49 protein-coding genes, 2 tRNA genes and 2 pseudogenes (2 of these 53 running past the window's edge) are annotated in these 57,671 nt (G+C 52.6%); 21 read left to right on the forward strand and 32 right to left on the reverse strand.

The features are described from left to right. The 4 genes from ACGHP5_RS09045 to ACGHP5_RS09060 form a co-directional block, all read right to left on the reverse strand. A protein-coding gene (locus ACGHP5_RS09045) for a WG repeat-containing protein (RefSeq protein WP_290532755.1) crosses the window boundary here: on the reverse strand, window positions 1-44 show its beginning. 1,117 nt of this gene lie to the left of the window's left edge; only the first 44 of its 1,161 coding nucleotides appear in the window; the start codon lies at window positions 42-44; the stop codon falls past the left edge of the window. A gap of 251 nt (window positions 45-295) precedes the next feature. Further along, complete coding sequence (locus tag ACGHP5_RS09050) at window positions 296-835, reverse strand: peptidylprolyl isomerase (RefSeq protein ID WP_290532756.1); 540 nt, start codon at window positions 833-835, stop codon at window positions 296-298. Window positions 836-1,094: 259 nt separating this feature from the next. Continuing rightward, window positions 1,095-3,920, reverse strand: coding sequence for an aminomethyl-transferring glycine dehydrogenase (gene gcvP, locus ACGHP5_RS09055; protein WP_337657712.1), 2,826 nt, complete (start codon window positions 3,918-3,920; stop codon window positions 1,095-1,097). Between the two features lie 83 nt (window positions 3,921-4,003). Further along, window positions 4,004-5,674 carry a nucleoside kinase gene (locus ACGHP5_RS09060; protein WP_290532759.1) on the reverse strand — a complete coding sequence of 557 codons (1,671 nt, stop codon included), beginning with the start codon at window positions 5,672-5,674 and terminating at the stop codon, window positions 4,004-4,006. A gap of 93 nt (window positions 5,675-5,767) precedes the next feature. Here ACGHP5_RS09060 and ACGHP5_RS09065 point away from each other — a divergent pair, with 93 nt between their 5' ends. The 4 genes from ACGHP5_RS09065 to ACGHP5_RS09080 all read left to right on the forward strand — a co-directional run bounded on the left by ACGHP5_RS09065 (window position 5,768) and on the right by ACGHP5_RS09080 (window position 11,690). Beyond that, window positions 5,768-7,189: a bifunctional metallophosphatase/5'-nucleotidase gene (locus tag ACGHP5_RS09065; RefSeq protein ID WP_390566311.1), complete on the forward strand. Its 1,422-nt coding sequence runs from the start codon at window positions 5,768-5,770 to the stop codon at window positions 7,187-7,189. 136 nt (window positions 7,190-7,325) lie between these two features. Next, a complete protein-coding gene (gene rpsA, locus ACGHP5_RS09070; RefSeq protein WP_290532761.1) occupies window positions 7,326-9,161 on the forward strand; it encodes a 30S ribosomal protein S1 in 1,836 nt (611 codons plus the stop codon). 532 nt (window positions 9,162-9,693) lie between these two features. Continuing rightward, on the forward strand, window positions 9,694-10,653 hold the full coding sequence (locus tag ACGHP5_RS09075; protein WP_390566313.1) for a DKNYY domain-containing protein: 960 nt from the start codon (window positions 9,694-9,696) through the stop codon (window positions 10,651-10,653). Between the two features lie 116 nt (window positions 10,654-10,769). Continuing rightward, window positions 10,770-11,690: a DMT family transporter gene (locus ACGHP5_RS09080; protein WP_337657708.1), complete on the forward strand. Its 921-nt coding sequence runs from the start codon at window positions 10,770-10,772 to the stop codon at window positions 11,688-11,690. 66 nt (window positions 11,691-11,756) lie between these two features. On the opposite strand, the gene rplI is transcribed toward ACGHP5_RS09080, so the two are convergent. From rplI to rpsF, 3 genes are read right to left on the reverse strand one after another with little or no spacing between them, the layout of a single operon-like run. Beyond that, entirely contained in the window at window positions 11,757-12,197 is a 441-nt protein-coding gene (gene rplI / locus ACGHP5_RS09085) for a 50S ribosomal protein L9 (protein WP_290532763.1), read from the reverse strand. Between the two features lie 19 nt (window positions 12,198-12,216). Further along, window positions 12,217-12,495 (reverse strand): 30S ribosomal protein S18, encoded by a 279-nt coding sequence (rpsR, locus tag ACGHP5_RS09090; protein WP_010265192.1) that lies wholly within the window; start codon window positions 12,493-12,495, stop codon window positions 12,217-12,219. A gap of 3 nt (window positions 12,496-12,498) precedes the next feature. Then, window positions 12,499-12,843, reverse strand: a complete 345-nt coding sequence (gene rpsF / locus ACGHP5_RS09095) for a 30S ribosomal protein S6 (RefSeq protein WP_064974706.1) — start codon at window positions 12,841-12,843, stop codon at window positions 12,499-12,501. Between the two features lie 142 nt (window positions 12,844-12,985). On the opposite strand from rpsF, the gene ACGHP5_RS09100 reads away from it, so the two are divergent. Continuing rightward, window positions 12,986-13,549 carry an outer membrane beta-barrel protein gene (locus ACGHP5_RS09100; RefSeq protein ID WP_337756976.1) on the forward strand — a complete coding sequence of 188 codons (564 nt, stop codon included), beginning with the start codon at window positions 12,986-12,988 and terminating at the stop codon, window positions 13,547-13,549. Window positions 13,550-13,551: 2 nt separating this feature from the next. Here the strand turns inward: ACGHP5_RS09100 and thiL are convergent, their stop codons facing one another. Continuing rightward, entirely contained in the window at window positions 13,552-14,586 is a 1,035-nt protein-coding gene (gene thiL / locus ACGHP5_RS09105) for a thiamine-phosphate kinase (RefSeq protein ID WP_337773033.1), read from the reverse strand. 94 nt (window positions 14,587-14,680) lie between these two features. On the opposite strand from thiL, the gene ACGHP5_RS09110 reads away from it, so the two are divergent. Continuing rightward, window positions 14,681-15,256: an adenylate kinase gene (locus ACGHP5_RS09110; RefSeq protein ID WP_290532765.1), complete on the forward strand. Its 576-nt coding sequence runs from the start codon at window positions 14,681-14,683 to the stop codon at window positions 15,254-15,256. A 230-nt stretch (window positions 15,257-15,486) separates the two neighbouring features. Here ACGHP5_RS09110 and rpsT read toward each other — a convergent pair whose 3' ends face one another. The 5 genes from rpsT to ACGHP5_RS09135 form a co-directional block, all read right to left on the reverse strand. After that, complete coding sequence (gene rpsT / locus ACGHP5_RS09115; protein WP_015547344.1) at window positions 15,487-15,738, reverse strand: 30S ribosomal protein S20; 252 nt, start codon at window positions 15,736-15,738, stop codon at window positions 15,487-15,489. 198 nt (window positions 15,739-15,936) lie between these two features. Continuing rightward, window positions 15,937-16,008: transfer RNA gene (locus ACGHP5_RS09120), tRNA-Glu, on the reverse strand. Window positions 16,009-16,144: 136 nt separating this feature from the next. Next, a complete protein-coding gene (locus ACGHP5_RS09125) occupies window positions 16,145-16,903 on the reverse strand; it encodes an ABC transporter ATP-binding protein (protein ID WP_390566317.1) in 759 nt (252 codons plus the stop codon). A 1-nt stretch (window position 16,904) separates the two neighbouring features. Beyond that, the gene (locus ACGHP5_RS09130) at window positions 16,905-17,912 is read right to left on the reverse strand and encodes an iron chelate uptake ABC transporter family permease subunit (RefSeq protein ID WP_390566319.1); all 1,008 of its coding nucleotides are present in this window, start codon (window positions 17,910-17,912) and stop codon (window positions 16,905-16,907) included. Between the two features lie 88 nt (window positions 17,913-18,000). After that, entirely contained in the window at window positions 18,001-19,140 is a 1,140-nt protein-coding gene (locus tag ACGHP5_RS09135) for an ABC transporter substrate-binding protein (RefSeq protein WP_337773039.1), read from the reverse strand. Window positions 19,141-19,245: 105 nt separating this feature from the next. On the opposite strand from ACGHP5_RS09135, the gene ACGHP5_RS09140 reads away from it, so the two are divergent. Both ACGHP5_RS09140 and ACGHP5_RS09145 read left to right on the forward strand, forming a co-directional pair. Continuing rightward, a tRNA-Pro gene (locus ACGHP5_RS09140) sits at window positions 19,246-19,320 on the forward strand. Between the two features lie 126 nt (window positions 19,321-19,446). Then, window positions 19,447-20,667: a tyrosine-type recombinase/integrase gene (locus ACGHP5_RS09145; RefSeq protein WP_390566321.1), complete on the forward strand. Its 1,221-nt coding sequence runs from the start codon at window positions 19,447-19,449 to the stop codon at window positions 20,665-20,667. A 73-nt stretch (window positions 20,668-20,740) separates the two neighbouring features. On the opposite strand, the gene ACGHP5_RS09150 is transcribed toward ACGHP5_RS09145, so the two are convergent. Together ACGHP5_RS09150 and ACGHP5_RS09155 are read right to left on the reverse strand one after the other, a co-directional pair. Then, entirely contained in the window at window positions 20,741-21,274 is a 534-nt protein-coding gene (locus ACGHP5_RS09150) for a hypothetical protein (RefSeq protein WP_390566323.1), read from the reverse strand. Window positions 21,275-21,373: 99 nt separating this feature from the next. Next, complete coding sequence (locus tag ACGHP5_RS09155) at window positions 21,374-22,204, reverse strand: hypothetical protein (protein ID WP_390566325.1); 831 nt, start codon at window positions 22,202-22,204, stop codon at window positions 21,374-21,376. 964 nt (window positions 22,205-23,168) lie between these two features. On the opposite strand from ACGHP5_RS09155, the gene ACGHP5_RS09160 reads away from it, so the two are divergent. Then, the gene (locus tag ACGHP5_RS09160; RefSeq protein ID WP_390568419.1) at window positions 23,169-23,609 is read left to right on the forward strand and encodes a hypothetical protein; all 441 of its coding nucleotides are present in this window, start codon (window positions 23,169-23,171) and stop codon (window positions 23,607-23,609) included. Between the two features lie 217 nt (window positions 23,610-23,826). Here ACGHP5_RS09160 and ACGHP5_RS09165 read toward each other — a convergent pair whose 3' ends face one another. Then, a complete protein-coding gene (locus tag ACGHP5_RS09165; RefSeq protein WP_390566326.1) occupies window positions 23,827-24,867 on the reverse strand; it encodes a Fic family protein in 1,041 nt (346 codons plus the stop codon). Between the two features lie 195 nt (window positions 24,868-25,062). Here ACGHP5_RS09165 and ACGHP5_RS09170 point away from each other — a divergent pair, with 195 nt between their 5' ends. The 7 genes from ACGHP5_RS09170 (at window position 25,063) to ACGHP5_RS09200 (ending at window position 32,402) form a co-directional block, all read left to right on the forward strand. After that, entirely contained in the window at window positions 25,063-25,449 is a 387-nt protein-coding gene (locus ACGHP5_RS09170) for a DUF6908 domain-containing protein (protein WP_390566328.1), read from the forward strand. Then, entirely contained in the window at window positions 25,446-25,721 is a 276-nt protein-coding gene (locus tag ACGHP5_RS09175) for a hypothetical protein (protein ID WP_390566330.1), read from the forward strand. The genes ACGHP5_RS09170 and ACGHP5_RS09175 overlap by 4 nt, the downstream gene beginning before the upstream one ends. 514 nt (window positions 25,722-26,235) lie before the next feature. After that, window positions 26,236-27,009: a hypothetical protein gene (locus ACGHP5_RS09180; protein WP_390566332.1), complete on the forward strand. Its 774-nt coding sequence runs from the start codon at window positions 26,236-26,238 to the stop codon at window positions 27,007-27,009. A gap of 665 nt (window positions 27,010-27,674) precedes the next feature. Continuing rightward, complete coding sequence (locus tag ACGHP5_RS09185; protein ID WP_390566334.1) at window positions 27,675-28,793, forward strand: hypothetical protein; 1,119 nt, start codon at window positions 27,675-27,677, stop codon at window positions 28,791-28,793. Window positions 28,794-28,997: 204 nt separating this feature from the next. After that, the gene (locus ACGHP5_RS09190) at window positions 28,998-29,579 is read left to right on the forward strand and encodes a zeta toxin family protein (protein ID WP_390566336.1); all 582 of its coding nucleotides are present in this window, start codon (window positions 28,998-29,000) and stop codon (window positions 29,577-29,579) included. Continuing rightward, window positions 29,566-29,724, forward strand: coding sequence for a hypothetical protein (locus tag ACGHP5_RS09195; RefSeq protein WP_171024741.1), 159 nt, complete (start codon window positions 29,566-29,568; stop codon window positions 29,722-29,724). Before ACGHP5_RS09190 ends, ACGHP5_RS09195 begins: the two co-directional genes overlap by 14 nt. Before the next feature lie 677 nt (window positions 29,725-30,401). Continuing rightward, on the forward strand, window positions 30,402-32,402 hold the full coding sequence (locus tag ACGHP5_RS09200) for a hypothetical protein (RefSeq protein ID WP_022332285.1): 2,001 nt from the start codon (window positions 30,402-30,404) through the stop codon (window positions 32,400-32,402). Between the two features lie 114 nt (window positions 32,403-32,516). Here the strand turns inward: ACGHP5_RS09200 and ACGHP5_RS09205 are convergent, their stop codons facing one another. The 12 genes from ACGHP5_RS09205 to ACGHP5_RS09260 all read right to left on the reverse strand — a co-directional run bounded on the left by ACGHP5_RS09205 (window position 32,517) and on the right by ACGHP5_RS09260 (window position 43,523). Further along, complete coding sequence (locus tag ACGHP5_RS09205) at window positions 32,517-32,909, reverse strand: hypothetical protein (RefSeq protein WP_022332286.1); 393 nt, start codon at window positions 32,907-32,909, stop codon at window positions 32,517-32,519. 348 nt (window positions 32,910-33,257) lie between these two features. Beyond that, complete coding sequence (locus ACGHP5_RS09210; protein WP_022332314.1) at window positions 33,258-33,800, reverse strand: hypothetical protein; 543 nt, start codon at window positions 33,798-33,800, stop codon at window positions 33,258-33,260. A gap of 29 nt (window positions 33,801-33,829) precedes the next feature. Continuing rightward, complete coding sequence (locus ACGHP5_RS09215) at window positions 33,830-34,372, reverse strand: hypothetical protein (protein ID WP_178611852.1); 543 nt, start codon at window positions 34,370-34,372, stop codon at window positions 33,830-33,832. Window positions 34,373-34,383: 11 nt separating this feature from the next. Further along, complete coding sequence (locus ACGHP5_RS09220; protein WP_130065262.1) at window positions 34,384-34,776, reverse strand: hypothetical protein; 393 nt, start codon at window positions 34,774-34,776, stop codon at window positions 34,384-34,386. A 36-nt stretch (window positions 34,777-34,812) separates the two neighbouring features. Continuing rightward, entirely contained in the window at window positions 34,813-35,814 is a 1,002-nt protein-coding gene (locus ACGHP5_RS09225; RefSeq protein WP_130065260.1) for a hypothetical protein, read from the reverse strand. A 9-nt stretch (window positions 35,815-35,823) separates the two neighbouring features. Continuing rightward, entirely contained in the window at window positions 35,824-37,185 is a 1,362-nt protein-coding gene (locus ACGHP5_RS09230; protein ID WP_390566340.1) for a hypothetical protein, read from the reverse strand. Window positions 37,186-37,954: 769 nt separating this feature from the next. Then, on the reverse strand, window positions 37,955-38,935 hold the full coding sequence (locus ACGHP5_RS09235) for a BT4734/BF3469 family protein (RefSeq protein ID WP_130065256.1): 981 nt from the start codon (window positions 38,933-38,935) through the stop codon (window positions 37,955-37,957). A 116-nt stretch (window positions 38,936-39,051) separates the two neighbouring features. Then, complete coding sequence (locus ACGHP5_RS09240) at window positions 39,052-39,429, reverse strand: DUF6291 domain-containing protein (RefSeq protein WP_118406208.1); 378 nt, start codon at window positions 39,427-39,429, stop codon at window positions 39,052-39,054. 7 nt (window positions 39,430-39,436) lie between these two features. Continuing rightward, window positions 39,437-39,799 (reverse strand): AlpA family transcriptional regulator, encoded by a 363-nt coding sequence (locus ACGHP5_RS09245; RefSeq protein ID WP_018694601.1) that lies wholly within the window; start codon window positions 39,797-39,799, stop codon window positions 39,437-39,439. A 743-nt stretch (window positions 39,800-40,542) separates the two neighbouring features. After that, the gene (locus ACGHP5_RS09250; protein ID WP_195636017.1) at window positions 40,543-41,448 is read right to left on the reverse strand and encodes a nucleotidyl transferase AbiEii/AbiGii toxin family protein; all 906 of its coding nucleotides are present in this window, start codon (window positions 41,446-41,448) and stop codon (window positions 40,543-40,545) included. Next, entirely contained in the window at window positions 41,441-42,208 is a 768-nt protein-coding gene (locus tag ACGHP5_RS09255) for a type IV toxin-antitoxin system AbiEi family antitoxin (RefSeq protein WP_229108309.1), read from the reverse strand. The genes ACGHP5_RS09250 and ACGHP5_RS09255 overlap by 8 nt, the downstream gene beginning before the upstream one ends. A gap of 40 nt (window positions 42,209-42,248) precedes the next feature. Continuing rightward, on the reverse strand, window positions 42,249-43,523 hold the full coding sequence (locus ACGHP5_RS09260; protein WP_390566343.1) for a phage integrase SAM-like domain-containing protein: 1,275 nt from the start codon (window positions 43,521-43,523) through the stop codon (window positions 42,249-42,251). A 329-nt stretch (window positions 43,524-43,852) separates the two neighbouring features. On the opposite strand from ACGHP5_RS09260, the pseudogene ACGHP5_RS09265 reads away from it, so the two are divergent. Beyond that, window positions 43,853-45,071: pseudogene (locus ACGHP5_RS09265) on the forward strand (phage integrase SAM-like domain-containing protein). 4 nt (window positions 45,072-45,075) lie between these two features. Beyond that, a pseudogene (locus ACGHP5_RS09270) lies at window positions 45,076-46,161 on the forward strand (DegT/DnrJ/EryC1/StrS family aminotransferase); the annotation flags it as partial. Between the two features lie 123 nt (window positions 46,162-46,284). Here the strand turns inward: ACGHP5_RS09270 and ACGHP5_RS09275 are convergent. Continuing rightward, window positions 46,285-49,392: a glycoside hydrolase family 2 TIM barrel-domain containing protein gene (locus ACGHP5_RS09275; protein WP_390566344.1), complete on the reverse strand. Its 3,108-nt coding sequence runs from the start codon at window positions 49,390-49,392 to the stop codon at window positions 46,285-46,287. A 296-nt stretch (window positions 49,393-49,688) separates the two neighbouring features. Here ACGHP5_RS09275 and ACGHP5_RS09280 point away from each other — a divergent pair, with 296 nt between their 5' ends. Together ACGHP5_RS09280 and ACGHP5_RS09285 are read left to right on the forward strand one after the other, a co-directional pair. Continuing rightward, window positions 49,689-51,788, forward strand: a complete 2,100-nt coding sequence (locus ACGHP5_RS09280; RefSeq protein WP_390566346.1) for a KamA family radical SAM protein — start codon at window positions 49,689-49,691, stop codon at window positions 51,786-51,788. 58 nt (window positions 51,789-51,846) lie between these two features. After that, entirely contained in the window at window positions 51,847-52,560 is a 714-nt protein-coding gene (locus ACGHP5_RS09285; protein WP_295903326.1) for a pirin family protein, read from the forward strand. Window positions 52,561-52,630: 70 nt separating this feature from the next. On the opposite strand, the gene ACGHP5_RS09290 is transcribed toward ACGHP5_RS09285, so the two are convergent. Both ACGHP5_RS09290 and nadB read right to left on the reverse strand, forming a co-directional pair. Then, on the reverse strand, window positions 52,631-54,214 hold the full coding sequence (locus tag ACGHP5_RS09290; protein ID WP_295903324.1) for a peptide chain release factor 3: 1,584 nt from the start codon (window positions 54,212-54,214) through the stop codon (window positions 52,631-52,633). 3 nt (window positions 54,215-54,217) lie between these two features. Next, the gene (gene nadB, locus ACGHP5_RS09295) at window positions 54,218-55,774 is read right to left on the reverse strand and encodes an L-aspartate oxidase (RefSeq protein WP_390566348.1); all 1,557 of its coding nucleotides are present in this window, start codon (window positions 55,772-55,774) and stop codon (window positions 54,218-54,220) included. 81 nt (window positions 55,775-55,855) lie between these two features. On the opposite strand from nadB, the gene ACGHP5_RS09300 reads away from it, so the two are divergent. Next, on the forward strand, window positions 55,856-57,067 hold the full coding sequence (locus ACGHP5_RS09300; RefSeq protein WP_295903320.1) for an S-adenosylmethionine:tRNA ribosyltransferase-isomerase: 1,212 nt from the start codon (window positions 55,856-55,858) through the stop codon (window positions 57,065-57,067). Between the two features lie 68 nt (window positions 57,068-57,135). Here ACGHP5_RS09300 and ACGHP5_RS09305 read toward each other — a convergent pair whose 3' ends face one another. Continuing rightward, window positions 57,136-57,671: the 3' portion of a porin family protein gene (locus ACGHP5_RS09305; protein WP_290534014.1), read on the reverse strand. 67 nt of this gene lie beyond the right edge of the window; only the last 536 of its 603 coding nucleotides appear in the window; its start codon lies off the right edge, out of view; the stop codon is at window positions 57,136-57,138.

Consider the following 57,671-nt stretch of genomic DNA (forward strand, 5'->3'; position numbering starts at 1 on the left):
CGGGTGTCGAGAAGGGCCAGCAGGTATTGACGAATGGTGTACACGTTGCGGGGATCGGATTTTTAGCGTCGTTCGACTTGTCGGAGACGGCGCAAGTTACGAAAATCCGCTAAAAAACCGGACCCGAAGGTCCGGCTTTTTTGTTGAATGGTATCTGTTCGCCCGGGAGCACGGAAACGATCCGGGCGCGTTTTGGCTTGCGACAGCCTTTAAAACGAGCGTCTCGCGCCTGGAGCGCAGAGCCGGAAGCAAGCATTCCGGCTTCCCCCCCCCTGAAACAGGCGTTTTACCCCTGTTAATGGCAGTTGCAATGGCCGTCGTGGTCTCCGCAACCTTCGCCGCAACCTTCGCCGCAGTCGCCGCACGAACATCCGCCCTGCAGGTCCTCGGGCGTCACGTCGCGCACCGAAACCACCTCCACGTCGAAGTTGAGCGTCTTGCCGGCCATCGGGTGGTTGAAGTCCATCTTCACGGTCTCGTCGCCGACCTCCTTGACAATGCCCATCATGCGGTTGCCCTGGGCGTCGCTCATCGGAACCTGGCTGCCCTCGAAGAGGATGTCCTCGGCGAGTTTGCCGTCGACCATGAATATATCTTTCGGCAGATCGACGATGGCGTCGGCGATCACTTCGCCGTAGCCGTCCTTGGCCTCAAGCGTAAACGAAACCGATTCGCCGATCTCCTTGCCCAGGATAGCCTCCTCGAATTTGGGGAGCAGCATGCCCGTTCCGAAGATGAATTCGAGCGGCTGGCCCGGACGCGACTGGTCCGCGATCTGTCCGTCGACGGTGAGCTTGTAGTCCACGCCGACCATTTTGTTCTGTTCTACTTTCATACGAATTATGTGTGTTAAATGTTTTGTCGTTTTGTGCCCGACCGCTTCATTCGCCGCCTGCGGCGTCGTTTACAAGCCTGACCCTCCCCTAAATCCCCTCGCGCGCCCGGAGTTTGGCCGATTGTAACGCAGTGTTAAGCCACCAAAGGTACGCACTTCGGGGCGAGTTGCCAAATAATCGCAGGAAATAATTGTGCCGCAATCCGCAAAACGGCGGCAATTCCACATTGCCGCCGTTTTCTCCCGGGCCGCCGCCGGCTTATTCGCAGTTGCGGCAGCAGAGATTCCTATCGCCGTAACCGTTGTCGATCTTCGAGACGTAGGGGAAGAACTTCGCCTCGCCGATCCACGCGAGCGGGAACGCCGCCTGCTCGCGCGAGTAGGGGTGTTCCCACGCTCCGGCCAGTTCCCGGGCCGTGTGGGGCGCGTTCGCCACCACGTTGTCCGCCTGGCCGGCGGCCGCCTCGCATTCGCGCTTGATGCTTATCAGCGCCTCGATGAAGCGGTCCATCTCCTCCTTGGGTTCCGACTCGGTCGGTTCGACCATCAGCGTCTCGTGCACGGGGAACGAGAGCGTCGGGGCGTGGAATCCGTAGTCCATCAGGCGGTGGGCGATGTCGCCGCAGTCGATGTTGTAGTCTTTCTTGAAGGACGTGAGGTCGAGGATCATCTCGTGGCCCACGCGGCCCGTCTCGCCCGAATAATAGGTGCGGTACTCCGCGGCCAGCGCCGCCGACATGTAGTTGGCATTGACGATGGCCATTTCGGTGGCCTTGCGAAGTCCGTCGGCCCCCAGCATCTTGATATATCCGTAGGTGATCGGGAACAGCAGCGCGGAACCCCACGGGGCCGACGCGACGGCCGTGATGCCCTCGTCGCCGCCCGTGGCGACGACCGGATGCGACGGCAGGAAGGCCCGCAGGTGCTCGGCGACGCAGATCGGGCCTACGCCCGGGCCGCCGCCGCCGTGGGGCATGGCGAAGGTCTTGTGGAGGTTGAGGTGGCAGACGTCGGCCCCGATGTAGCCGGGGTTCGTCAGTCCCACCTGCGCGTTCATGTTGGCGCCGTCCATGTAGACCTGTCCTCCGGCGTCGTGGACGGCGTCCACGATCTCGCGGATACGGTTCTCGAAGACGCCGTGCGTCGAGGGGTAGGTGACCATCAGGCCGCACAGCTCCGACGAGTGCTCTTTGGCCTTGGCTTCGAGGTCCTCCACGTCGATGTTGCCCTTTTCGTCGCACGCCACCGTGACGATCTTCATACCTGCCATCGCGGCCGAGGCGGGGTTCGTGCCGTGGGCCGACGCGGGGATCAGCACCACGTTGCGGTAGCCCTGCCCGCGGCTCTGGTGGTAGGCGCGGATGACCATCAGTCCCGAGTACTCGCCCGCTGCGCCCGAATTGGGCTGCAAAGAGCAGGCTGCCAGGCCGGTGATCGTCGCCAGGTCCTGTTCCAGCCCGGCGATCAGGTCCATATAGCCCTTGGCCTGGTCGGCCGGGGCGAAGGGGTGCATGTTCTGGAAGCCGGCCAGCGACAGCGGCTGCATGAGCGCCGCGGCGTTGAGCTTCATGGTGCACGAACCTAAAGAAATCATTGAATTGGCCAGTGAGATGTCCCTCAATTCCAGCTTCTTGATGTAGCGCATCAGGGCGCTTTCCGAACGGTAGGCGTTGAATACGGGCTCCTGAAGATAGGACGATTTGCGGCGCAGGGCAGTTGGAGCGCAGCTTTCGGTGACGGCCTTTACGGTCTTGGCTTTCTTGCCTTTGGCCGCGGCGAAGATGCTTACGACGGTCTCGATCTCCGCCGGGGTGGTCACCTCGTCGAACGACATGCGCACGCGCCCCTCCGAAGGGTAGTAGAAGTTGATGCCCTGTTCGAGCGCCAGCGACTGCACAACGGCGGCTTCGGCCTCGGCCTCTAATGTGTCGAAGAACTCCGTCGAAGCCAGTTTGTAGTCCATCGCCTCCAGCGCGCGGGCCACGGTTGCGGCGGCCAGGTGGGCGGTTTCGGCGGCGCGGCGCAGGCCCTCCGGGCCGTTGTAGACGCAGTAGAAGCCCGTCATCGAGGCCATCAGCGCCGAGGCGGTGCAGATGTTCGACGTGGCACGTTCGCGCTTGATGTGCTGTTCGCGCATCTGTAAGGCCATGCGCAGCGCCTTGTTGCCCAGCCGGTCGACCGAGACGCCGATGATGCGGCCCGGCATGTTGCGCTTGAACGCCTCGCGCGTGGTCATGTAGCCCGCGGCGGGACCGCCGAAGCCCATCGGCGTGCCGAGACGCTGCGCCGAGCCGACGGCGATGTCGGCGCCCCATTCGCCCGGGGCTTTCAGCAGCGCCAGCGACAGCAGGTCGGCGGCGACCGTCACGAGCGCACCCTTGGCGTGAGCCGCGGCGGTGAAGTCCGAGTAGTCGCGCACCCGGCCGTCGGCGGCCGGGTACTGCACGATCGCGCCGAACTCACGGCCCGTGAATTCGTATTCGTCGTAGTCGTCGACGATCAGTTCGATGCCGAACGGCTCGCTGCGCGTGAGCAGCACGTCGAGCGTCTGCGGGAAGATGTTGCGGTCGACGAAGAGCTGATTCCGACCTTCCCGGACGGCATCCCGCGAACGTAATGAGAACATCATCGCCATCGCTTCGGCGGCGGCGGTGCCCTCGTCGAGCAGCGAGCAGTTGCCGATCTCCATGCCCGTGAGCGAGATCACGGCGGTCTGGAAATTGAGCAGCGCTTCGAGGCGCCCCTGCGAAATTTCGGCCTGGTAGGGCGTGTAGGAGGTGTACCAGGCGGGGTTCTCGAAGACGTTGCGCGCCACGACGGCCGGAACCGCGCAGGGGTAGTAGCCCATGCCGATGAACGAGCGGTAGGGCTGGTTGCGGTCGGCAAGGTCGCGGATGTGCGCCGCGAATTCGTATTCGCTCATCCCCCCGGCGGGCAGCGCGAGCGGTTTGCGGAGCCGGATGGATTGGGGGATCACCTGCGAGATGAGTTCATCGACGGATTTTGTGCCGATCACATCGAGCATGGCTTTCAGGTCTTTTTCGTTGCTGACGCCGATATGGCGTTCGGAAAATTGGTCGAACATGGCGGTATTTAATCTGTTTTTATAGTATTCGTATGAATATACAAAGGTAAAATAAAAGAAACGGACGCCCAAAATATTCCGGGCTAATATTGAAAACTGCTGCCGCCGATGAACTCGCGGAGAATCGACGTGGGCGGGATTTCGTCGGGCGGGATGGGGATGAAGTTGTCGAGGAACTTGAGCATCCGCCGCGCCTCGTCGTACTCCGGAACCGTGTCGGGGACCTCGCGGAGGATCTTCTCGGCGAAGGGACGCAGCACCGAAATCTCGTAGAACAGCGACGAGTTGAGCATGATGTCGGCGTTCTCCTGGTAGGGGAAGATGTGCTTCTCCTCGCCCCGGCGCACCGAGGCCCAGCGCGAGAGCGTCGAGAGGGCGTCGGCACCGCGCTGGCGGTAGTCGCGCGTCAGGCGGCGCAGCAGGCGGTTGTCCGTGGTGGCGATGCGCGAAAGGTTGTCCATCGCCACGGACGTGAAGCACGAGATGTAGATGCGGAACTTCTGCGCGTCGGGGATCGAGGGCGTGAGGCGCGGGTTCAGTCCGTGGATGCCCTCGATGATGAGGATCGAGCGTTCGTCGAGCGTCAGCGGCGCGTTGTGCCACGTGCGGCGCCCCGTGATGAAGTCGTAGCGCGGGATGTCGACGCTCTCGCCCCGGACCAGGCGCGCCAGGTGGTCGTTGAAAAGCTCCAGGTCGATGGCTTCGAGCGCCTCGTAGTCGTAGTTGCCGTCGGCGTCGCGCGGGGTCTTCTCGCGGTCGACGAAGTAGTCGTCGAGCGAGATCAGCACCGGATTCAGCCCCAGCACGCCCAGCTGGATGCCCAGCCGCTTGGCCGAGGTGGTCTTGCCGCTGCTGGAGGGGCCGGAGATCAGCACCATGCGGGCGCCGCGCGAAAGGTGGGCGTCGTAGATGGTGTCGGCCACCCAGGCGAACTTGCGTTCGTGGAACGCCTCGGCGAGCTTGATCAGGCCGCCGCCGTCGCCCGCGAGCACCTTCGAATTGACGTCGCCGACGGTGGGCACGCCCATGATCCGGACCCACGACTGGTACTCCTGGAAAATGCCGAACATCTTCTCCTGGTGGACGTTGCGGTGAAGTGTGTCGGGCGACGTGCGCAGCGGAAGGGCCAGGTAGAAACCGTTGTAGTAGGGTTCGATGTCGAACAGCGTGACATAGCCCGTCGAGGGGGCCAGCGAACCGTAGAAGTAGCCCGCCGTGTCGTCGAGCGTGTAGAGCTGGCTGTAAAGCCGCGGACGGGTGTCCAGGAGCGCGATCTTGTCGGTGAAGCCCTCCTCGGCGTAGCGGGCGCGGATCTCGGTGGTGAGCATGCGCTGGCGGGTGATGGGCAGGTTGCGTACGGAGAGTTCCCGCATGCGGCCGCGGAGCCGCGCAGCGTCGTCGGGGGTGAATTCGTCGATGCCGTCGACCTCGCAGTAGAACCCGCTCTGGCCCATCGAGTGGCGGATGTGGAGCGTCTGCCCCGGGTAGAGGTCCTTGACGGCCTTCTGAAGCAGGAACCAGGCGGTGCGCTGGTAGACGCGGATGCCGGCGAAGGAGGTGATGTCGACGAAACGGATCGTCACCGGGGCATATATTTTGTAACTCAACTCCTTGATGCGGTTGTTGACGAAGGCTGCCAGGAAGGGGTGAAGGCCGGGCGTGAGGCGTTTGGCGACCTCTTCCAGCGGGGTTCCCATCGGGACTTCCAGCTCGCCGCAGCCGTTTTCGCAGATGACTCGTATCGTATCGTTCATGGAAAAGTTTTTACAATGTTCGATTCGTAAAGATAGGAATTATTTGTACTTTTGGCAAATCTTCATCCATAAAGAAAAACAATGCCGACGAATATGAAAAGAATGTTCCGGACGGGCCTGATTCTCCTTGCGGCGGCCGCCGCGGCCTGCGCGCCCCGCGAACGGACGCTCGTGCTGCTCTCGACGAACGACATGCACGCCAAGATTCAGAATTTCCCCCGGCTGGCCGCGGCCGTCGAGGCGTGCCGCGATACGGCGCAGCTGGTGGTGCTGGTCGATGCCGGGGACCGCTGGACCGGAAACGCTTATGTGGATATGGCCCAGACGCCCGGGATGCCGATGATCGCGCTGATGAACCGGCTGGGCTACGACGTGGCGACCCTCGGAAACCACGAGTTCGACCACGGGCAGGCATTCCTGGGCCGTATGATCGACAGCATGGATTTCGAAGTGGTGTGCGCCAACGTGGTGAGCGACACCTGCACATTCCCGCAGCTGCCGCCCTATGTCGTTCTGGACGAGGACGGCATCCGCATCGGTTTCGTCGGCGTGGTGACCAACTACGAAGGCCCGGGGCATCCCGCGGGCAATGCGTCGAGTTTCGGGGGACTGGAATTTCCCGACCCGCAGGCCATGGCGATGAAGTATGCCGCCCGGCTGCGCCCGAAGGTCGACCTGCTGGTGCTCGTGTCGCACATGGGCGACGACCGCGACGAGGAACTGCTCGGAAAGGAGACGCTGTTCGACGTGGTGATCGGCGGACACACCCATGTGGAGGTCGATTCGCTGGTGAACGGCACGCTCCTGACGCAGACCGGGAAATACCTCAAGAACGTGGGCGTTACGGTGATCCGATTCCGCGGCAGGAAGATCGAAAGCATCGAATCCCGTCTCGTGCCGCTGGCCGGCTACGCGCCCGATGCGTCGTATCAGGCCGAAGTGGACCGTTACTATGCCGATCCCGAGCTGAACAAGCCTGTGGGCGCGTTCGCCGGGCCGGCCGACAAGTGGGGCCTCGCCAACTGGATGGCCGCGTCGGTGGCCGACGAAGCCGATGCCGACGTCGGGTTTTACCACATCGGCGGCGTGCGCCTCGATTCGATTCCGGCAGGCGGCGTCGGTGCGGCGAAGGTTTACGACCTGGAGCCGTTCGGGACCGAGATAGCCCGGATGCGGATGACCCCGGAAGACATGCGCCGGATGATCCTCTCGAAGTATAACGACGAGGAGAACCGCAAGGAGGCGCACCGCATCGACCTGATCTCGACGACACCCTACGTCATCGTGACCGATACTGCGGACAACGCCGTCGACGTGCGTTTCCCGAAGCTGCGCGAAGGCAAGGTGTACGAGGTTGCGGTCAGCGACTACGTCTACAAGAATTACAACGACCTGAACTACACCGACGGGAAGCTCACGGGAACGACGGTCGCAGGCGTGCTGCTCGAAGAGTTGCAGGAAGACGGCCCGCTGACTCCGGACAACAAGCCGCGGCAGGAGATCCGGCGCAAATAAACCGCTGATTTTTTGCAGATTCGCTGAAAAACACTACCTTTGTAGCCCTCGCCTGCGCGTAGTAACGCCGTAAGCGGGGGCTATAACTTTCAATATTAACCAATTAACGAGCGATTGAATCGCAAAGATTTCCACAATGGAAGAAGTAAAGAATGTAGTCGCAAACGAGAATTTCGACTGGAACGCCTTTGAAAACGACCTGGGCGTGTACGACCAGGACAAGGCCCAGATCACCGAGGCTTACGACAAGACGCTTTCGAACGTCAACGTCGGCGAAGTGGTCGAGGGAACCGTAACGGGTATCAACAAGCGTGAGGTGATCGTCAACGTCGGCTATAAGAGCGAGGGCATCATTCCCGTATCGGAGTTCCGCTACAACCCCGACCTGAAGGTAGGCGACAAGATCGAAGTCTATATCGAGGCTGCGGAGGACAAGAACGGACAGCTGGCCCTCTCGCACAAGAAAGCCCGTCAGCTCAAGTCGTGGGACCGTGTCAACGAGGCGCTGGAGAAGGACGAAATCATCAAGGGTTACATCAAGTGCCGCACGAAGGGCGGTATGATCGTCGACGTATTCGGCATCGAGGCGTTCCTGCCCGGCTCGCAGATCGACGTGAAACCCATCCGCGACTACGATGTATACGTGGACAAGACCATGGAGTTCAAGGTCGTGAAGATCAACCAGGAGTTCCGCAACGTGGTCGTGTCGCACAAAGCGCTCATCGAGGCCGAACTCGAAGCCCAGAAGCAGGTCATCATGTCCAAGCTGGAGAAGGGCCAGATCCTCGAGGGAACCGTCAAGAACATCACCTCCTACGGCGTATTCGTCGACCTGGGCGGCGTGGACGGTCTGATCCACATCACGGACCTCTCGTGGGGCCGCGTAAACCACCCCGAGGAGATCGTGGCGCTCGATCAGAAGATCAACGTCGTGATCCTCGACTTCGACGAGGCCAAGAAGCGCATCGCGCTGGGTCTGAAGCAGCTCACCCCGCATCCGTGGGAGGCGCTCGACCAGAACCTCAAGGTCGGAGACAAGGTCAAGGGCCGCGTGGTCGTTATGGCCGATTACGGCGCGTTCGTGGAGATCGCAGCCGGTGTGGAGGGTCTGATCCACGTTTCGGAAATGTCGTGGAGCCAGCACCTGCGTTCGGCGCAGGAGTTCATGAAGGTCGGCGACGAAGTCGAGGCCGTTATCCTGACCCTCGACCGCGAGGAGCGCAAGATGTCGCTCGGCATCAAGCAGCTCACGCCCGATCCCTGGGAGAATATCGAAACCAAATACCCCGTCGGCACGAAGACCACGGCCAAGGTGCGTAACTTCACGAACTTCGGCGTATTCGTCGAGATCGAGGAGGGCATCGACGGTCTGATCCACATTTCGGACCTGAGCTGGACCAAGAAGGTGAAGCACCCCGGCGAATTCACGTCGGTAGGCGCCGACATCGAGGTCGTGGTGCTGGAGATCGACAAGGAGAACCGTCGTCTCTCGCTGGGCCACAAGCAGCTGGAGGAGAATCCCTGGAACGAATTCGAGAACCAGTATTCGGTGGACAGCATCCACGAGGGTACGATCACCGAGATGACCGACAAGGGCGCTGTGGTTGCCCTGGGCGAGAACATCGAGGGCTTCTGCCCCGCGCGTCAGCTCGTGAAAGAGGACGGCACGACCCCGAAGGCGGGCGACAAGCTCAACTTCAAGATCCTGGAGTTCTCGAAAGCCACCAAGCGCATCACCCTTTCGCACCTGCGTACGTACGAGGAGGCGAAGCGTGCCGAAGTCGCTGCCGAGAAGGCCGAGAAGCGCGCTGCTGCCGACGCTACGAAGTCGACCGTGAAGAAGATCAACGCCTCGGTCGAGAAGACGACGCTCGGCGACATTGCCGGACTGGCCGCTCTGAAGAGCGCCATGGAGGCTGCCGAGGCCAAGTCGGCCAAGAAAGCCGCTGCCAAGAAAGAGGACGAGGAGTAATCCCCGCTGAAAAAAGGAAGGGGGGGGAGATAATTTCCCCCGCATCCGATAGCCGGACGCCCGCGCAGGAAACTGTGCGGGCGTTTTTTGTGCGCCGGGAAGGGCTTGGAAGCGCCGGTGTCCGGAAATGTCCGGGAATGCGGAGAACCGGAAGTGAAATGCGGGCGTGTCCGGAGCGGAAATACGGGGGGCGTATGTTTGCGGTCGGAGGGGCGGGGCGCTCGGGGATGGACTGTCTGTGAAGCGGATCGGTTGTGGGTCGGGGGCGGGGTCGGAACCGGGAGTCCGGCCGATTTGCGGTCAGTCAGCGGCGGGTCGGTCAGCGGCGGGTCGGTCAGCGGCGGTCAGCGTGGTCAGCGTGGTCAGCGTCGGTCGGTCAACGGCCGGTTTACAGGGCGGGACGACTCCGGGACGGGGACGGATCACGGTTTTTGCGTGTCCGCCGAAAAATTTACGGCGGATTCCTTGCGCCGCGCGCAATAACCCGGTATATTTACAGGTTAGTACGGTAGAAGCAAACCGATGATGCATGATGAAAAAGTTGATGTCAGGCCTGTTGTCCGCGCTGGTTCTCCTTCCGGGCGGTATGCTGTGGAGCGGTGACGTCCGTGCCGCCGAAACCTGCGCCGCGCAGTCCCCTCGCGGGGACCATCGCGCGAACCCTCACGGAGAGCGTTATGAGGAGCGTCACGAAGATCGGCGCGGGGGATATACCAAAGACAGTTGGTCGGTGTATTACCGCGGCCGGAAGGTAGAAGGAGCTTCGGCTTCGTCGTTCGCCGATCTCGGCGGAGGCTACGGCAAGGACAACTGGAAGGTGTTCTACGAAGGGCGGGAGGTGAAGGACGCTTCGGCTTCGACGTTCGAGTATGTCGGCAGAGGCTGCGCCAAAGATGCGTGGAACTCCTTTTTTCAGGGCCGGAAGCAGTCGGGGATAACCGGTTCGCCGCTGGAAACGCTCGGCGACGGATATGCCCGGGACAACTGGGCGGTTTATTACCGGGGACGCAAGATCGAAGGTGCCGCGGCTTCTTCGTTTCAGAATCTCGGGGGCGGGTACGGCAAGGACAGTTGGAAGGTATTTTACGAAGGCTGTGAGGTGAAAGGGGCTTCGGCGATGTCGTTCGTGAGCCTCGGAAGGGGGTACGGCAAAGATGCCTGGCACACCTACCTGTGCGGTGAGGAGCACTCCGGCCGTTCCCCCTCGGAGGAGGCTCTGGGCGGCGGCTATTCGAAAGATAGTTGGACGGTCTGGTACCGCGGCCGGAAGGTGGAGGGTGTTTCCGCGTCGTCGTTCACGAACCTCGGCGGCGGGTACGGCAAGGACCCGTGGAAGGTGGTGTACCGGGGCCGTGAAGTGGCGGGTGCATCGTCGTCGTCGTTTGAAGAGCTTGGGTGGGGGTATGCCAGGGACGCGTGGAAGGTTTACTACCGCGGCGAAGTGGTTCCGGGGGCCTCTCCGTCGACATTCCGGATTCCGGACCGGCGGTAACGGGTGATTTTCGTTATATATAGGGCTTTCCACTGCGGAAGGCCCTTTTTTGGGCGGCCGTGCCGTGTGGGGATTCGGGCACTGTTTTTGTCTTTGCGGGGTAAACGACGAAACGGATGAACAGACTGAAACCCCACCTCGCCCTGCTGGTGTGCAACGTCCTCTGGGCGATGGATTACCCCTTTTACAACATCGTCCTTCCGCATTACGTGCATCCGATGGCGATGGTCTCGGCGTCGCTCGTTGCCACGGCGCTCTTTTCCCTCGTGCCGTTGCTCTGGCAGAAGGCCGAGAAGGTCGAACGGGCGGATATTCGCAAACTGATCGGCGCCGCGCTGCTGATCGGCGTGCTGCGCAAGGTCTTCATCATGTACGGTTTGTCGATGACCTCGCCGATCGACGGTTCGATCATCGACACCATCGTCCCGCTGCTGGTGCTGGTGCTCTCCGTGCTGCTGGGGATGGACCGTTTCACCCGGCTCAAGATCACGGGACTCGTGCTCGGCATGGCGGGAGCCGTGGCGGTGGTGCTCGCGGGAGCTTCGTCGAACCACGCCCATTCGCACCTCTGGGGAAATGTGTTGATATTCCTGTGCGCCTGCGCAACCTCCGTATATATGGTGTGGTTCAAGCGGCTGATCGCCAAATACCGCATTACGACGGTGCTGCGGTGGGTTTACTGTGCGGCGGCAGTCATGGCCCTGCCGTTCGGTATAGGCCCGATCGTTCACACCGATTTCGCAGCCATTGCCCGTCACGCCCTGTTTCCGACGCTTTTCGTGCTGATGGTCCCGACCTATGTGCCCAACCTGATGCTCAACTATGCCCTCAAAACGGTACAGCCCACCGTGTCGAGCATCTACACCTATTTGCAGCCCGTGCTGGCGATCGCCATTTCGGTCGGGATGGGGCTGGATAAACTGCACGCCGACACGGTGATCTTTGCGCTGGTGATTTTCGTCGGGGTGGGGCTGGTGCTCCGGTCCTACACGGTGAAACCCCGGCAGGCCGGTCCGCCTGCGGCGGGGCCGCATTGACGGGGCTGTCAACGAAAAAAGAGCCTCCCCGAAAGGGAGGCTCTTTTCGTATGGTGTGCTTTCGAGTTACTCGGCAGCGGAAACCGAGAACTTGATCGTAGCCTTGACCTCCTTGTGCAGGCGGGCCGTAGCCTCGAACTCGCCGACGGTCTTGATGGCCTCGACGCTGATCTGCTTGCGGTCTACGGTGATGCCCTTGGCGGCCAGCGCCTCGGCAAGGTCCGCTGCCGTGACCGTACCGAAGAGTTTGCCCTCCTCGGCCTTCACCGACAGCGACAGCGGCAGGTTGGCGATGGTCTCGGCCAAAGCCTGCGCGTCGGCCAGGATCTTGGCGTCCTTGTGGGCGCGCTGCTTGAGGTTCTCGGCGAGGACCTTCTTGGCGGCGGCAGTCGCCGACTTGGCGTAGCCCTGGGGGATCAGGTAGTTGTTGGCGTAGCCGGGCTTCACGTTCACGATGTCGTTGGCGTAGCCCAGGTTTTCGATATCTTTGATCAGAATTACTTCCATGGTCTTGTCCTCCTTTTAATTATTTCATGCAATCGGTTACGAAGGGCAGGATGGCCAGGTGGCGCGCACGCTTCACGGCCTGGGCGACCTTCTTCTGGAACTTCTGCGAAGTACCCGTCAGGCGGCGGGGAAGAATCTTGCCCTGCTCGTTGAGGAACTTCTTGAGGAACTCGCCGTCCTTATAGTCTACGTACTTGATGCCGAGCTTCTTGAAGCGGCAGTACTTTTTCTTTTTGACGTCTACCGATACGGGATTCAGGTAACGGATTTCCGACTGTGCTTTGTTGTCCTGTGCCATGGTTTACTCCTCCTGCTTGTTAGAAAGTTTCGCACGACGTTTCTCCGAATATTCTACGGCGTATTTGTCCTGCTTGAAAGTTAAGAAACGGATCACGCGCTCGTCGCGGCGGTACTGCGTCTCGAGCGTGTTGATGAGCGAGCCTTCGCCCGTGAACTCTACCAGGAAGTAGAAACCGGTGGTCTTCTTCTGAATAGGGTAGGCGAGCTTGCGAAGGCCCCACGACTCCTTGTTCACAATCTGACCGCCGTTCTCGGTGATAACACCCTGGAATTTGTCAGCAACCTCCTGTACCTGTGCATCGGACAGAACCGGCGTGACAATGAAAACGGTTTCGTAATTGTTCATAATGCTTTTAATTAGTTAATTAAATCCCCAAAGGGACCGCAAAGATAGGGATAAATTCTGCAAAAACAAAATTCCCTCCCGGTTTTATGCCCGATTGCCGGATTTTGTGTATCTTGGAAGTCGATTATCGGGAGCGAATCTTATGGTAAAGCAATTGTCGGTTTTGTTTTTTGCGGTCGCCGCGGCCTGCGGGCTGCAGGCGCAGGAACGCGCCGGGGCCGGACGTGTAGAGGGCGAGGCGGCCGTCGGTGCGACTTTTGGCTATTCTTCGCTGAAGGGGTATGCGAACGCTGCGGCGGGACCTTGCCTGGCGGTCGAATGCCGGTATAATTTCAGGCGGCGGCCGTTCGATGCAGGCCTGCGGATCGAAGCATCGCTCTATTCGAGGCAGCCCCGCAGCAGTTGTTCGTCCGACCATTTCCCGGTCGCCGCCGTGATGGCCGTCGGCGGTTACAACCTGCCGGTTGCGCGGGCCGTGACACTCTATGCCGGAGTCGGAGTGGGCTATGCGGGCATTATGGGGACGGCTGCCGAAGCGGAAGCCGACGATGCCCGTTTCAACGGACAGGTCCGGTTCGCCGCAATGCCCCGCATTGGCTGCGAGTGCTGGAACCGGCTGCGGGTTACGCTGGGGTATGTTTGTACGGAGCGGGCGAACCGTCATTTGTCACTGACGGTGGGCGTAGCCATCGGCGGACGACGGTAGGTTTATTCCTCGGGGAACCCCTGCGCCTTGAGTTTTATCTCCGAACCGTCGGGCGTGACCAGGTAAGCGCCGGTGGATTGGGGAGTGATGTGGCCGATAACGTCCACCAGACCCAGCCGCATGATCTGTTCCTGCATCGAGAGCGGCACGGTGAAGAGCAGTTCGTAGTCCTCGCCGCCGTTCAGCGCCGCCACGACCGGATCGGCGTGCATCTCCTCGGCCAGCGAAGAGGTCTGCCGGGCGATCGGGATGCGTTCGAGGTAGATGCGCGCGCCGCACGAGGACGACTTGCAGATCTGCATCAGGTCGCTCGCCAGGCCGTCCGAGAGGTCGATCATCGACGTGGGGAGGATTTTCTCCTCGGCCAGCGCCCGGACGATGTCGGTGCGGGGACGCGGCTTGAGGTACTTTTCAAGCAGGTATTCGTAGCCCTTGAACTGCGGCTCGGGGTTCTCCACGTCGGCGAGCACCCGTTTTTCCCGTTCCAGCAGCTGCAGGCCCATGTAGGCCGCGCCGAGGTTGCCCGTGATGCAGATCAGGTCGTTCTGCTGCGCACCGCCGCGGTAGACGACCTTCTCCTTTTCGGCGTGGCCCAGCGTGGTGACGGTGACGACCAGTCCCGTCATCGAGGCGCGCGTGTCGCCGCCCACGAGGTCGATCTCCTGCTCCTTGCAGGCGAAGGCGATGCCTTCGTAGAGGTCCTGGAGGGCTTCGACGGGCAGTTTCGAGGAGACGCCGAGCGACACGGTGATTTGCGCCGGGAGGGCGTTCATGGCCAGGATGTCGCTCACACCGGCCGTCACGACCTTGTAACCCAGGTGCTTGAGCGGGAAATACGTGAGGTCGAAGTCGATGCCTTCGTAGAACGAATCGGTCGTGCAGAGCACCGCTTCGCCGCGCCCCGGGGCGATCACCGCGGCATCGTCCCCCGCGGCCTTGAGCGTCGAGGCGTTTTTCGGGGAGAACCCGCTGGTCAGCAGGTCGATGAGTCCGAATTGTCCGAGCGAAGCGATCTCGGTGCGCTTTTTTGGGTCCATGAATCTAAAATTTTTTACAAAATTAACGAAATACTCTTGTTTCCCCAAAAAATAACGTAATTTTGCCCGGTCCAAATTACTAAAAGGGTTAGTTATGGTTAATATCGTCTTATTCGGCGCTCCGGGTTGCGGCAAAGGCACGCAGGCCCAGCGTCTGAAGGAACACTACGGAATCGATCACGTTTCCACGGGCGAGGTGATCCGCGACGAGATTCGCCGGGGTACGGAACTGGGACAGAGCATGGAAGCCTGCATCAAGGCCGGGCGACTGGCTCCCGACGAGATCGTAATCGGCATGATCGAACACTATGTCACCGAGCACATGAACGCCGCCGGCTGCATTTTCGACGGCTTCCCCCGCACCACGGTTCAGGCCGAGGAGTTCGACAAAATCCTGGCCAGACACGGCCTGCAGGTCGACGTAATGATCGACATTCACGTTCCCGAGGAGGAACTGGTGCGCCGCATCCTGCTGCGCGGCAAGGACTCGGGGCGTGCCGACGACGCTTCGGAAGAGGTGATTCGCGGGCGTCTGGACGTTTACCGCGAGCAGACGGCCGTCGTGTCGGACTACTACGCCGCACAGGGCAAATACGCCTCGGTCAACGGTACGGGGACGATGGAGGAGGTTTTCTCCCGCATCGCCACGGTGATCGACGGTTTGAGATAGCGGGCGCAGGTCCGGAGGGGCCGGGAAGTCTCCCGAAATGAAAATCACCCCTGTCGGAGTTGTCTCCGGCAGGGGTGATTTGTGTGAAATCCGGATTCGCCGGACAGCGCTTTTCGCCGTGCCGGAAGGGGGGGGGACGGAAAAAGCCGCCCGTTTCCGGTGCGGCTTTTCAGTCTCGGTGCGGGGTGTGTCCTCCTTGTCTTTGGATGGCCCCTCTCTCGGACGAAGATTTAGAGTGCGTTCACGTGCAGCTGGATCGAACTCTTCAGGTTCGCAGCCTTGTTCTTGTGCACGATGTTGTGCTTTGCCAGCTTGTCGAGCATGGCGGTTACCTTCGGAAGCAGGGCCTCGGCGGCGCTCTTCTCGGTGGTCGTGCGCAGGGCCTTCACGGCGTTGCGGGCCGTCTTGTGGAACAGGCGGTTGTGAGCACGCTTCGTCAGGGTCTGACGAATTCTCTTCTTCGATGACTTATGGTTTGCCATAATCCGTTAATTTTATTTTTACTTTTTTCAGTCGTTTGGCTTGAAACGGCCTTGGCCGCCTTCGGATAGACCCCAAGGTCCGCTCCTCGAAAAGTTTTTCACCCGTAGGGGTCGTGCCGGCGATCGCTGATACTTCGGAAATTCACTCGCTGCGCCTTCCCGCCGCCTTTGCCGCTGCTTTCCCGGCCCCTTCGTTTGTAGCCCATAGGAGAGTCGAACTCCTCTTTCAAGAATGAAAATCTTGCGTCCTAACCGATAGACGAATGGGCCTTTACCGCTATCGCATGCCCCGAACGGGGTTACTTTAGCGGTGCAAAGGTAAGCAAAAAAGTGACTTGTACAAAAAATATGCGGAAAAATTACGGTTTTTTTGTTGGAAGCCCCTCGGACGGCTGTTTTTGCGCTGTCAGCGCAGCCGTACGGTCCGCGTCTCGGGGTCGAAGCGGGCGTTTTCGCCCGAAAAGAGACGCTCGATCAGCCCGCTGCCGACCATCTCCCCCGCAGGGAGGTGGTGCAGCGAAGGGGTGTCGATCAGCGCCACCGAGTCGCAGAGCGAGAGCGCCACGTCGAGGTCGTGCGTCGAGAAGAGGATGCACTTGCCCTCGTCACGGGCCAGCCGCCCGAGCAGCGTCGCCAGGGAGTAGCGGTTCGGAAGGTCGAGGAACGCCGTGGGTTCGTCGAGCAGGATGACCGGGGTGTCCTGGGCCAGCACGCGGGCGATCATCACCCGCTGGCACTCGCCGTCGGACATGCGGTCCATGGTCTTGCGGGCGAAGGCCGACATCCCCACCAGGCGGAGCGAACGTTCGACGACGGCGCGGTCGGCCTCCTGCATGCGACCGATCCAGTTGGTGTAGGGCGCGCGCCCCAGCGCCACGACGTCCTCGCAGGCGAGGTTGGCAATACGGACCTTGTCGGTGGTGACGAACCCCACGGTCGTGGCCCGCTCGTGGGGCGTGAGCGACGCCAGCCGGCGGCCGCAGAGTTTCACGTCGCCGGAGACGGTCGTCCCGAGGCCTGCAATGGCCCGCAGCAGGGTGCTTTTGCCCGTGCCGTTGCGTCCGATCAGCGCGGTCAGCGATCCTTGGGCGAAGGCGGCGGTGACATCCGCGAGCAGCGTGCGGCTGCCGTAGGAGAGCGTGATATGGTTGAGGGCGATACTCATGTCAGAAGATATTGCGGTTGCGGACGACGACGAAGATGACGACCGGAATGCCCATCAGGGCCGTGATGGTGTTGATCGGCAGGGCAAGGCTCTTGGAGACGAGGTCGCAGACCAGCAGCAGGGCCGCGCCCGTGAGCATCGACCCCGGCATCAGGATGCGGTGGTCGGCCGAGGCGAAAAGCATGCGTGCGAGGTGCGGCACGGCCAGCCCGATGAAACCCACCGGGCCGCAGAAGGCGGTGACGGTGCCCGCGAGCAGGACCGTGGAGAGGAAGATCAGCGTGCGCGTGCGCTGCACGTTGAGTCCCATCGTCCGGGCGTAGTTCTCGCCCAGCAGCAGCAGGTTGAGCGGCTTGATGACGGCGACGGCGAGCGCCAGTCCCGCGGTGACGACGGGAAGCAGCAGCGCGAGCTGGCTGCCCGTGACGTCGCCCAGCGATCCCATGGTCCAGATGACGAACGATTTGAGGGCCGCCTCGCTCGACAGGTATTGGAGGATTTCGACCACCGAGCTGATGCCCGAACCGAGCATCATGCCGAGGATGAGGATGACCATGATGTCCTTGATGCGGCGGCTGACCGCCATCACGACGGCCAGCACGAGCGCCGAGCCGAGCCACGCCGCTCCGGCCACGCCCAGCGACCGGACGAACGAATGTCCCGCGACGCCCAGCAGGGGGGCGCCCAGCAGGAACAGCGCGACGCCGAGTCCTGCGCCCGAACTGATGCCCAGCACGTAGGGGCCGGCCAGCGGGTTGCGGAAAAGGGTCTGCATTTCGAGGCCGCCGGCAGCGAGGGCCGCGCCGGCGAACAGGGCCGTGACGGCTTTCAGAAGCCGGATCTTGAGGATGATGTCGCTGACGGCAGGGTCGCACGCGCCGCCCGTGAGCGCCGCCCAGACGTCGCCGAGCGGCACGGCGACCGATCCCACGGCGAGGTCGGCGATGAAAAGCGCCGCGGTGAGCAGCCCGAGCGCCGTGAAGAGGAACGTGGTTCTGCGTGCTGTCATTTAGCGGTACCGGAATTTGAGCGAGATTTCGTAACGGACGTCGACGAAGCCGTAGAGCGAAAGGAGGAGAATGGCGGCGGTTTTCATCTTATTCGAGGCGTTTGTAATAGCAGGTCGGGACGCTGTCGCCCGAGAAGATCGCCCGCAGGTCGCGCAGCACGAGGTCGGGGTGCACGACGCCCGATTCCCAGAAGTCGGAGCCTCCGGCCGGGGTTTGGCGGCGGTTGTTGTTATAGACGTTCCGTTTGCGTACGACCGGAATGCCGGAAAATTTCGGGTTCTGGGCCGTCAGTTCCGCCAGCGTGTTGCAGGCGCCGACGTTGAGCCAAAAATCGGCGGCGTTGGCCAGCAGGTAGGCCTCCTCCATGTCGACGGCCACCGACGTGTCCGAATCGTTTTTCGTGTAGACGTATTCCCCGCCGGCATCCTCGATCAGGCGGATCATGTAGTTCTGTGTGGAGGGCAGGAACCAGGTGTCGCGGTAGGGGGTGTTGAGCATCACTTTCGGGCGCGGCGCATCCGGGGCGGGGTGTGCTTTCAGGGACTGGTAGTCCCGGGCGATCCGTTGCAGCGTGTCGGCACCGGCCGCGCGCAGGTCGCAAAGCTCGGCCGCGAGGACCAGCCATTCGGCCTTGCCCAGCGGAGATTCCTCCACGTAGTCGCCGATATATACATAGGGAATGCCCAGTTCGCGGAGTTTGCCCGTGACGACGGTGTTTTCGCCCGTCACGCCGTAGAGCAGCATGAGGTCGGGGCGCATGGCGGCCAGCAGTTCGAAATTGAGGTTCGTGTCGTAGCCCACGTCGCGGACCTCGCCGCAGAGGCGGTGTTCCCGGACGTAGGGATTCGAGATGTAGTCGATGCCCGAAACTCCCGAAACGCGCCGGACCTGACCGATGGCGTCGAACATCGCCACGTGGCTCGACGACATGCACACCACGTGGCGCACGGGGGCTTTTACGGCTTGTCCGGCGAAGTCGGCGGGTGCTTTGGCATCGTCGCGCAGGATCAGCAGGTGCTGTTCGATCTGGCTGCCGCCCTGCCACGGGTTGCGGATCGTGACGAGCGTCGAGGCGTCCTTTTCGTTTCCGCGGATGTAGAAGCCCGATGCGTGGGCCGGGGTGTAAATCTCGGTTGTGAAATCGCTCAAAACAGGCCTCGAAGGGCCTCCGCAGGCTGATGCGAGGGCCGCGGAAAAGGTTAGCAGAAGGCGTGAAAATCGTTTCATTTCCGCAAAAATAGAAAAAAATCCTGCGGAAATGTGTTTGTTTTTGAAAAAAAGACTATATTTGCAGTCCCAAAGCGAAGGGTTTTGACCTTTTGACGAAGGAATCGGGGCGTAGCTCAGTCCGGTTAGAGTACACGTCTGGGGGGCGTGTGGTCGCTGGTTCGAATCCAGTCACCCCGACTGATGGAAAAGCACTGATAATTCAACAATTATCGGTGCTTTTCTTTTTTATCCGCACCTGCCGAAAATGGGCGGTTGACGCCACGGTTGACGCGAAAAAGTCAACCAAGAAGTCAACCGAATCCGATGAAAACATCTGTTTCTGTCGTTTGTTACAGGTACAAGGTACTTGCAAACGGAGAATCCCCGCTGATGCTCCGCATTTCCAAAGAGGGCCGCCGCACGATGAAAAGTCTGGGCGTGTCGGTCGATCCTAAATTCTGGAATTTCGACGCCAACCAACCCAAACCCAACTGTCCGAATCGGCAGTTGATTCGTCAAATCGTACTGAAATACGAAACCGAATACAACGGCAAGATTCTGACGAAAGAAATCAACGAGGAAGAATTTACCCCGCAGACGATTGTAGCCGAACAAAAGGAACGCATCAAGGCGCAGACCGTCGAGGAGGTCTACAAAGCGATTATTGCCGAGTTGAAAGAACGGGGGAGTGTTGGCAATGCCTATGCCTATCTGAACTCCTACAACGTGCTGAAATCCTTTAATCGGGACAAACCGCTTAATTTCACGTTCAGCCGCATCGACGCCGATTATCTGGAAAAATTCGAGGAGTGGATGCGGGCGCGGGGGAATAAAGATACGTCGATGAGTTTTCAAATGCGTACTTTGCGGGCCGTGTTCAATCGGGCGATTAAGCTGAAAGCCGTTGCCCGTGAGAAGAATCCATTTACCGACTATAAGATTAGCAAATTCAATACCCGTACACCGAAACGAGCGTTGAGCAAGGCGGATGTAATGAAAATCGTCGAGGCGGATTGTACGGCGGAGAGCGATTCTTGCCGATTAGCACAAAGCGTTTTTACATTCTCTTATTTGTGCGGGGGAATCTCGTTCGTCGATGTGGCGAATCTGACACCCGATAATATCGTGGACGGGCGATTGTCATACAATCGTCAGAAAACGCACGGAGCAATCCATGTTCCGCTGTCGGAAAGGGCGATGCGGATTGTAGACAGCTATGCCGAAATCTGCGAACGGTCGGGCTATCTGTTTCCGATACTCGATTCGTGCAGGCATACAACGCCGATGCAGAAACGGAATCGGGTGCATAAAGTCTGTCATCAAGTCAATGCCGAATTGCGCCAATTAGCCCGCAGATTGAATATTTCGGGAGAGGTGACGACTTATGTAGCCCGCCATAGTTTCGCTACCGTGCTGAAGAAATCGGGTGTAAATATCGGCATCATATCCGAGGCGTTGGGGCATCATAGTCTGAAAACCACTCAAATCTACCTTGATAGCTTCGAGAACTCGCAGATAGATGCGGCGATGCAGAACTTGCTATGAATGATTGAGGGGGCTATCCAGTAATGGATAGTCCCCTCTAAAAGATATGAATTGAAAGAATTGTTGCGTCCCGTTACTCTCGATCGAAAGTTACGATTGGCAGGGAGAACAAGGCGATATACGCCCCGTAGGCCTCCTCTACCCCAAGTTTGATGACTGCCTGCACATTGTAATAGCCGTCGAAGACGATGTGCTGGGCTACACAGTCGGGATTCAGCCCGAGCCTTGAACAGTAGGCGTCGAAGCCTTCGACCTGACGAAGACGGTCGGCTGTCCATACGAGGTGTCGCAGGCACAGCGTCGGGTCGGCATAGAGGTCTTCGGCATAGGCCATGATGGCCTCGGCTTTCTCCTCATTCGACCACGTTGTGGTCGGAGCTGGCTTGGTTCTGCTGGCAAGCCACATGAGATTCCAGAATGTGTGCTGCCAATTTTTAGTGCTTTCATCGACAACTTCAAATTTGAGTTCCTCGGTTTCCACCACCTCATCTTTGTCGTTGAGCTTGTCGATGGTAACGGTTGCAATGTTCGAGATTTCGCTCTCGGGGGCGCTCATCGTGCCAGCACCTTGTGCAGCATCCAGAGTGAGTTCTTTTTGTTTCTTCATTTTTTTTAATGAATTTACCCTGAATGCTGCGAATTTTATACCAATGTGATTTTCAGGTGTTTATGTGTTTTTGTCAGGCAAGGATATTAAAAACACATACTATTCCTTCACCCATGAAATAGGTATTGAAGACATTCCATAGGTCTTTTTGCAGTTTTGGAGCATATCATATGTGTTTTTATACGACAAGTCCTGTTTTGACACGATGTCAGAGCAGGCTGTCAGGTAATCACTAATGACTTGGCACAACCCCTGCGGGACAGTAGGTCTGATGCGGAGATAGTCTCGGAGGAACAGGAGAGTGTTGTATCCGAGAAAGCTGGCAAAGGTCGGCCGACGCTTGGGTGGATTGCCTTCTCTGGATTGGGAGTGACGAGGCGGATTGCCCAAAGCGTCATAATGACTGCGATATTCTTTCTCAATCATTCGCAGTAACCAGTTACAAGTATTCGGAATCTGAACACTCGACGTTCCACCATAAGAAAGCAAATATTTTTTGGATGGGTCGAAGCCGTCTTTCTGCATCTGCTGTAAAAACTCATATACCCGTAATACCTCCTGCCGTTCTGCCTCATCTTGTAAAACGAAATTGTCCTCATCTGTATATGGATGAAAAACCGAACTCATCAACGGAGCGAGCAGAAGTGTGTGAAAGATCAACTCATGCTTTGCTAAAAAATCGTGTTGTTCTTGTAATGCCTCCACATTTTTGTAATACGGGAGGTCGAATATAATTCCGAAATCATCGGGGAACCTATCCAAGTTCTGGTACATCCAGAATTTCGGGAGAAGATTCATCCGATTATCATCATCCACGCTACAAGTAGATTCGATATACCGTTGGATATACCGATAAGAAAACCCGTAGAATCGTTCAAGATAAGGATAAGTTTTTCGAATGATACAAACGGGAACAGAGATAACAGCCATAGTCTTGGAATTTGAGGATAAACAAAGATAGAAAATTTCCGCTGAATCATCTGCACTTAAAGTTGTATTTATTAAATATTTTTACTATATTTGTGATAGCAAATCCGAGATCGGAAAATTCTTTTTGCTTCCATAGAAAAATAAGTTTACAAGGCAGATAAGGACAGTAATAATGCTGCCCTTGTCTTTGCTTCCTATTTCCATATTTTTTGAGTACGAAACGGATATTTCCTTTAATACGATCAATCCAGAATCAAAAATTATGGAAGATACGGATCAAGAGATAGAGTAGGTTTCCGAATGACGGGATAGAGAGTTGCTCAAATCTGTCCTGTGCAAACTGCTCAAAAGTGTCCTATATATACACTACCTACTTATACATAACCTATTAAAGTCTTTCAGACCATGTATTACCACATCAAAGACCGCAAGTGATTCGATAACCGCAAGCAGGCCAAAGAGCATTACGGCATTGCCTGTTTTCGGAAACTATTGCATCTAAAAGAGATTATATTTACCAATAACACAAATTCCATTGCTAACGATGAATTATACCGTAATCCCCAAATCAATCGTGACCTTTCAGACGGGAAACAGTAAACCCGTCGATGTTTATGTGTGAGCCGTCATTAAATGTTGCTCCAACCACAAGACCAACATATCTCATGTAACCGAGGAAAAGCTATCCTTACTGACGGGATTGGATGAACGAACAATCAGACGGAGCATTAAACGCTTAAAGGATGCAGGCTGACTGACCGTTCACACAATCATTAAAGAAGATGCAGACAGAGGTTTTATAAAGCGAAATTCCTACTATATAAAGCCAGCGAACAAAGATTATTTCTTTTTGGACAACTGCTTCTTTAAAAAGAACTATCCCGCCAAGATTGCAGGATTTCTGCTGCTATTAAAGGCAATATGCCTTAATAATACCGATACCGTTCAATGAAGCAACAGCCAGATTGCAAAGGCTGTCGGATTGTCCCGTAATACAACAACTGCATTATTAAATGAATGTAGGCGATTAGGACTTATTAAAGCCATAGAGAAAGGCTATGAACTGACGGCAGGTTGTTTTATCAATTCAGCAGTCAGAAAGACCGCCGCAGGGATTTATAAAGAGATATGCAATTTCTGCAAATCAAAGAGCATAACACCGCCCAATTGGGATAAGCGGGCAATGTCGGTACTGCTCACAAAATACAATTCGATAAATTTATCTGCATCGGAACCGATAACAATTACCTATCAACTGAACGAACGGTGCAAAACCTTACCCGAAAAGGTATCGTTACCTTACTTTATAAAAGTTCTCGATATGCAGAAACAGTATAAAACCGTTACGGAACGAGCCCAACACGCAAAACAGTTTAAGGACGATTTCAGCGGTTTTGCATTTTAGATATACGGCCCCCGTGCTTACGCACGAGGGCTTTTTCATTTAATATGAGAGGGTGACATATTTTTGGAATTTCTTATTTATATACCCCTTGAAAATTGCGTCACTCCAATTTCTCTCTTTACATACGCGCCGTAGGCGCTTATCCTCAAAAGACAAAAAATACAAACTCCAACCCACAATGACAGCGGATTGGAGTTTCCTATGAAGAGGGATGATTTCAAAAATAGGTTTTTACGGCAAACGCGAACTGCTCGATGAAAATCTGTTTGAAAGCGGATAGATTGTTCTGTTCATAAAAGAGGAGCATGGCCTTTTTATAATCAATAGAGTCCACGGTGCGGAACGACAGAGGGCAATAGTTGTTGGCAATCAACAAGGCATTGCTGACGATACGTGCCGTGCGCTTGTTGCCGTCGTCGAATGGCTGAATATAGGAAATTAACAACAGAATAAGCAATGCTTTCTCAAATACGTTTTCTTTCCTGTTTACGACTTGGCACATTTGTTCCAGCGCTTCACGAATCTGAAACTCATTGTCCAAAGGACGGTAATTCGTCCCCGTGATGCCTACGCGCCGTATACGGATATTGCGATCGACAGCCAGTTCCTTGACAAGAATCGAGTGGATCGTTTCGATCTTTGTCACAGTCAGCTCGGACAGATAGTCGGGATTATCGAGGATGAAATCCAAAGCATCTTTGTGGTTGAGCAGCATCACCGCCTCATCCTTGCTTTTTCCTGCCGCCGTCTCTTTTTCCAGCAACAGACGTTCGGTTTCCAACAGGGAATAGGTGTTACCTTCGATTTGAGAGGACTTCCAACTTAAATCCACCCCAAGACGTTCCATTTCCTTACGGTATTGTGCCGCAGACAATTTCGAGATATTCTCGGCAAACATATGTTGCAGACCATCGAGGCGCTCGATTTCATTCTTCGTAAACAGCGAAGCGACGGCAAGTGTCGATTCGATTAAATCGAAGTTATAGGTTTCGTTGATTTGCCGTTCATCAATTTCCTGACTGAAATAGCCATCCAAATCGACAGGTTGAAACAGTGCATAGGCTGGGGACAGTGCATAACGGCTCGCCTTACCTTTTCCTGTGACGAGCAACACATCGTCCGCAAGCAGTTTTGCCAAATCGCGACGCACAGTAGCATAAGCTACGGTTTGACCAATACCCTCGAAAATCTCCGTAGAGGAACATTGCGGATGTGTTGTCACATACCTCCTAATAATATCCAGCCGATCGTCTGCCATAGTTGTACTTTTGATTCTGCTCACAAATATATGCATATTCTGCTTATTTTATTTTATTTGCGAGCAGAAAGTATTGTCCATGACGAGCAGAATCAAAAATCAATCCGCCAAATTCTGCAATCTATCTCCCCTACACACACGCCTACTCTATACTAAAGCCCCCTCTCCCTTGTCAAATGTAAAACCGTTTTATCAATGAAAACACTCGACAGGAGAGCCGCGGGGATTTTCCGCAGCATGTTAGCTTTACAGACAACCAAAATTGACAACTCGGACGGTACTTATATGCCCGTCCATCTTGAACTAATCGGCCGTATCGACCAGTACGACTTCTTTTCGCTGGCTCATTACGGACAGCAAAACGGCGATGCCATGCGAGACCCCGAAATGCTCTTTGCCCTGCACAATGAAACTCAGCAATTTATCCCGTACTACTATCGTAATGACTATTGCGGTATCGAGGAAAAGAGCGTCAGATGGTCGGAAGATGGAATAGCGTTGAATCCTCGCTTGCAGGCCAGCCACACAACCTTTGCTAATCAATGGCTTCGTAACATAGCCGCACAACAAGGAATCCAATGACAGCACAGCTATTGGTGGAGAACTGCATACTGACAAATCAAACCGCAGTCGTGGATGAAATGCTCAACAAGAATTTGCTACCCGAAGAATATATCTATCCCTTTGTGGGCGATGTTATGGAATGGTGGCTGATTGATTCATGGCTGGCCGAACGACTGAAACGGGAGGGAGAGATTATTATCGACGAATACGGTTGCTGTTGGTGGGGACGATTAGCCAGCGGACAGTCTATCTGTATGGACAGCGTGATACGGAAAATTGCAGGAGAGTAAAACTACAACCGTATTTCTTTTATTGGAACGCATAAATTACAGAAATTAGGGGTATTGTAATCTCTACAAGATTTTACTACCCCTAATTTTCGTTTTCGTGCTGGCATATTCTCAATAATTGAGGGTTGGAATAATTTGCAACTCCCGATTTGAGGGAATATGTCGGCTTGTTCTTTATAATTCAATCTGCAACAGTTCCGAGAAATCGGAAAGATGTTTTGCTTTTTAGTTTGTCTTGTCTATCTTTGTGGCACATACGACAAACACGGAAAGTGTAACTTGTTCTCAACTTGCGAACGTAGGAAATTCGGAAAGGTAGAGAGAATAGGTCAACATCTTCTCGCGTCATATCCATTCGTGGGTATAGGCGTGGGGCTGTTGCTTATTTATCTACCAAGGTTTCCTACGACCTGCAAGTTTAAGTAAGTTTTCGGCACCACGCTTTCTGTTTACTTAAATCAAAAACATTAACCGTCGCGGTGGTGCTGGAGCGACAACCTAAACTTATTCAATTATGAAAAAGTTGTTTCTTATCGTGGCTGCTATGTTTGCGGCAGTTTCTTTCTCGGCTTGCTCCGATGATGATGACAATGGCGGGAAAGCGCCTACTCCCGAAAAATGGGTTAAACAGATAGTCTTTCGTGCTGAATGGGACGAATCATGGACAACCACTATAACCTATGATTCCGAGAATCGTGTTAAAAAAATAGACGGTTTGAGAAATGATTCTTATGAATTTACCTACAATGGAAATTCGTTAACTGTAAAAGGTAGCGACAGGACTTATACATGTAAATTGAATTCATACGGTTATGTAACAGAAGTCACAGAGGACAATGATGAAAAGGACGGGGCAATTTATTACACACTTGAATATGATAAAAACGGTTATTTACAACGTATTGAACAACGTTATAGTTATAATGAATCTCGGGTAAGAGTGAGCGAATGTACATGGAGAGACGGAAACCTTGTAGAATCCAAACTCACCGATTATTATGAAGATGGCACTGACATAACGACGGTAAAATACTCTTATTCCCAAACAGCCACACCCATTAATATTGACCTATTTTATATTGATGGAGGATATATAGACGTACTTGAACCACTTGATTTGTTGGGATTCTATGGCAGGCAAAGTGCTAAATTACCTAATAAGGCTAATATCACCTATTCAGGTGAGTCAGAATCGGAAAGCGATGATTTTGGCGTTTACACATTAAATGACGATGGCACTGTTGCAAGAATAGATTGCGGGTCGGTTTCTTATGAACTGATTTACTAAACAAAATAGTCAGAGGGACAGACTTGTGCAAAAGGGTTAACTTATAGACCCTCTGCACAAGTTTGTCCTTTCTTTTTTACTTGCATATCTCATAAATTTTTCGTATATTTATGTCATAATCAGAGATTTATTTAATAATATAAATTTTAGCTAAAATGAAAAGAAAAACACCAAAAACAGAATGAAAAGCAGGCAAGGAGAAACGGGACGACAACCAAATATCCTATATTGCCAAATCCGTATCCTATGATGATTATGACGGAGTTTGCCTATTCGTCGGGAGAAAAGAAGATGAAACCGTCCCGTTTACCTTTTACTATTTCTTTGCATTGGACATCGACCAGCAGCAACCCGTAAAAATGACATTCCAAAGACGAGGGAAGCCGATAGTTTCAATGTCTTGTCCGTTGGACGATATACACGGAGATATAACGCTAATCATGCCTAACGTTATTGAGTTTTCAAATTCCGCAGAGAGCGTAAACTTGTTTGCCGTTCACAACAAAAGTGACGCCGTTAGCTTTACATATACGGCAACGGACGGAACGCAAAAAGATTTCAAATTCCCGTTAGTTGGGTTTAATGAAAAGTATTTGGAGCAGTTCATATAATTTTGATGATCGACAAAATTTTTCATAATTTAGATAGATAAAACTACTAAATTTATGAGTAAAGTTGTTTATTTATTAGGTGCAGGTGCAAGTTTCGGCAAACGAATAAGTAGAGCCGAAGAAATAGAAGCAGATAAAAATCATGGCAGAATTACATTTATTAATCCAGCTGCTCTTGCATATAAAATTACAGAAGGACTACCTATTGTTACAGAAATACCAGAGAGAATAGGTTACATAATCAAAAAATTGGAAACCATTCAACTCGCAGAATTGTCTGAAAAGACTATCCTTCCTCTCGGTCAATTTGGCGGCATGGGAGTTACATCGGCACGAGAGATGTTTATCAAAGATTTGAAATGGTTACAAGAAGAATGTGCCTCTCATGCCACAATAGATACTTTCGCAAAAAAACTTTGGCTCAAAAAAGAATTTGAACTTTATAAAAAAGTCGAATGTTTATTGGCTCTATATTTCATCATTGAACAGATAATCAATAAACCAGATAATCGGTATGATACATTTCTTGCCAACATATTAACCTCGCAACTGACCATTCCTGACGAAATTCGTATTGTTACATGGAATTATGACAGTCAATTTGAGATCGCGTATAAAGAATATTTAGATGATAAGTTGGATAAAGATTTGATTACAAATTTGAGACTACTAAGTAGAGGAGATAGTATCCCTCCATTTTTCAATCCCAGCATATTCAAAATAAATGGTTCTGCAACATTTCGAGAAATGAGGTCATTAGGGGCATTTTGCGGAAAAGGCGCAGATCAGGAACTAACCGAATCTATTTTGATTGAATTATTAAATTATTATGTCATAAATTTAAATAAAGATAATAATTCTTGTAAATTGTCCTTTGCGTGGGAAGATGATTCTGAAAAAAATAAACAATATTGGCTTAATTTGGAAGGGAATACCCAAGACGCTGTTTCATTAGTGGTAATTGGGTATACATTTCCTTTTTTCAACAGAAATATAGATCGAACATTATTTGATGCTATGAAAAATTTAAGGACGATTTATATTCAAGATCCCAATGCAGAAAATTTAATTCAGAATATTAGACCCGTTCTATCAGATTATCATTCTCAAACTAAAATTATTCCCTTAACAAATGTTGATCAATTCTATTTACCAGCCGAATTATCAATATAGACCAAACAACAAAAGCTACTGAAAATTGGTAAAAACAGAAAAGCGGCAGGAGGGGAAATTTTCCCGCGCGTTTTTCTCCACAAGTTAGGAAGACCGACTTTGACAAGGGGGCTTATAATAGACCCTTTGAAAAAGTTGGTCTGATTTTTTATCCAGTTGAAAAATGGGAGATAGCACGAAAATAGCTATCTTTGTCAAAAGGATATGGCGAAACTTTATATCATAGCAGGTTGTAACGGTGCAGGGAAAACGACTGCATCCTATACCGTGTTACCCGAAATGCTGGGATGTAAAGAGTTCGTCAATGCCGACGAAATAGCAAAGGGGTTGTCGCCGTTCAATCCCGAAAGTGTGGCAATCGAAGCAGGACGGCTAATGTTGCGACGAATGGATGATTTGCTTGCCGAAGGTGCGGATTTTGCATTTGAAACGACGTTGGCAACTCGTTCCTATGTAAAGTTTGTGGAGCGAGCGCAGGCAAAAGGCTACTTTGTAACTTTACTCTATTTTTGGCTACCTACGCCCGAACAAGCTATTGAGCGTGTAGCGACACGAGTAAGCGAGGGCGGGCACAATATCCCGTCGGATGTCATTCGCCGTCGTTATGCAAACGGCATTAAGAACCTTATAACACTCTACACGCCGATTTGTAATTTCTGGGCGATATACGATAATAGTTCGGCAGACGCAGAAATTAAAATCATTGCATCGGGTGAAAAAGATATAACAATCCATGTCGAAGATGCGTTATCCTATAAAATGATTTCGGATTATGAGCGAGGTTGAAATAAAACAAATGCAGGAGAAAATCAATGCAGGGATTCTACTTGCCCGAAAGCGTCTGATTGAGAAAACCAAGAAAGAGGACGGCGAATTGGTGGTCGTGCGTGACGGAAAGGTCGTGCGCATTAAAGCCAAAGATTTGAAATAACTGCAATTTGTTTGGAGTTAAATTGCGTCGTATCTTAAAGAATAGGGAAAGAGGGCCGAAAAAATGCGGCGTTTTTCCTTTGACTGCAAATATGCAAAAGAAGATAGCTTATCATCAATAGTTCACTAATGTTTAACCTTTGACTGTTAAATCAACCGAGAAGTCAACCGCCACGTTTGATAAAAGGATAATGCGTTGAAAATAAGTGCTGTACTCTGTTTTAGAGTACACGTCTGGGGGGCGTGTGGTCGCTGGTTCGAATCCAGTCACCCCGACTGATGAAAAATCCTTGATATTCAATCGAATATCGAGGATTTTTCTTTTGTGGTATATAGTCCGAAAAATGGCGGTGGTACACAAGTGGTACATAAATGGTCGCTATTCGAAAAATTTCAATCTCAGTCGTTAAGTATTTGGCTGTTGGTTAGTTGCTGTGCTTGGGCCTATATAGTCGCTCCGAACAGGCGGATAATGAATTTTATCAGGTTTGTGGCTATATGAGCTGTAATTGCGTCGCAGTAGCTCCTATTAGTGTTTCATATAACGCTTGTCATCAACAAATAAACCGAAATGATTGGAATTTTATCAGTAAAAACTTGGTATTATAGTAGTTTCATCCTCTAACTCTTTGTTGTTCGCATTAAATTTAATATTTTAGAGGAAAATTCTTTTGTATTATGGAAGCAAGCAAGGTTATTACTTATAGTCTTTTGGCTCAAATCCGGAATTCGGGCAATTTTGTGAATAGCTCTGTTGAGATATTTGTCCCGATAGTAAAATATGCGTTATATAAATTAATAACTCAATCTGGTGTTTATAAAGGCGCGTCTATAACTGAAATATCTACGTGGATTTGCCAATACTTTGGTTTGGATTTTCCTCCTGCTGTTTTAGAAAAGATTTTATTAAAAATCGGACAAGAAATCAATACTTCTGAAGAACTAAAACTACAAGTATATCGAGATGGTAGTTTTTGGATTAAGAATTATTCATTTGAAGAGTTTAATGATATCTATGAAACCAATCGTCAACAAGTCGAATTGGTGCAAACGATGTTTAAGCAGTTTTGCGATATTAATGATGTTAAAAAAGATTCATACAATACAATATTTGATTTTGTAAATCTGAATAAACTCAAAATATCGAATTATCTTGCAAATCGAGATTATAGTGTAAATGGGAGTAAATTTTCTATAGAGGCCCAATTTGTGGAATATTTCAGAAATATCCCCGGTTGCTACGAGGTAATTCGAAAAATTTATTTAGGCTCTATTTTATCTTGCTATCTTTCTGAATATGAACCCCAAGATAAAATGATGTCTGATGTAGAGCTTTTATTAGACACGAATTTTATAGTTAGTTTACTTGATCTTAATACTCCAGAGTCTACTACTACTTGCCGACAATTATTGAAAATAGCATCAAGTTTCGGGTATTCCTTGCGTGTTTTGAAAGAAACAATCAAAGAAACGACAGATTTATTATTGAAAAAAGCCGAATATTTTGATAAATCGTTTCTTCCTAAACTCATTAATCCAGAAGATATTTATAAAGCATGTGAACGCCGCAACCTTAATAGAAATGACTTAGAGCGAATTGCTGATAATCTGGAGAATATTTTAGTTGATGAATATAGTATTCTTCAAATTCCATACACTGTTAAATATCAGAATTTGGCTAAAAGTAGTACGGAATATGCAGAATTTAAGAAGATCAGAAATACTGATTTTGCAGCATTACACGATATTATGGCATTGTATTATGTGCGAGAGAAGCGTGGTAAAAAGAAAATAAAACATTTTGAGGATGTAAATTGTTGGTTTGTAAATAATGCTATAAATCATGATAACTCAGATTATGTAGGCTATAAGTTAAGAGGGTATCAGCCAGAAATAATTAGAGCTGACGAATTATTATGTGTGTTATGGTTTATTAAACCAGATATTGGAAATGGCGATTTGACAGATGGCGTTGTTGATACGAATTTGAATGCTTTGATATCATGTACTCTAAATTCATCTTTACCGCAAGCATCCATTATAAAAGAGTTGGATGATAATATTCAGAAATACAAAGATGCCTCAATATCAGACAAAGACATTCTGCGGATTGCGACACGTATTACAACTCATCAACTCAAAAATATTGAGGAATTAAATGAAATTGCAGAGTCAGATAGTAAACAGTTTGTTCAAAAATTGAAAGAAGAGGCTGACAAACAAAAACAAGAGGATGATAAGCGCATTGCTCGGTTTGAAGATGTTTTGAAAAAATTAGAACGACTGTCATCGAAACCGTCTGATATTGAAGTCGAGAAGCGTAAACGGTTTAAATTAATAAATGAGAATAGAGAACGGGATAGAAATGACTATATAAAGAAACAAATTTGTAAATGGCGTTTGAAAACATGGTATTGGGTTGGTGGAATAACTGTTATTTTATTGGTGTGTCTTGCTTGCTATTTAGTATTGCCATCTACCGAAGGAATAGATTGTTTTCTCCAAAAGAAGTCAATATCATTAATTGGGGCATTTATATTGGGAGTTTTTGATCTTTTTGTAATCAAAAATCTTTATGATAAATATTGTAATCATTCGAATATTAATGCTTTTAAGATGAATATTATTGTGCCGGAAGAATTGAAAAATTTAAATAGAATTGAGGATATGCCAAACTGAAAGTTTTTTTGCAACTGAATAATAAGTTAGATATTTTGTTCTTTTTAGCTATAAATTACCTTATGGTGCAATGAAAAATGACCTGCCAATATGTTTTGGCAGGTCATGCAAATTTTACTCCGCCGATGTCCCGATCAGCAACAGAATCGAAATGTCGGTTTCAGCCAGTTTTGCATCCGTGCCGCAACCCCAGACGATATTTACCTGCGGGGCAAATTCGTGGATGACGGTTAAGAGGCTGCATAGGTCGTCGAAACTAATCTCCGATACAGGATGATAGCTTACTTTTACAATCACGTCGAGGTCGGCTTCGATGTGCCGGGCTTCCAATTCGGTGCGGAGTTGTTCCGCCAAGATGGGCATTGTACCCTCGACCGTAATTAGGGCGCAAGATGCCGCGCTATTCAAAATGCGGTCGAAATCGTTCCGGACGATTTGCACCATGTCGTCTTCCGATGCGCTGAATTGGGTGTCGAGGTAGAGCCTGATTTCTTCTTTGTTTTTCATGTGATTTTGTTTTTGGGGGTAATACATTCCGGCTGTGAATACGCAGGTCAATTCAGCCGCTATGTACTGGAGACCATCATTGCGGCTTGCTTATTTAAGCCCTATACATTGGCTCGAAACAGGCGGTTAATGAATTTTATCGAGAGTGCGACTACATGGGCCGAAATCGCGTCGCAGTATCTTCTGTCGGGATTTAACAAAGCGACCTGCCGGGTTGCGGCAGGTCGGGACAACTAAGAATGGTCGGGATAAAGATTCGGAAAGGATTTGGATAACAACTTATAACTATGTGCTTTATCCGAGACCGAAATTATATACGAAGGGAAAATTATGATGAATTATGCAAGATTATTTAATATTGTAATGTTCTTTGTATTTGGCTTGCAATACCTTAAATACTTCTTTATAGTCGGGGTCTTCTGAAACCAGTTTTATTCCATCTTTGTCTCGGAAACTTGCTGTTACCATCATATCAGAAGCTTTCAGCGTGAAGCTCCATGGATAACAGAAATCTTCGGCACTGTCTCCGAAGTCAAATATAATATTAAACGGGCTCGTGTTGTCCAAACCAATACATTCTAATACGACAGTGCTATTTGCTGAATATTCCTTTGCGATCTTCGTATTTCGGACAGTGAAAAGCATACCTGCTCCAGCAATGTTGGCTATTCCCATAATAGGATAATCTGCTTTTTGGGTGAAGAAGAACTGCATATCGAATCCCCTCCGAGAATTTTGATCGGTGATTGCTTTCGTACTTTCTTTGAAAGAATAAAACGCATTGTCAATTGCCAAAGCATATCCCTGCACATTCGTAGTTTTTGCCTTTTCTTGCGCTGCTACAGTGAGGCACAATGCCAGCCCCACAAGGATTAAAATAATTTTTTTCATGATTGTTTGTTTAAGGTTCGTTAATTTCTTTATGATAAAAATAATGCTCCTAAAGATATGATTCCGAGAATGGGTAGTAATAATGTGAGAATTAAGCCTACGATAAATAGAAAAATAGCCTCACCTGCACTGAATACCCTGCAAAGAGCTAAAATAATGAGCGCAATGAAATAGCCGATGAAATTAAAGAAGATAGAAGCCACTATTAGCACGATTAGTCCCAATAAAGACCATAAACAACCGCCTCGGTCTTCTTTCTTCTCCGGTTGGACATTGATAATGGTTTCATTGTGTGTTGATTCGGTCGGGCATATCGGATGTCCGCATTTAAGGCATGCCGGAGCATAGCGGGAAACTTCAGTGCCGCAAGCCGGGCAATGAATCAAAAGAGGTTCTGGTTCCGGTTCTTCGGCAGGGGTTTCTTCCGGGGCTTCTTTTGTTAAAGTCATTTTTGGATATTTCTGTCTTAAGTACAAAAATCCTATGATGAACAACAGAATCACGATAATTGACCCCATAATACCGTATTCACCGAAATATTCCTGTATAAAGGTTGGTGTGGTTTCTTCCATGGAAGGTTAATTTATTCGTCTTTCTCCAATTTTCGGGTGCGATAGATGATTAACAATCCTAAACAAAAAGCAGTTACGGCTATTCCAATGGCGAGTCCTGCCCCAATAGAGAGAAGTAGATGATTGATTGAGTCGATAAGGTCCGTTAAAGAGGGGTTTTCCTTGAAATCTTTTGAAAAATCATAAAGGTCTTTAATAGCATCTCCTATTAAGTACATAATAACAGCGGGTGCTATTAGGCATGCAAGCATAAAGAGTGATTTGAGATAGCTTATGCCTCCCAATTTTATCGTGATTGCAATTCTTTGTAGTTTCGAATGTTCTTCAGTCTCTTTATATAATCGGCGGCCTTCCCAATAAAATATGAGGCCTAATACTAAAGTTATAGATACAATTAGTCCCATAATAATGCAAGTTAGTAATTATGCAGTACGTTAAGTTTATTCTTTACAAGACGAAGAATACGCTGTGGAGTATAATTCGCGGCATTTTTGAACTATTCTTTGTTGGTTGTTATTGTATTTCTTTCGGATTAAGTCATCACATCCTAACACGCGGATTGCAGCTTCATATCCTTTCAGCATAAAATAGAATCCGAAATCCTTTTGATCGCCAGTTATTAAATCATAAAATTCTTGAGGATCATGTATTTGTTTAATTAGACCGAAAGTGTCCATTTCCGGAAGGTCGTTTTGGTAGTTCTCGGTTAAAATTTCTTGGGGTGTCATACCCGCCGTTTGTTTTGCATGCTTGAAAAATTGTTGTGCGGTACAATCTCCATCGTTTAATCCGACAATAAATCCCATTGCGTAGATCTGTTCAAAGGTCGCTTTGTATATTGAGTTGTCCAGTTGGGAGGATTGCCGTGCTGATGCTACAAATGCAGTTGTCATAGCTTCCCAATCCAACATGCTTGCATCGGTTGTAAGGTCTTCGAGAAAATATAATTCCGGGTAATCTTTTTTATATTCAGCCATATTGAACATTAAGACTGAATCTTGTCCTTGAACTTTGTAATACCAGTATACATCGAGAGTTTCGTCGGTGTAGGAATAGATAATAGAATCTTGTATGGCGGCAAAGCATGGAGAATCACAGCATTCCGAGATACAACGATCTACCTCCGAAACCAAAGCATTCATTTCTGAATAAGGCTTATTCGTTATTTTTGATAGGATACTTGCTCTTTGTGCAACATCTAATGTGTCACAATATAAAATGCTGTTAAGGGATCCGCTCATGCTCACCAATTCCTGAAAAACACGCCCTTTAAACGGCTGTTTGAATTGGGTTTTCAGTTGTTCTAACGGTGAAGGGGCTGACGGCTGCTGTGTGGAGTTTGTTTCCGTTCTCGTATTGATAAATGCGGTTTTTTTGTGAATTAAAAAATATCCGCATAGAACCGTTATTATACACAGCAGAGAGATGATTATTCGTTTCATGGTATTTGGTTAATAAAGGCTTGTCAATTTCCCGTCGGTGAAAACTAAAATAGAGTATTTGGGCGTTGATGCACCTACGCTGTCGGCAAATCCCATCAGTAAGGTTAAAGCCATTGCTTCTTCGCCGGAAAGTTGCGTCATCGCTGCGGCGACTTGCATGTCTTGTTTGTCCTTATTGAAAGTCCATGTTTCAACCCTATGCCCGGATCGCATGTTTTTTCCTATATCGTATGATTTTATGTCAATTACCTCCTGACACATTTGTTGGGTCATGCCGAGTTCGAGTTTTCCTTGATAAATAAGCGAGCCGTATCGTTGACCATATTTTTGAATCAGAGATTTTTTTCGTTGCTCCTCTTTTTGTTGTTTCTGTTGCTCTTGGGCGAGCTTTTGAACCTTTGCTTGTTCCTCTTTTTGTTGTCGCGCCTCTCGGGCTTTCCGTTGTGCATCCAGCCAAGCCTTTGTTTCAGCTTTTAGTTTGATTTCATATTCCTTTGGAGATAATCCGTCTTTCCATTTTCCCGTTTCGGTATGTCCTGTGGCGGCAAAAACCATTGTTCCCTCGTCCGGTGCGCCATTATTGAGTTTTCCAACAAACTTATCTCCATCCGCATTGGTAATTTCCATGTTGACTGTTCCTGTAAATGGGACGATATTACCCTCAAAAACGCATCCGGCTGGAATTTCCCATTTGTGATTAGCTCTTGTTATTTCCGTGATGCTTGCGTAGCGATATTTGCCGCTTGACGGAGTGTCGGATATGAAATTTCCCTCGAATGTGTCGCCACTGGCATATTCGATTTTACCGTACCCGAAGTGCCCGTCGGATAGCCTTCCAGTAAAACTATCCCCATCTTTCGTTGTTAATGTGCAATCAAAAGTGCCTGTATAAGGTTTTTTATCTTTGATTGTTCCTGTAAAACTGCAATTAGCCGGGTAGTGCCATATCTTATATCCCAGCGTAATATCTCCCTCGGAGGCAAATATCATCGTTCCAAGGCCGGAAGAAAAAATCATCTTTCCATTTTGGATGGAACTCTCGCTAATTTCTCCTTCAAAAATATCTCCGTAGGCAAATTTGTAAGTTCCGCGTTTACATTGATCGTTATACCATTCTCCGTCGAGTTGATCCCCGTTGGCAAAATACATAATGCCCTTGCCATGTTTGAGCTTCTTCCTTCCGATGAAAATTTTTTGAATCAGAGCGTATTCTGAATATTTCTTGGGACTGCCTTTCCGGATTTCTCCGACATATTTGACGCCATTCTCGTATTTAATGGTGGCGCGTTTGGGTTTGGATGATTGGGCGAAACTGTTAGGGCTGGTGAACAGTAAGCCGATTAGGATTGTAAGTAAAAGTAGACGTTTCATAATTGCGAAGTTTTATGCCATATACGAGCCGGAGACTTTTTGCCATTCATATTGATAGATATGCGCTTGGGACCTTTCTCAATTTGTAACAAATCACTATTCCGACCAAGGAATTTTCCGATTTCGGAAGATATTGTCATATTCCGTGCTTCAATTGTGCTCTTACGTGCATATAGCCCCTGCATTTGAATATACTGGGTTGTAAAATGACGTTCGAAGTTCCTTGTGAAATCGTGCGAGTGGAAATCCGGTGCAGGGAGGTGCTTGTAGATATACTCGCGTAATGCGCGAATGCCAATTTCTTGCAAGATCGTGTGTACGGTAGTTTTAGGCATGGTAGTAAACATTGTTGCCACCCAGCCCCGACTTGGCATGATTACAAAAAGAAAGTGTGGAGCTGCCCGGTTTATTCGAATAGAGGTTCTGGAATACCTTTGCTGAAATAAACTGACACAAGACCCCACACCTGTATAGTATGGGGATTATGATCTCGCATACCAATACAAGTGATGAGTGTCGTCGTTTACCCTCAGCAAATTGAATTTTCCAGATTCCTATTCGAGGTTAAATCGAAACACTTTCACCAATATACGCCGCTTGCGCGACAAGACAAAGGTAAAAAAATATTTCGCAATTGACGACACCCATCGGGGCCTTGTTGTGCAAATTTCGCCAAACATGCTTTCGGGTATTATCTACGCAGGGATGCAGATATAATAAAAAAGCCGGAGCCTTCGAAGGCTCCGGCTTCACTCGCGGCACGATGGGGTTATTTGAAAGTTATATTATACCTTTGACAATGATAAAAGAAAGTGGCTATATCCACATCATCGTGATTTTTGATACACCAGTCAAACATTTCATTGCATTCAGTAGGATCGTAATCGGGATGCCATTTACTTACCAAGTGGAAAAGTCGTAACCCTTCTTCGGGCCCAAATTCACTGGCGAGAGCTTGTCCGATGGATTTCCAGACGGCACGTCCAACAGTGATATCAATCTGTTTTTTCTGAATTATTTTTATTAGTGAATATGCCCGTTGTTTTGTGATTACATCCATTTCGGCGTTTCGAGCCTTCTTCACCCTGCGCGGCGCACTGTATTTGTTCGGCTTGTAATACAAGTACGGAGGAGCATCAGGGTTGAAATAGGGATGAGGGTCATAGCTGGCCACACGCAGCCTTACGACATCGCTGCCACTTTCATCGACGATTAGTGGCGTCCGTTCTTGTATTTCGTCCACGAGAGCATAAAAGTGAGCTTTATGGCGTTCAGGATAAGCTATTCGAAAGATGCAGCATAATCCATCGCCTCCAACAGATAGCCCAGCATAGCATAAACTGCTGATTCTTTCTTTCAACATATTTTTGACCAAGTTCCATCGCCCTTTTACACGGGGATTCTGTTTCCCATCAATGTCGATGCAGATATAGCTGCTATGAAGATGATGAAGCCTCTTTTTGGCGCGGGTGTCGAATACCCCGGCAACGGTTACGCACGGTATCTCGAATTTCTTGATTTTGGCGCGTATGTCCGGATCTTTAGTGCCTCGATATTCGTCTACTATATTTTGGTAGGAGGCTGTTAATAAAAATGTCCATAAATCGACCGTTGCGACAGGGATTGTGCTAACTACGTTTGCAAAGAGCGAAACTTGAGGCCCAACTATGTCTTCAGGAATCCTAACAACGGTGTTTGTCCTTGAGAGTGTGAGTTTATTGTTTTGGTTCATTGCGTTTGAAATTATCATTTTATCCGATGGTTTTGGATATGATTTTGTTATTCAGTGTGTTGTGTATTGATTTGCTGCCTGTTTCTTGTATGTTTCCAGTCCGGTTATTGCTCTGAGAAATAAGACGGGATGTTTTAAGTCCCGTCATTATCCGCTTTCTCGTCACCATCTTTCCCGCCCCAATTACTCTCGACTTTCCTATCATATTTTTGCGAGTTCACATCCACCTGCTTCCGCCAACTGACGAAAGATTGCATAATACGTGTTGGTGTCTTTGTAGGCGGTTCCTTCTGATAGAATGCATAATCCATCAATACTCTGAATGCTCTTAAATGGAGCCGTTCCGGCATTAATTTAATAGATTCGTAAAATGAGATGAAACACACAAAGGATTCTCGGGTTTTTTGTCTCCGGCGCTTCTTGGGAGCTTCCTCCTGTAGTTCGATAAATTCATTCAGTTCGTCTTCAGAAATGTCGGCCAGTGCTTCCAAAGGGTTAAATTCTGTTTTCATAAATTTTTTAATTATTAAGTTTTTTTAATTGTTCTTTACAGTATTGCCCGACGGTGGGGATTGAATTCTCTTTCATCCAGTCTTCGATTTCCTGTCGGATGAACACCAAGCGCCGTCCCCCGTGGGCGGGTCTATGAAATGGGATGAGTCGTTGATGTGTGAACTTGTAGATCGTGGCCTTTGAATAGCCTGTAAGTTTAATCACATCATTGATGCCCATAATTTCTGGTGGAGGTGATTCCGGCTTATTAGGATAAGAGTTGGGGCGATTGCCGAAGCCGAGGCTCACGCAGAGTTCGATAAATTGCTTTACCGAGAGTCCCGCGATGGGGAAATCATCCCCGAATTTTGAGAAAGAATTAGTATGCATAATCTTAAAAAATTAAGTTATGCACTCCTAATACGAATGGATATTTTGACAGTATTTTGATTTTATTATAAATATTCCTTATAAATATTGATTGTCAATATTTTGTGTATTTTTATTTTGAAGGTTTTATATCGTTTTTTTATGGATTAGACAAAAAATATGACTGGTGTTCCCAGTCATATTGTATTGATTATAAGATGTAATGTAGGAAAAGATACTATTGGCTGAAGTTTTTTTTGCTTTTTTTATGCGGTTTTTGTGTCGTTTATATAATTTATCCTGTTATATGAATTTTATATCCTGTTATATAAATCTATGCCGACGAAATATTTTTTCTAATTCTCTGAAAATACATTTGTCTTTTGGGCTATGGTTGGCAACAGTTTTAACTTTGTTTGCCATATGCCAGACCGTGTTATAGGAGTTGATCTTCAACTCGGTCATGAGCCATTTAACAGATACTTTTCGGGGGTAAAACGATATTGCATAAATGACATAGCACCATTTAACTAAATCGACGCGTGTCTTGAAAAATATTGTCTCTTGCAGGGCAGACCACTGTGTACTGCAATGATGACAAAGAATATTTTTTAAAGCGTATTTGCTTCTGCTGTGGGTATTGAATCTTTTGCATTTGGGGCAATATGTTTTCTTCCAAATTTCATCGTAAATTAGGTCAAGGATGTCGTTTTCAGAACCTACTCTTTCTGAAAAATCATCGTAATCTACTATGTCGTCGTACATTAGAATCCAAAATAATTTTGTAACTTGATTATGCCGTCCTCGTGCTTTTGTGGATTTTTTCCTTTCAGTTTGCGGATGTTCAGTAGCTTCCATTGAATCGACGGATAATGCTGAAAATCCCGGTATTCCGATGCGTCCCAATCCGGCGTCCCGTCTTCGAATCCGAGTAGAAACGCTTTGTCGGTCGGTGTCAGATGGTCGTTGATATACTCGACCAGTCGGCGGCGGGTCGCTTCGTACTGCTCGTAGGTGAACGGCGTTGAGGACATGCCCTCAAATTGGTTGGTCAGGGCGTCGCGCTGGTCGTTGAAATTAGGATTAAGGGACTCCAAGATCGGGCGGTCGCTTCCCAGCAGGCAGAAGATGAAACCGCGCTTGATCTGGTCAAAGTCTTTGATATAATCGAGCATCAGACTTACATCGAACAGGTCGCGCGGGTGCTGGCGGTCGAGTGCCGCCGTGATCTTGCCGCCATAGAGTTGTGACAGAGGTACGATGCGGGCTTTGCAGAATACACCGAAATCTTCTTGGGCGAGGTCGCATAAGGGCAATTCGATGGGCGGTGCGATAATGCCGCGCTTTACGTCGTTTACCTCTACTTTGACGAAATGCCCGTTATGGGTGCAGATCAATTTGTTGGGAACTTCGCGTATTGCAATACCCGGTATTGCAACCTCGATCTTTGCCTTTATCGCTTTCAGCCGTTCTTTGATATGGGCGAGGCTTGCTTCCCGCGGCTCGACGGGAATATAGGTCAGGTCGATGTCTACCGAATATCGCGGCAGATTTTGCACGAACAGATTGATTGCCGTGCCGCCGTGAACGGCAAAACATTCTTCCGTCGAAATAATCGGGATGATGCGGAGCAACAGCCGCACGCGTTCTTTGTACTCTTGATTAATCATTTTTCAGTTCTGCCGGAATAGTGATTTGGTATTTCTTATCGTAAACGCCTCTTTTGGCGATTACCCGCTTGCCACTGCCGAGGTCTATTTTGTCGAGGTTGAGGGCCCCGAACCACGCATGATGGGCCTTTTCGGCCATAAAGAGGAACAGCCGCTTCACTTTGACGGAACGGCACTCCTCCAACAGTCGTTGCACATTCTTTGGCGGGAGTATCGACAGCATTTCCATCACATAATAGAGGTCGGTAATGTCGTAATATTGCGGAGCGAGGTGCAGACACTCCATAAATGCCTGTTCTGGGGTAGAGATCGGCAACTCGAAAACCCCTTGTCGGGTGGTGGTGATTCCGGTGTCGGAATTGAATATTTCGGTGGTAAACAGCCGGAGCGTAACTCCCCAGTCGTATTTTCTGAACCAAAGCGGTAAATACTCCTTTTGTGGCGCAGACAGCGAAACGGTTGGCCTGCCCATCGGGAGGTAGTGCGAATATCCGTGGATTTCCAGTGCCGACATGGCTCCGATCGTCAGGTGTTTGTTAGCCTGCGTATTGAGGCTGTATATGGCTCCGTATAATGTAGGTGTATCGCCCGTGCGGATCATTGCACCCGTGCCTATGGAAGTCAGCCAAGCGGATTCGACGTATCTGTGTTGGGTGGAATGCGGTATGTTATTTTGCTTCATCCACGAGGTCAGATACACGGCTCCAGCCGGAACCTCTTGCAGTAATTGGTTTATTTTGGATTCGTTTTTTACGCTCATAGCGCAAATGTACAAAAAATATTAAACCATTGTTGGCCTATTACAAAACTTTTGCTGCTTCGTTGATTACCTTGTTGTCGAAGCTGTCGAGGTAGGTGTTGGTCGTTTCGAGGTCGGCATGGCCGAGCATCTGCGAAATGATTTCGCGCGGAATTTTATTGTATTGCAAAGTCATTGCCATTGTATGACGGCTCACATAGCTTGTCAAATGATAGTCGATGCCGAGTTCTTCGGCCAACGATTTCAAATATTTTTGATATTTGGCGTAACGGCTTCGGATATGGTTGTATAGTTTCTCGCCCGTATAGCCGGAACAGGTAATGATCGGTAACAAATAGTTATCGACGGTTGGCGAGGCAGATTTCAGCCGTTCGATCAATCCTTGAATCTCCGGCGTGATATGGATTCGGATGGCGGTTACGTTCTTTTGGTGCTTAATCTTGTTGCGTTTGTAGACGATGTAATTCCCGTCGGCCAGTCGTTGAACATGATCGGTCGTAAGGTAGGCCATATCGACGAACGACATTCCGTAGCAGTAATAGGAGAACAGAAAGAGTTGTCGTGCGTATTCGTTCTGCGGATTCTGTGCGGGTGTATCTTTGAGTTTTTGCAAGTCTTGAGGCGGAAGATAACGCTTCTCTGTCGCTTCTTCCAGCTTGGCGATCTCGAAGCCGCCTTTCCCGAAAGGATAGGCTGCTTCCGAACTGACGCCTTCTCGGTTCGCTTGATTCAAGATTGCCCGCAATGCTTTGAAATAATATTTGCGGGTATTGCCTTTGCAACCCCGTTTTTGGAGGAATGTATCGAAATTGCGTACATAACGCAGGTCGATGTCGGAAAACAGCCGTTGATTCAACTTGCTGTCATAGTATTTAAGCAATCGAAGCGTCTCGAAATAGCATTTGGCATTGCCCGTATGTCCGGTATCCCGAAGCGTTTGGACATGATTTTCAAGATATGCGCAGAATTTGCCCTGCTTGGAGGGATTCAAAAATGCGTCCTCAAATTGATTCAGCGTCCAGTCAATGCCGTCTATCTCGAATTTCTCGATAATCTCGCGGGCGCGGGCTTTGACTTTGTCCAAAAAGGCATTGTCCTGAATCCGTTTCTTATTGGCCTCCCGCTGCTTTTCGCCTTTCAGATTCCGTTCGATGATAAGTCGTTCGGCCGAATTGTCCCAATAGGCCGGATTGACGTATAATTTCAGACTGATGCGCTTGCGACTGCTATTTTTAGTGACGCATAATTGGAGAATGTGATACCCCATTGAGTTGGGTTTGTATTTCCGTAAAACGATGCGAACAGAGTAGGCCATTTTCCGATGCAAAATAATTGGTGGTACAAAAGTGGTACAAGAAAAATCGCAATAGATGACAATAAGTCAAAATCGCAATTCTCTGTACATGATGTAAATATACTAAAATAAAGTTAATTACTTTTATCGGAAAAAATAAATTTCACCTCTGGGGGGCGTGTGGTCGCTGGTTCGAATCCAGTCACCCCGACTGATGAAAAGGCTTGGTAATCTGATGATTGCCGAGCCTTTTTCGTTTGCTGTCGGTTGATTGATTTATGGCTTTCGACCCCGTTTTTGCGTTGGTTTACACGGGGTGTGTAAACCGTGGTGTAAACCGCCAAAAGGCTATGGACGCCACTATTTCAGTTATTTGTTTCAAAAGCAAGACCCTTGCTAACGGGGAGCATCCGCTCATGTTGCGCATTACGAAAGACCGCAAGCGGAGGATGAAGAGTTTAGGCGTGTCGGTACATCCGTCGAATTGGGATTTCGACCGTAACGAGCCTAAACCCAAGTGTCCCGACCGCAAGTACATTCAGCAAATCATTCTGAAAGTCAAATCCGAGTATCAAACCAAGTTGTTGGAGAAAGCCGCCCGCGATGAAGATTATACGGCTGAAACGCTCGTAAAGGAGCAATCCCGTGAGCAAATCCAGTCCGAGACGGTCGAGAGTTTCTATTTGCGGACGGTGGAACAACTCAAACGGGAGGGAGCGGTCGGCTATGCCTATCTGAACTCCTACAACGTGCTGAAATCCTTTAACGCTGACAAACCGCTGTCCTATACGTTCGGTCAGATAGACGAAGCGTTTTTGAGTGCTTTCGAGGGATGGATGCGGTCGAAAGGCAATAAGGAAACGACATTGAGTTTTCAGATGCGGACTTTGCGGGCCATGTTCAACCGTGCAATTAAGGCAAAGATTGTCAGCAGGGAGAAAAACCCATTTAACGAGTACAAGATTAGCAAATTCAACACCCGTACACCGAAACGAGCGTTGAGCAAGGCAGAGATGTTGAAGATTATCGACGCCGATTGTTCACAGGGAAAGGAGATAGAGCAGTTTGCACACGATATTTTTGTTTTCTCGTACTTGTGCGGTGGCATATCGTTCGTGGATATTGCCAATCTGACCCCTGCCAACATTGCGGACGGACGGACTGATTTACCACCGTCAGAAAACGCACGGAGCAATCAATGTCCCGCTGTCGGAAAGGGCAAAGGCGATTATTTCCAAGTATGACAGCCATTGCGAACAGGTAGGTTATCTGTTTCCGATATTGGATGAACGGGCGCATATCACACCCCTGCAAAAGAAGAACCGAGTGCATAAAATGTGCAGCAGGGTGAATGTGGCTTTGCGGGATGTTGCCAAACGGTTGAAGATTAAAGCAACTGTTACAACCTATGTAGCAAGGCACTCATTCGCTACTGTATTGAAGAAATCGGGTGTGAATATCGGTATCATATCCGAGGCTTTGGGGCATCATAGTCTGAAAACCACTCAAATCTACCTCGATAGCTTTGAGAACAGCCAAATCGACGTAGCTATGCAGAATCTATTGTAAGTATCGGGAGGTTGTCGCGTTGTCATCAGGGACAGCTGCCGTGCATTTGGCCTTGTTAGCCTGTGGTGTGGGGGCGGGAGATGAGGTGCTCGTTCAGAGTTTTACTTTTTGTGCTTCGTCGCATCCCGTTACTTATCTCGGCGCTACCCCCGTCTTCGTAGATTCGGAGTCTGAAACCTGGAACATGGACCCCAGACTGCTCGAAACGGCTATCGAAGAACGCATCGCCAAGACCGGCCGAACCCCGAAGACGATCGTCCCGGTTGCCTTGTACGGTATGCCTTACAAAATCGACGAGATTATGGTCGTTGCCGATAAATACGGCATTCCCGTCATTGAAGATGCTGCCGAAGGTTTCGGGTCGAAATTCGACGGGCGGGTGCTCGGGACGTTCGGCAAATACGGCGTTCTATCGTTCAACGGTAATAAGATGATCACTACGTCGGGCGGTGGGGCATTGGTTTGTCCGGATACCGAGGCGAAAAAAGAGATTATGTTCTACGCTACGCAAGCCCGTGAATCCTATCCATATTACCAGCACGAACATATCGGCTACAACTACCGGATGTCGAACATTTGCGCCGGTATCGGCCGGGGGCAGATGACCGTTGCCGACGATCATATCGTCCACCATAAGCATGTCTGCCAGCTTTACAAAGAGTTATTGGCGGACGTGGAGGGAATTGCATTGTATGAGAATCCATCGTCGCGTTATGACAGTAACTATTGGCTCTGTACGATCCTGCTTGATCCATCCTTGCACGTAAAAGGAGAAGAACACGCTTATGAAACAGCTGTCCAAGGTGCAGTTGGTGGGGCGGCCGGAGTAACGCATGCTGCGGCATCGCTGCATACGGGTAGTGAACCGAATCGTAATGTCGAGGCTTTGCGGATGGCTTTGGATACCGCAGGTATCGAATCGCGTCCACTGTGGAAACCGATGCATCTGCAACCGGTTTACGTGAAGAATCCGGCTTATGTGAACGGTGTAAGCGAATCGTTGTTCAAATGCGGCTTGTGCTTGCCGAGTGGACCCTATGTGACGGATGAGGATGTGGTATATATCGTTCGACGGATAAAGGCGAATATCCTTGAATGCCGCTGTAGTTTTTGCTTATTGTCTTTGGTACATGGTGTGAATTTTATACCATTGACTGATAAAAATGAGCCGCAACCTGGAAAGGTTGCGGCTCTTCTGTTGGTTAGCTGCGGGTTATTGTCTGTTGACGATGGGATGTAACAGGAAGTTGAAGGTGTAGTCGCCGTAAGGCAGCAGGTATTCGGGAAGCGGGAGGCGGCCCCAGCTGTTGATGCAGCCCAGACCGGACTGGACGCCCTCGATGTTGACGTGCGTGCGGCCGTCGGGCACGAGGTCGCTCGGGTGGCGGACGTATTCCGGCGAGCCGTTGTCAAGCTGCGGGATGGAGTAGGGAATGGCCGATGCCGAGAAGTGGCGGTCGGAGCAGATTTCGACGCCGAGGCCCGAAGCGTCGGTCAGACGCCACCAGCGCAGGTCGCTGCGCGTTCCCGACTCCTGCGGGCTGACGTATTTCATATGGAACTGGTCGGCGACGCGCTGTGCGTAGCGGCCCACGAAGGCGGCGCTGGAGCGGTCGGCGTAGTTCTCCATCGGGCCGCGTCCGTAGTACTCCACGGCGTTGAACATGCCCGGGGTCTCGAAGGCCATGCCGAAGCGCATCAGGTCGGCGACATCTTTGCGGGCCGGGTCGGCGGTCATCGTCTCGCTGACGCGGATCGAACCGTCGGCGAAGATCGTGTAGGCGAGCGTCAGTTTCGCTCCCACGGCGGAGACCGTGTAGTCGGCGACGGCTTTCACTTCGCTGTCGCCGGGCGTGAGGGCGAAGCCCGTGAGCTGCGGCTCGGCTTTCGCCCACATCCCGCTGTCGGGGTATTTCCCGGTCTGGCGCACGCCGAGGTCATTGTCCGTGGCCGCGCGGTAGAAGTTGGGGCGCATGGGACCTGCCAGCAGCTCGACGTTGCGCAGGCGGTAGGAGCGGATGAATCCGTTCGCAGGATCGAACGTGACCGAGAATCCCTCGCCCGAAACGGTCTTGTCCGCTACGCGGAGCGTCCCGGCGGGAACTGCCGCGGCGAAGCGGGCCGCGGGATCGTCTTCGCGCAGCGTCAGCTGGTCGGCGGCGACTTCGTAAAGGGCGTCGAGCAGTCCCTGCCGTTCGCGGAGCTGGTAGCGCACCGTGAGCAGCAGTTCCCCGCCCAGAGCATAGACCTGTTCGGGCTTGTAACCCAGCGTCACGGCGGCGGTCGCCTGCGGGGCCACGTCGAGGTGCTCGACCACTCCGCTCGACACGAGCCGTCCGTCCGAGGTGATCTCCCAAAGCAACCGGTAGGGAGAGAGGTCCGTGAAAAAGTTTTCGTTGTAGACGTTCACGATGCCCTTTTTCAGGTCGCGGGGCGTGGTGTGGATCGGCCGGTGCTGGTGCTTCACTTCGTAGGCGTGGGGATGCCACGAGCGGTCGGCGGCCAGCACGCCGTTGCAGCAGAAGGTGCTGTCCGAAGCGTCCACGTCGTTGTAGTCGCCGCCGTAACGGTAGGTCAGCCTGCCTTCGGGGCTGCGCCAGGCGAGCGCCTGGTCGGCGAAGTCCCAGATGAACCCGCCCTGGTACTTCGGTTCCCGGCGGATCATGTCCCAGTACTCCTTGAAGCCGCCCATCGAGTTGCCCATGGCGTGGGCGTATTCGCACTGGATCAGCGGTTTCGAAGGATTCTCCGCAAGGTATTTCCCGCATTGCTCGTAGCTCCAGTACATCGGGCAGACGATGTCGGTGTTGTAGTCCTTGTGATAGGAGGCCTGCTCGTACTGCACCGGGCGCGAAGGATCGAAGGACTTGATCCAGTCGTAGCAACGTTCGAAGTTGGGTCCGTTGCCGGCCTCGTTGCCCGTGCTCCAGACGATGATCGAGGGGTGGTTGTAATCGCGCAGCACCATGCGGCGGTTGCGGTCGAGGTGCGCGGCGGCGAAGGAGGGGTTGCCGGCCAGGTTTTTCGACTTATCGCGGTAGTGGTAGCCGTGCGACTCGATGTTGGCCTCGTCCACGACATAGAGACCGTACTCGTCGCAGAGGTCGTACCACAGCGGCGTGTCGGGATAATGGCACGTGCGCACGGCGTTCATGTTGAGCCGCTTCATCTCGCGGATGTCGCGCACCATCTCCTCGCGGGTTACGTAATAGCCCGTGTTCGGCTCTATTTCGTGGCGGTTGACGCCTTTGATCAGGATGGGTTTGCCGTTGACGAGCAGTTGTCCGCCGCGGATTTCGACCTTGCGGAATCCGACGCGGAAGGCAGCGGCCTCGGTTACGGAGCCGTCGGCGGCCAAGGCTTCGGCCGTGAGCGTGTAGAGGTTCGGGGCCTCGGCGCTCCACTGCTTCGGGGCGGCGACCTCGAACGTCGTTTCGGCTGCGTTGCGGCGGGGACGGAGCGTGCGGGTGTCGAGCGTTTTGCCCGCCGCGTCGAGGAGCGTCAGCCGTACGCCGCCGACGCCCGGCGTCGTGGCCACTTCGGCGCGGAGCGTGCCGTTGCGGTAGTCGTTGACCAAATCGGGCGTCAGCCGTACGTCGGCCAGCCGGCGTTTGTCACGGGCATAGAGGTAGCAGTCGCGGCCGATGCCCGAAAGACGCCAGAAGTCCTGGTCTTCGAGGAACGAGCCGTCGCACCAGCGGTTGACGCGCATCACGATCAGGTTGTCGCTGCCCGGCGTCAGGTAGCGGGTGATGTCGAATTCGGCTTCGAGCTTGCTGTCCTCGCTGTAGCCCGCTTCGCGGCCGTTGACCCAGAGCGTCACGTTCGAGGTGGCCGAGCCGATGTGGATGAATACGTCGCGGCCCTTCCAGTCGGCGGGAACCGGAATGGTGCGGCGGTAGAGTCCCGTGTAGTTCTGTTCGTAGGGAACCAGCGGGGCGCGCAGTTCGAAGAACTTGTGCCACGGGTAGGGTTTGTTCGTGTAAACCGGGTCGCCGTAGCCGTTCAGCTCCCAGATGCCCGGCACAGGCATTGTGCCCCACGCCGAATCGTCGTGTCCGGCGCGGAAGAACCCTTCGGGTTCGGCTCCCGGGCGGTCCACGCGCAGGAAGGACCATTCGCCGTTGAGCGTGCGGTAGAAGGGCGAGCGGGTGTAGTCGTTTTCGGGAACGGCCTCGGCGGCTGTGGGGAAGGCGATGAAACTCGTGCGCATCGGGGCGCGGCCGACGTCGAAGCATTCGGGATCGAGCCAGCGCTCGGCGGGGGCTTTCCCCGAGGCCGCCGTGGCGGCGAAGAGTGCGAGCAACAGCAGTCTTTTCATTTTTCGGTTGTTTGGGGTTGGGCGAATGTTGTGTCGGAGCAAAAATAATAAAAATTCGAAACTTTCGCAAGTTGCAGAACGAAACCTTGCGTTTTAGGCCGGCGAAGAGGTCCCCAAAGGCCCTTTTGTGAAAATTTTACGGATTTTTGATTAAAAGCGGAGGAATTTGCAGGGAGGGTCTTTGTGATCTTAAAAATTTTTACTATATTGTTGCCCCGCATATAACCCGAAGGTCGGAATATCCCCACTCCTGCCGGCCTGTTTTGAATGGTTCCATTTCTAAAAAGACAATGCTTATGAAACAAAAGAAAATGCTTGCACTGACCCTTTCCCAGCTCGTACTGCTTTATCGTCAGGAGTTTCCGGCCCTTGCGGCCCTTGCCGACGCCAGCGGCGACGGCGAACGGTTTCGCATGGGCCTCCGGGAGTTCGTGGACGCACACCGGGCGGCGGAAAGCGAAGCGGCGGAGCAGATTCGACTGTTGATCGATTACGACGGACGCAGCGTCCGCGAATTATCCACCGACCGGCAGCTGGAAGTCAAAACCCTCACGCTGCTGTGGCAATTCCTTACCGGAAGGCTCGAAAATCCCGAAATGCCTTCCGACCTGTTCCTCGATCTGTACCACCTCTTCCGCCTGCTGGATGCTCCGGAGATTCCGCTGCCTTCGCCCCAGCGCGTGCGCAGCCGCACCGAACGCTGGCCCTCGGGGCAGGACGAAGGGGTGCGGGCCATCCGCGCCGACAACCGCGAACGGATGCTCCACCTGCTGATCCAGAAGATCGAGAACCGCAAGTCGAAGACCCCGTCGCGCTTCCAGTTCGCCGACGGCATGACCTACGAGGAGAAGTACCGGCAGGTGGCCGCCTGGTGGGGCGATTTCCGCTTCCAGCTGGCGATGGCCGTGAAAAGCCCCTCGGAACTGAACCGCTTTCTGGCGGGATCGCTTTCGTCGGAGACGATGTATCTGCTTACGAAGGCCCGCAAGAAGGGGATGCCCTTCTTCGCCACGCCCTATTACCTTTCGCTGCTCGACGTCACGGGCGACGGTTACGACGATGCCGCCATCCGCAGTTACATTCTCTATTCCCCGCAGCTGGTCGAAACCTACGGGCAGATCCGCGCCTGGGAGCGCGAGGACGTCGTCGAGGCCGGAAAACCCAACGCCGCCGGGTGGCTGCTGCCCGACGGGCACAACATCCACCGCCGTTACCCGGAGGTGGCGATCCTGATTCCCGACACGATGGGCCGCGCCTGCGGCGGGCTGTGCGCCTCGTGCCAGCGCATGTACGATTTCCAGAGCGAACGCCTCAATTTCGAGTTCGAGGCCCTGCGCCCCAAGGAGAGCTGGGACCACAAGCTGCGCCGCCTGATGAACTATTTCGAGGAGGACACCCAGCTGCGCGACATCCTCATCACAGGCGGCGACGCCCTGATGAGCCAGAACAAAACGCTCCGACACATTCTCGAAGCGGTCTACCGCATGGCCTGCCGCAAGCGCCGGGCCAACGCCGGGCGTGCCGACGGGGAGAAGTACGCCGAATTGCAGCGCGTGCGCCTCGGATCGCGCCTGCCGGCCTACCTGCCGATGCGCGTGAACGACGAACTGGTCGAAATCCTCCGCGAGTTCCGCGAGAAGGCCTCGGCCGCCGGCGTGAAACAGTTCATCATCCAGACCCATTTCCAGACCCCGCTCGAAGTGACGCCCGAAGCCGAGGAGGCTATCCGGAAAATCCTTTCGGCGGGATGGCTCATCACCAACCAGCTGGTCTACACCGTGGCCGCTTCGCGCCGCGGACACACCACGCGCCTGCGCCAGGTGCTCAATTCGCTCGGCGTGGTCTGCTACTATACCTTCTCGGTCAAGGGTTTCCAGGAGAACTACGCCGTCTTCACCCCCAACAGCCGTTCGATGCAGGAGCAGGTCGAGGAGAAAGCGTACGGGCGGCTCACCCCGGAGCAGGCGGCCGAACTCGACGGCCTGCTCGCCGACGGGCGCGACACGGCGGAAAAGCTCCGCCGCTTCATGCGCCGTCATCACCTGCCGTTCCTCGCCACGGACCGCAGCGTGCTGAACCTTCCGGCCATCGGCAAGAGCATGTCGTTCCGGCTGGTGGGCATCACGCCCGAGGGCAAGCGCCTGCTGCGATTCGACCATGACCGGACGCGCCGCCACAGCCCGATCATCGACCGTATGGGCGAAATCTTCATCGTCGAGAACAAGTCGCTGGCCGCCTACCTGCGTCAGCTGGGCAAGATGGGCGAGGACCCCGAGGATTACGCTTCGATCTGGGCCTACACGCACGGCGAGACCGAGCCGCGTTTCGGGCTTTATGTCTATCCCGATTTCGGGTTCGCGACGACCCGCCGGGTGAGCAACCTGGAGTTGGAGTGACACAATATCGGCACTGATTTTGCGTTTATTATATATTGATTATTAAATAAATGCAATTATGAAAAAGACGATTCACAGAGCTGCGACCCGCGGGTACGCCGATCACGGCTGGCTCCGGACCCACCATACTTTCAGTTTCGCAGGATACTACGATCCCGAGCGGATTCATTTCGGCGCCCTGCGGGTGCTCAACGACGATACCGTGGCCCCGGGCGAGGGGTTCGGAACGCATCCCCACGATAACATGGAGATCGTGTCGCTCGTCCTCTCGGGCGCCCTGAAGCACGGCGACAGCATGGGCAACATGCAGGTTCTCAAACCGGGCGAACTGCAGGTGATGACCGCCGGCACGGGCATCACGCACAGCGAGATGAACGCCAGCCGCGAGGAGCCGGCGAAGTTCCTCCAGATCTGGGTCATCACCGATGCCGAGGGCCATACGCCCCGTTACAACCAGATCGAACTTGCACCCGCGAAGCGCAACGAGTTCCGGCTGATCGTGGCCCCCGAAGGCCGCGGCGGGGAACACGTGGGATGGATTCACCAGACGGCATGGTTTCATACGCTCGATCTCGACGCCGGGCGGGAGGCCCGGTACCGGATGAATCTTCACGGCAACGGGGCCTATGTCTTCGTGATCGAAGGCGCGGCCGAGGTGGCCGGGGAGACGCTCGGTCCCCGCGACGGCATGGGCGTATCGGATGCCGACGATTTCCTGATCCGCGCTTCCGAAGATGCGCAGCTGCTGGTCATCGAGGTCCCGATGATCTGATGTGCGGCAGCCAGATGTGAAAAGCCGCCGGAGTCGATGCTCCGGCGGCTTTTTTGTGTCAGGCCGCGTTCTAAAACTCCGAGGTGAAGTGGAAGCGGATCTCCTTGAAGTTCTCCTGCGCGAGAGCCAGCCCGTAGCTCGTGTCGGCCAGGAATACGTCGCGGCCGTGCTTGTCGACGGCCATGTTGGTGTGCTTGCGGCGCTTGAAGTCGGCCAGCTGCGCGGCGTTGTCGCTGTCGATCCAGCAGGCCTTGTAGATCGAGATCGGCTCCCAGCGGCACGCGGCGTTGTACTCGTGCTCCAGGCGGTACTGGATGACCTCGAACTGCAACGCGCCCACCGTGCCGATGATCTTGCGGCCGTTGAGGGTGCTTGTGAACAGCTGCGCCACGCCCTCGTCCATCAGCTGGTCGATGCCTTTGGCCAGCTGCTTGAATTTCAGCGGATCGGCGTTCTCGATGTAGCGGAACTGCTCGGGGGCGAAGGAGGGGATGCCCGTGAAACGGAGCTTCTCGCCTTCGGTGAAGGTGTCGCCGATCTTGAAGTTGCCCGTGTCGTGCAGACCCACGATGTCGCCCGGGTAGGCGAAGTCGATCACCGACTTTTTCTCGGCCATGAAGGCCGTCGGGGAGGAGAATTTCAGCTGCTTGCCGCTGCGCACGTGCAGGTAGTTCTTATTCCGTTCGAATGTGCCGGAGCAGATTTTCAGGAACGCGATGCGGTCGCGGTGGTTGGGGTCCATGTTGGCGTGGATCTTGAAGACGAAGCCGGTCATTTTCGGCTCCGCAGGCTCCACCGGACGGGTTTCGGTCGGCGCCGGACGCGGCGGGGGAGCGATGCGCACGAAGCATTCGAGCAGCTCGCGCACGCCGAAATTGTTCACCGCCGAGCCGAAGAACACCGGGGCCAGTTCGCCCCGCAGGTAGGCGTCGCGGTCGAACTGGTCGTAGACGCCCTCGACCAGTTCCACGTCGGAGCGCAGCTGGGCGGCGAACTTCTCGCCGATGTAGCCTTCGAGTTCCTGCGACGCGAGGTCCGAGATTTCGGCCGTCGAGGCGTCGGCCGTGAGTTTTTCGTCCGACGTGAAGAGCGAGAGGTTTTTCTCGTAGAGGTTGTAGACGCCCCTGAACGTGGGTCCGTTCGAGATCGGGAAGGCCAGCGGCCGCACGCGGATTCGCAGCTCCTTCTCCACCTCGTCCAGCAGGTCGAACGGCTCCTTCGACGGGCGGTCGAACTTGTTGATGAAGACGATCACGGGGGTTTGGCGCATGCGGCAGACCTCCATCAGCTTGCGGGTCTGGGACTCGACGCCCTTGGCGCCGTCGATGACGATGATCACCGAGTCGACGGCCGTCAGCGTGCGGTAGGTGTCTTCGGCGAAATCCTCGTGGCCCGGAGTGTCGAGAATGTTGATCTTGCAGCCCCGGTATTCGAATCCCATCACGGCGGTGGCCACCGAGATGCCTCGCTGGCGTTCGATCTCCATGAAGTCGGACGTGGCGCCCTTCTTGATCTTGTTGCTCTTGACGGCGCCGGCCACGTGGATGGCACCGCCGAACAGCAGCAGTTTTTCCGTAAGGGTGGTCTTGCCCGCATCGGGGTGGGCGATGACGGCGAAGGTCCGCCGCCGGGTTATCTCTTCCTGTAATGTCATGCGTTATTCTTTCGGGTAATCGGCGTTGTAGTGGCAGCCCACGGACTCCTTGATCTCGCGCCCCTGCTTGATGACCAGGTAGGCGATGGCGATCATGTTCCGCAGTTCGCACAACTCGCGGTTGGGTTTGGTCTTGTTGTAAAGTTCCTCGGTCTCCTGCCAGAGGATCTCCAGCCGGTGCATGGCGCGCTTGAGCGAGAGATTCGACCGCACGATGCCCACGTAGTTGGACATGATCGTCTGCATCTCGCGCTTCGACTGGATGATCATCAGCATCTCCTCGGTGTGCTGCGTCCCCTCGAAATCCCAGTCGGGAATGCCCTCCTGGAAATCGGCCCTGTCGAGCAGCGACGCCGTGTGGCGCGCGGCCTGGTCGGCGTAGACCACCGCTTCGATCAGCGAATTCGACGCCAGGCGGTTGGCGCCGTGCAGCCCCGTGCACGAGGTCTCGCCCAGCGCGTAGAGCCGCTTGATCGAGGTTTCGCCGTTGAGGTCGACCTTCACGCCGCCGCAGCAGTAGTGCGCCGCGGGGGTGACGGGAATCCAGTCCTTCGTGATGTCGATGCCGATCGAAAGGCACTTTTCGTAGATATTCGGGAAGTGGCTTTTCACGGCCTCGGGGTCCTTGTGCGTCACGTCGAGGTAGACGAAGTCGGAACCCCGTCTGGTCATCTCGCGGTAGATGGCGCGGGCCACCACGTCGCGCGGCGCGAGCGACTTCATCGGGTGGTATTTGTCCATGAACTCCTCGCCGCCGGGCAGCCGCAGGATGGCCCCGAACCCGCGCATGGCCTCGGTGATGAGGAAGTTAGGCTTCTCGCCGGGGTTGTAGAGCGTCGTGGGATGGAACTGGATGAACTCCATGTTTTCGGTCATCGCCTTGGCGCGGTGGCACATGGCGATGCCGTCGCCCGTGGCGACCACGGGGTTCGAGGTCGTGGAGTAGACGTTGCCGCAGCCCCCTGTGGCGACGACGGTGAATTTCGAAAGCATGGTCTCGATCTCGTTGGTGTCGAGGTTCAGGACGTAGGCCCCGAAGCAGGCCAGCCCGCGCGTGTGGCGGGTGACGAATTCGCCCAGGTGGTGCTGGGTCACGAGGTCGATGGCGAAATGGCGTTCGAGAACCGTGATGTTCGGATGCTCCCTTACCGACTGCACGAGCGCCCGCTCGATCTCGGCTCCCGTGAGGTCCTCGTGGTGGAGGATGCGGTGCTCCGAGTGGCCGCCTTCGCGGTTGAGTTCGAAACGTCCGTCGGGGGTCTTGTCGAAGCGCGTGCCCCAGGCGATGAGGTCGGCGATCAGTTCCGGGGCGCGCCGCACGACCAGCTCCACGGCCCTCTCGTCGCATTTGCCTGCGCCGCAGACCAGCGTGTCGCGGATGTGTTTCTCGAATGTGTCGGGGGCGTACGTTACCGAGCAGATGCCGCCTTGTGCATAATTGGTGTTGCACTCTTCGATCTCGCCCTTGGTGACGATCGTAACGTGTCCGTGGGCTGCGGCTTTCAGCGCGAACGAAAGGCCCGCGGCGCCGGAACCGATAACCAGAAAGTCGGTTTTCATGGGTTTTTCCTTTTTCTAATGCCTTGCAGCGCCGCAAAGTTACAAAAAATAGTAACTTTGCCGCATAATTTCGGGCAAAATATGGAACGACATATCGACATCAACCGCTTCGATTACGACCTTCCGGACGAGCGGATCGCCAAATTCCCGCTCGCCGAGCGCAGCGCCTCGAAGCTGCTCGTCTGGCGCGGCGGTGAAATCGCGGAAAAGCGTTTCGCCGACATCGGCGACGTGCTGCCGGCCGGGGAACTGCTGGTTTTCAACAATACGAAGGTGATCCGGGCGCGGATCATCATGCACAAACCCTCCGGGGCGCGCATCGAGGTCTTCTGCCTCGAACCCCGCGATCCTGCCGACTACGAGCGGGCGTTCGCCGTCACGGGCGCGTGCGTGTGGTCGTGCATCGTGGGCAACCGCAAGAAGTGGAAGGAGGGGCATGTCGCGATTGATTTCGACTGCGAAGGCCGCGCCGAGTCGCTCCGGGCCTGGATTGTCGAGGACCACGGGCGCGAGTGCGTCGTGCGTTTCGAGTGGACGGCCCCGATGACCTTCGGACAGCTGCTCGAATACCTCGGGCGGATTCCGATCCCGCCCTACCTGAACCGCGAGAGCGAGGAGATCGACAACACGCGCTACCAGACCGTCTATTCGAAGTTCGAAGGCTCGGTGGCGGCGCCGACGGCCGGGCTGCACTTCACGCCCGAGCTGATCGGGGCGATGGAAGCCCGCGGATTCGGGTTCGAGGAGGTGACGCTCCACGTCGGGGCGGGTACGTTCCTGCCCGTGAAGGACGAGGACGCCGCGAAGCATCCGATGCACACCGAGCATTTCGAGGTGCGCCGCGCGACGGTGGCCCGCCTGCTGGAGCGGTGGGGGCATATCACGGCCGTAGGCACGACTTCGGTGCGGACACTCGAATCGATCACGGCCCTGGCGTGGCGCATCCGCTCGGCCGGGACGCCCGATGCCGGACGGGTCATCGGGCAGTGGGAACTGTACGGCATTCCGGCGGATTACACGGGCCGCGACGCCCTGGAGGAACTGCTCGCTTATATGGACGCGAACGGACTTGACCGCCTGAAAGCCTCGACGCGGATCATGATCACGCCGCTGGGGTACGAATTCCGCATCGTGCGCAATATCGTCACCAATTTCCACCAGCCCAAGTCGACCCTGCTGCTGCTAGTCTCGGCCTTCGTGGGCGACGGCTGGCGGCGGATTTACGACTATGCCCTCGGCCACGGTTTCCGCTTTTTGAGCTACGGCGATTCGTCGGTGCTGCTGCGGGAATGACCGTTTATACGGAACGGAAAAGGGACGCCTCGTGCAGGGCGTCCCTCTTTTATTGGCGCAGGGCCCGATTAGAAATTGTATCCGACGCTGATCGTGAAGCAGTTGTTGCGCATCGTGCCCTCGCCGTCGCTCTCCTTGATCAGATTCAGGCAGCCGATGTCGTAACCCAGCCCGAAGTAAATGCGTTTCCAGACGACGCCGGCGCCCAGACGTACGCCCAGGTCGGACCGTTTCAGCCCGCCTTCGTCGCCGAAGATGTCGCCCTTCTCGCCGCCGACTTTCACTTTGCCGCCGATGCCGAACCCGTAGTAAAGACCTGCGAAGGGCTGGATCGTAACGATGTCCTTGATGTTGAAGTGGTAGTTCACCAGCACGGGGATCTGCAGGTAGGAGGGGCGGAAGCTCACGCCGTCGACCTTGCCCCCGCGGCTGGAGAATGCAAGGCCTGTTTCGAGGTAGAAGGGCAGCTTGCTGCTGAGCAGGATCTGATCGGTCACGGCGACGTGGAACGAGGCCCGCGAGTCGGTGCTGATGGACGCACCTCCGGCCGAAATCGAGTAGCTCGACAGGTTCAGTCCGGCGCGGACGCCCAGGATGTTTTTTT

The sequence above is a fragment of the Alistipes sp. i18-0019-D1 genome (assembly GCF_042852885.1).
Lineage (GTDB): Bacteria > Bacteroidota > Bacteroidia > Bacteroidales > Rikenellaceae > Alistipes.

What these genes read in the sequence shown, in the direction of transcription:
- ACGHP5_RS09155 (WP_390566325.1), bottom strand. Translation starts at nt 22,204, where the DNA reads ATGGCTGTTATCTCTGTTCCCGTTTGTATCATTCGAAAAACTTATCCT.
- rplI (WP_290532763.1), bottom strand. Translation starts at nt 12,197, where the DNA reads ATGGAAGTAATTCTGATCAAAGATATCGAAAACCTGGGCTACGCCAAC.
- ACGHP5_RS09285 (WP_295903326.1), top strand. Translation starts at nt 51,847, where the DNA reads ATGAAAAAGACGATTCACAGAGCTGCGACCCGCGGGTACGCCGATCAC.
- ACGHP5_RS09195 (WP_171024741.1), top strand. Translation starts at nt 29,566, where the DNA reads ATGAGCGAGGTTGAAATAAAACAAATGCAGGAGAAAATCAATGCAGGG.
- ACGHP5_RS09125 (WP_390566317.1), bottom strand. Translation starts at nt 16,903, where the DNA reads ATGAGTATCGCCCTCAACCATATCACGCTCTCCTACGGCAGCCGCACG.
- ACGHP5_RS09180 (WP_390566332.1), top strand. Translation starts at nt 26,236, where the DNA reads ATGAAAAAGTTGTTTCTTATCGTGGCTGCTATGTTTGCGGCAGTTTCT.
- ACGHP5_RS09150 (WP_390566323.1), bottom strand. Translation starts at nt 21,274, where the DNA reads ATGAAGAAACAAAAAGAACTCACTCTGGATGCTGCACAAGGTGCTGGC.
- rpsF (WP_064974706.1), bottom strand. Translation starts at nt 12,843, where the DNA reads ATGAACAATTACGAAACCGTTTTCATTGTCACGCCGGTTCTGTCCGAT.
- ACGHP5_RS09300 (WP_295903320.1), top strand. Translation starts at nt 55,856, where the DNA reads ATGGAACGACATATCGACATCAACCGCTTCGATTACGACCTTCCGGAC.
- ACGHP5_RS09225 (WP_130065260.1), bottom strand. Translation starts at nt 35,814, where the DNA reads ATGAAACGAATAATCATCTCTCTGCTGTGTATAATAACGGTTCTATGC.
- ACGHP5_RS09065 (WP_390566311.1), top strand. Translation starts at nt 5,768, where the DNA reads ATGAAAAGAATGTTCCGGACGGGCCTGATTCTCCTTGCGGCGGCCGCC.
- ACGHP5_RS09060 (WP_290532759.1), bottom strand. Translation starts at nt 5,674, where the DNA reads ATGAACGATACGATACGAGTCATCTGCGAAAACGGCTGCGGCGAGCTG.
- ACGHP5_RS09080 (WP_337657708.1), top strand. Translation starts at nt 10,770, where the DNA reads ATGAACAGACTGAAACCCCACCTCGCCCTGCTGGTGTGCAACGTCCTC.
- thiL (WP_337773033.1), bottom strand. Translation starts at nt 14,586, where the DNA reads ATGGACCCAAAAAAGCGCACCGAGATCGCTTCGCTCGGACAATTCGGA.
- ACGHP5_RS09240 (WP_118406208.1), bottom strand. Translation starts at nt 39,429, where the DNA reads ATGAAAACAGAATTTAACCCTTTGGAAGCACTGGCCGACATTTCTGAA.
- ACGHP5_RS09220 (WP_130065262.1), bottom strand. Translation starts at nt 34,776, where the DNA reads ATGGGACTAATTGTATCTATAACTTTAGTATTAGGCCTCATATTTTAT.
- ACGHP5_RS09175 (WP_390566330.1), top strand. Translation starts at nt 25,446, where the DNA reads ATGACAGCACAGCTATTGGTGGAGAACTGCATACTGACAAATCAAACC.
- ACGHP5_RS09230 (WP_390566340.1), bottom strand. Translation starts at nt 37,185, where the DNA reads ATGAAACGTCTACTTTTACTTACAATCCTAATCGGCTTACTGTTCACC.
- ACGHP5_RS09280 (WP_390566346.1), top strand. Translation starts at nt 49,689, where the DNA reads ATGAAACAAAAGAAAATGCTTGCACTGACCCTTTCCCAGCTCGTACTG.
- ACGHP5_RS09075 (WP_390566313.1), top strand. Translation starts at nt 9,694, where the DNA reads ATGAAAAAGTTGATGTCAGGCCTGTTGTCCGCGCTGGTTCTCCTTCCG.
- rpsR (WP_010265192.1), bottom strand. Translation starts at nt 12,495, where the DNA reads ATGGCACAGGACAACAAAGCACAGTCGGAAATCCGTTACCTGAATCCC.
- ACGHP5_RS09185 (WP_390566334.1), top strand. Translation starts at nt 27,675, where the DNA reads ATGAGTAAAGTTGTTTATTTATTAGGTGCAGGTGCAAGTTTCGGCAAA.
- ACGHP5_RS09100 (WP_337756976.1), top strand. Translation starts at nt 12,986, where the DNA reads ATGGTAAAGCAATTGTCGGTTTTGTTTTTTGCGGTCGCCGCGGCCTGC.
- ACGHP5_RS09290 (WP_295903324.1), bottom strand. Translation starts at nt 54,214, where the DNA reads ATGACATTACAGGAAGAGATAACCCGGCGGCGGACCTTCGCCGTCATC.
- ACGHP5_RS09245 (WP_018694601.1), bottom strand. Translation starts at nt 39,799, where the DNA reads ATGCATACTAATTCTTTCTCAAAATTCGGGGATGATTTCCCCATCGCG.
- ACGHP5_RS09260 (WP_390566343.1), bottom strand. Translation starts at nt 43,523, where the DNA reads ATGGCCTACTCTGTTCGCATCGTTTTACGGAAATACAAACCCAACTCA.
- ACGHP5_RS09050 (WP_290532756.1), bottom strand. Translation starts at nt 835, where the DNA reads ATGAAAGTAGAACAGAACAAAATGGTCGGCGTGGACTACAAGCTCACC.
- ACGHP5_RS09215 (WP_178611852.1), bottom strand. Translation starts at nt 34,372, where the DNA reads ATGGAAGAAACCACACCAACCTTTATACAGGAATATTTCGGTGAATAC.
- ACGHP5_RS09250 (WP_195636017.1), bottom strand. Translation starts at nt 41,448, where the DNA reads ATGATTAATCAAGAGTACAAAGAACGCGTGCGGCTGTTGCTCCGCATC.
- ACGHP5_RS09255 (WP_229108309.1), bottom strand. Translation starts at nt 42,208, where the DNA reads ATGAGCGTAAAAAACGAATCCAAAATAAACCAATTACTGCAAGAGGTT.
- rpsA (WP_290532761.1), top strand. Translation starts at nt 7,326, where the DNA reads ATGGAAGAAGTAAAGAATGTAGTCGCAAACGAGAATTTCGACTGGAAC.
- ACGHP5_RS09210 (WP_022332314.1), bottom strand. Translation starts at nt 33,800, where the DNA reads ATGAAAAAAATTATTTTAATCCTTGTGGGGCTGGCATTGTGCCTCACT.
- ACGHP5_RS09190 (WP_390566336.1), top strand. Translation starts at nt 28,998, where the DNA reads ATGGCGAAACTTTATATCATAGCAGGTTGTAACGGTGCAGGGAAAACG.
- ACGHP5_RS09135 (WP_337773039.1), bottom strand. Translation starts at nt 19,140, where the DNA reads ATGAAACGATTTTCACGCCTTCTGCTAACCTTTTCCGCGGCCCTCGCA.
- ACGHP5_RS09130 (WP_390566319.1), bottom strand. Translation starts at nt 17,912, where the DNA reads ATGACAGCACGCAGAACCACGTTCCTCTTCACGGCGCTCGGGCTGCTC.
- rpsT (WP_015547344.1), bottom strand. Translation starts at nt 15,738, where the DNA reads ATGGCAAACCATAAGTCATCGAAGAAGAGAATTCGTCAGACCCTGACG.
- ACGHP5_RS09165 (WP_390566326.1), bottom strand. Translation starts at nt 24,867, where the DNA reads ATGGCAGACGATCGGCTGGATATTATTAGGAGGTATGTGACAACACAT.
- ACGHP5_RS09235 (WP_130065256.1), bottom strand. Translation starts at nt 38,935, where the DNA reads ATGATAATTTCAAACGCAATGAACCAAAACAATAAACTCACACTCTCA.
- ACGHP5_RS09200 (WP_022332285.1), top strand. Translation starts at nt 30,402, where the DNA reads ATGGAAGCAAGCAAGGTTATTACTTATAGTCTTTTGGCTCAAATCCGG.
- nadB (WP_390566348.1), bottom strand. Translation starts at nt 55,774, where the DNA reads ATGAAAACCGACTTTCTGGTTATCGGTTCCGGCGCCGCGGGCCTTTCG.
- ACGHP5_RS09145 (WP_390566321.1), top strand. Translation starts at nt 19,447, where the DNA reads ATGAAAACATCTGTTTCTGTCGTTTGTTACAGGTACAAGGTACTTGCA.
- ACGHP5_RS09170 (WP_390566328.1), top strand. Translation starts at nt 25,063, where the DNA reads ATGAAAACACTCGACAGGAGAGCCGCGGGGATTTTCCGCAGCATGTTA.
- gcvP (WP_337657712.1), bottom strand. Translation starts at nt 3,920, where the DNA reads ATGTTCGACCAATTTTCCGAACGCCATATCGGCGTCAGCAACGAAAAA.
- ACGHP5_RS09110 (WP_290532765.1), top strand. Translation starts at nt 14,681, where the DNA reads ATGGTTAATATCGTCTTATTCGGCGCTCCGGGTTGCGGCAAAGGCACG.
- ACGHP5_RS09205 (WP_022332286.1), bottom strand. Translation starts at nt 32,909, where the DNA reads ATGAAAAACAAAGAAGAAATCAGGCTCTACCTCGACACCCAATTCAGC.
- ACGHP5_RS09275 (WP_390566344.1), bottom strand. Translation starts at nt 49,392, where the DNA reads ATGAAAAGACTGCTGTTGCTCGCACTCTTCGCCGCCACGGCGGCCTCG.